The organism is Cupriavidus numazuensis (assembly GCF_905397435.1).
In the GTDB taxonomy this organism is placed as follows: domain Bacteria; phylum Pseudomonadota; class Gammaproteobacteria; order Burkholderiales; family Burkholderiaceae; genus Cupriavidus; species Cupriavidus numazuensis.
Genome location: NZ_CAJPVI010000010.1, coordinates 113,671 through 169,903 on the forward strand (window position 1 = coordinate 113,671; position 56,233 = coordinate 169,903).

Consider the following 56,233-nt stretch of genomic DNA (forward strand, 5'->3'; position numbering starts at 1 on the left):
ACTTCCAGCGCGAGCGCCGGGTTGATGCGCGCGGCATCGAGCACCTGGCGCAGCCAGCCTTCGATGCGCTCGGTTTCGAGCGCGTAGCGCAGCGTGCTACGGCGGATGGCGCGCAGGCGCGCAACGGTCCACAGCATCAGGTAGCCGCGCAGCGAACTCGTGGTGACCACGCGACCCGCCTTGGTGAAGCGGCGCACGAAGTGATGGACGAAATGCGGCTTGGCAAGCCATCGGCCTAGCCCTGTGGGCAGCGTCTCGCAGATTTCTTCAAGGCGCGGGTGCATGAACTCGTTGATAGCCAGCAACTGGTTGTCGGCTGCGCGTACTTCGCCACGCACGCGTTCGAAGCGCGTGCCGCGGATCTTGAGATCGGCTACGCGGATGGTGTCTTCGTACGACATCCACAGCGCCAGGTGGCGTGCGGTCTCGCGCAGCAGCATGGTGTCCGCCTGCGGCAGAGCACGGCGCACGGCAGCCAGTCGGTCCAGGTACAGGCCGGCGTAGGCCACGTCCTGGTAGTCGATCATGCGGCGCACGCCTTCGATCACGATCTGTTCGATCTCGGCAGGCTGCTCCGCGCGGACGCGGCCGAGAACCTTAGCGACTGCTGCATCCTTAGGCTGCACAAGCGGCGCGCCCTTCGGCGAATCGGCCGGCACATCGCCCGATTCGGTCTTTGTGAACGCAGCGCCGAATGCGCGCAGGCTCGGCTTGACGCCGACGCCGCCGCGTTCGATCGTGGCTTCGAACTGCGCGCGGCTGAACGGCAGCACGCCGGTCCCGGCGAGCGCGCCGAACAGCACTGCGCTGATTACGCTGCCGTTGGCTTCGGCTTCCTGCGCCATGTCGAAGCGCACGTAGCGCTTGGACGCCTTGGTTGCATGAGCGATCAGTTCTTTGCTGTCGACGCGGCCGTCGCCCATCGCCGATTTCTCGGCGATCGAGTACACGCGGTGCGTCGACGACACCAGCGTGGTGCGGTCCGGCGTGACGAGCCCGCGCTGCACGGCACGGCCGGCTTCCATCAATTCGGAAGCGAGCACCACATCGACATCGCCCGGCGTCGGCATCAGTGCGAGCACCGGCGTGCGGCCGGCACGCTCGGCGATTTCGCGCGGGAACAGCTCGACGTAGTAGATCGTGGCGCCGGTGCGCTGGGCCACGCCCGGCACCGAGGTGGTCTGGGCGATATAGCCGTTGTGCTCGCCGAGGTCGACGATCCAGTCGGCCAGCACGCCGCCGCCTTCACCGCCCATGGCGAGGATGGCGACCTTAATGGGTTTTGCGTTGATCATGTTCGGGCCTTCCAGGTTCAGAGTGCGTAGCGTGCGCGGCGGACAGCGTCGCGCTGTTGCAGGAAGCCGATAACGGCGTCGCGCAGGCGCTGGCGCAGCTTGTCCCAGCGGGTCGGGTTGCTGACGATCTGCGCGCGGTAGAACGACGGGCAAAGCACGGCGGCGTGCGAGACCTCGCCGCACAGGCCACAGCCCACGCAACTGTCGAGCACGGACGCGACCGGGTCGGTACGCAGCGCGTCGGGGTTCGGCTTGATGGAGAGCGACGGGCAGCCAGACAGTCGGATGCACGAGTGGTCGCCGGTGCAGGTATCCGAATCCACGCCAAAGCGCTCGCGCACTACGCGCTTGCCATCGGCGATAGCCTTGCGGACCTTCGGCTTTTCGCGGCGCTGCTTGTTCAGCATGCATTCGCTCTGCGCGATCAGCACCTTGGGTCCCTTGGTGCCGGTGGTCAGCGCTTCCTTGAGCGTCGCCTTCATCGACTTGAGGTCGTAAGTGCGGCGAACCGTGCGAACCCACTTGACGCCTACGCCACGCACCGCGTCCTCGATCGCGTGGCCGGTGCTGCGCGTGTCGTTTTGCGCGGTGGACGACAGGATGTCCTGCCCGCCGGTGGCCGACGTGTAGCTGTTGTCGACAACGATGGTCAGGTTGTCGCTCTTGTTGAACACGGCGTTGGCGATGCCGCTGGTCAGGCCGTTGTGCCAGAAGCCGCCATCGCCCATCACGGAAATCGCACGCTTGCCGGCCGGCGCGTTGAGCGCGGCTGCGCTGGCGCTGCCGAGGCCGTAGCCCATGGTCGTGTTGCCAAGGTTGAACGGCGGCAGGATCGAGAACAAATGGCAGCCGATGTCGGCGCTCACGTGGTGTTCGCCGATCTCGCGTTCGACCAGCTTCATCGCGGTGAAGATGGGGCGCTCCGGGCAGCCCGTGCAGAAGCCCGGCGGACGCGCATGCACGCTTTCATCGACGAGCGCCATCGGCTCCAGCACTTCGGCGGCTACCGGGTCCGGCATCGCCTGCACGAGCGGGATCACCTTGCGAACGGGCGCGGGCTGCGGCAGCGGTTCGATCTTTTCGTACTGCTCCAGGAATGCGCGCAGGCCCTTGATCACCGTAGCGGTGTTGTATTCACCGGCCAGCGGCAGCACGTCCTTGCCGTGCAGCGCGGCGGTAGTGCCTGCCATGCGCAGGATGTTGGCCGCGTTCTGCTCGATGAAGTTGGGCTGCCCTTCTTCAAGCACCAGCACGGCGCGCTTGTCCGCGCAGAAGCGTTCCCATTCGCTGTCGATGAGCGGGTACGCCACGTTCATCACGTAGAGCGGAATCTTCGATTCGCCGAACACGTCGGCCAGGCCGAGTTGTTCGAGTGCGCGGATCAGTGTGTTGTAGCTGCCGCCTTGAACAGCAATGCCGATGTCGGCGAAGTTGTCCTCACCGCCATCGAAGAACTCGTTGAGCTTGCGCGCTTCGATGAACTTCACGGCAGCAGGCCAGCGCTGCTTGATCTTCTCGTGCTCGTGCAGGAAGCTCGCCGGCGGCAGCACGATGCGGCTGACATCGCGCGTGGGGTTTTCGAGCGCGTCCTGGATCGAGAATTTGGAACGGCGGTTATCGGATGCGACGAACTGGCCATGCACATGGCATGAACGCACGCGCAACTGCAACATCACGGGCGTGTTGGAAGCCTCGGACAAGTCGAAGCCATCCTTCACGGCCTGCACGATGCAAGGCAGGTTCGGGCGCGGGTCGAGCAGCCACATCTGCGACTTCATCGCGAACGCGTGGCTGCGCTCCTGCATGATCGACGAGCCCTCGCCGTAGTCTTCGCCGACGATGATCAGCGAGCCACCGGTCACGCCGCCCGAGGCCAGGTTGGCCAGTGCGTCGGACGCGACGTTGGTGCCAACGGTGGCCTTGAAGGTCACCGCGCCGCGCAGCGGGTAGTTCACCGACGCCGCCAGCGATGCAGCGGCCGTGGCTTCGCTCGCGCTGTTTTCGAAGCGGATGCCGTTCTCGGCCAGGATGTCCTGCGCGTCGGCGAGCACGTCCATCAGGTGCGAGATGGGCGAGCCCTGGTAGCCGGCCACATAGGCCACGCCGGACTCCAGCAGTGCCTTGGTCACCGCCAGGATGCCCTCGCCGCTGAACACTTCGCCAGCGCCGAGGCGCAGCTTCTTCACTTCTTCGACAAATGACCGCTCTGCCATGGCCCTTCCTTTTGGGTCTTTCGGGGAACCGCCCGGCGCACCGCGCCGCGTCTGGCTTCCTATAGTTTAGATTTCAATATATCCAAAATCATAGATTAGGACGGACTGGGACGACAAGGATTTCGTATGGGGACTCGCGTTTACCCTAGGAAACGTGTCATCAGGCCGCGTCTGCCACGAGCGCGAGCACGCGCAACGGGCTGCCGGAGCCGTTCTGGATCTTCAGCGGCGCGGCGACGATGACCGCGCCGGTCGGCGGCAGCTGGTCCAGGTTCTTCAGGCACTGCAGACCGTACTTGTTCGCGCCGTGCATCAGCGTGTGGCACGGGTACGGCACCGGCCATGCGTACGACTGGCCTGCATCGGTGTTGATCGTCTCGACGCCAAAGCCGTGGACGTTGCGTTCGTGGATCAGCCACTCGACCGCTTCCTGCGTCGGGCCCGGCGTGTGGGCGCCGTCTTCGCGCAGGCCGAGGAATTCCTGCGGATCGGTCTTCTTGCTCCAGTCGGTGCGCAGCAGGACCCAGGCGCTGGCGGGGATTGGGCCGTGCTTCGCTTCCCAGGCTTGCAGGTAAGGCACGGTCAGGGTCCAGTCGGGGTCTTCGGCTACCGGGCCGCTGGCGTCGATCACGACCGCCGGGGCGATGAAGTTCTTGGCGTCGATCGTGTCGACCGAGTTCTGCGCGTGGTCCTTGCCGCTGATCCAGTGCACAGGCGCATCGAAGTGCGTGCCGGTGTGTTCGCCACAGGAGAAGTTGTTCCAGTACCAGCCGGGGCCTTTCTCGTCGTACTGGCTGATGCGTTCCATCTTGAACGCCCAGACCTGGCCGAATTCGGGTGGCAGGACCAGGGCCGGGAAGTCGGGGCTCAAGGTTTGCGTCAGGTCTACGACCTTGACTTGGCCGCTGGCGAGATCGCCAGCCAACTGCATGAGGCTTTGGCTCATGGGGATGTCTTCCTTGTCTTTTGTGTGGGGCGGGGGGAAGGCGTGGCCCTTTACTTCGTTGGGGCGCTGGCCCTCTTCCCCGGCCCCTCTCCCGCAAGCGGGAGAGGGGAGGAACATTGGGGATGTGGTGAGCTCGCTGCGATTAGCAGGCGCGGGTTTCGGCGAGGCGGGTGTAGCGGCCTTGCCAGTACAGCAGGGGCGCAGGCGCTTCCTGCGCGACGCGGATCTCGCGGACACGGCCGATGATCAGGTAGTGGCCGTGGCGCTCCAGCAGTTCATCGACTTCGCAGTCCATCGTCACCACTGCATCGGCTAGTACCGGGGCGCCGTCGGCCAGCAACTGCGTCCACGCGTCGCTGCCGTAACGTTCTATCCCGGCTTCGCCACCGAACCCGGTGAAGCGCTGCGCGATCGCCTGCTGCTCTTCGCGCAGCAGGTTCACGCCAAAGCGACGGGTACGCTGCAGCAGCGCCGCCGACGAACTCGTCGCCTTCATCGACGCCACCACCATCGGCGGCGTCGCCGAGAACGATGAGACCGACGTTGCGGTGAAGCCGCTGCGTTCGGACTCGTTCAGCTGATCGGCCACCGTCACCACGCTCACCGCGCCGGCGAAGCCGCGCATCGCCTGCTTGAACGATTGCTGCAGCACTTCCAGCGCCGCCGGCATCTTGTCAGTTCCCATTCTTCGAGCCACCGGGCTTGCGCAGCCCGCGTGCCTCCAGGATCGGCAGCACCGTGTCGCGGAAGTACGGGAATTCCTTCACGTAGTCCACGAACGACAGTGTCGTGCCCTTGAAGCCGGCTTCGGCCAGTGCGCAGATGCCATCGGCCACTTGTTCCGGCGTGCCCACCAGCGGGAAGCCGCCGTGGCCCGCTGCCATGCGGTCGCGGATCAGTGCCAGTAGGTCGTGCGGGAACGACTGGGCATTGGCAAACTGCAGCGCCACCAGGTTGTCCACCGCGGCCCAGTCGGCGTTGTCCTGGGCGAAGTGGCGCAGGTAGTCGCGCGCCTCTTGCTCCGTCGGGCGGCACACCACGTGCGAGAACGTCAGCACGTTCACCGGCTTGTTCGCTTCCTTCGCCTTCTGCTTCAGTTCCGCCACCTCGACCTTCGAGCGTTCCAGATCAATCGCCGGCGTGAACAGGAAGTTCGCGTTGTTGATCGCGAACTCGCGGCCCTCGCCCGAACCCGCTGCGTTGAGGATCGGCGGGCGCTCGCCGTTCCACGGCTTGGGCAGACCATAGATGCCCTTGAGCTTGAAGTTCGCGCCGTCGTAGTTGAACGCACCGTCGCGCTCCCAGATCTGCTTGATCACGTCGAACCATTCGCCCGCAAACGCGTAGCGCTGGTCGTGGCTCACTGCCAGGTCCTGGCCCATCGCCTCGTACTCGGGGCGGTTCCAGCCCGCCACGATGTTCAACCCCGCACGGCCCTGCCCGATCTGGTCCAGCGTCGCGATCTGCTTCGCGACCACCGCCGGGTGGTTGCACGCCGTGTGGATCGTCGCGAACACCGTCAGATTCTTGGTCTGTGCCAGCAGCGCCGCTGCCCACGTGATCGTCTCGAGCACCGAGCCGTGGAAGTCCGTCTCGCCGCCGTAGCCGATCCAGCGCGCGATCGGCAGCATGAAATCGATCCCCGCCTCGTCCAGCATCTGTGCCAGCTTCGCGTTGTTCTCCCACGAGTTGTCCCAGCGCTCGCCGATCTTCGTCACCGACATCCCGCCCGAGCAGTTCGTCGCAAACGTCCCCAGGACAAAGTCCTTCGTGTTCAGAATTTTTCTCATGCGTGTCTCCGGCAAAGTAAAATTTGTAAATCGCACGCCGCTTATGGAAAATAATGCGGCGGCCTACATCGCTTGAAATTCAATACGCCATATTCCGGCGCTTACCTGACAATGACCAAACCCGAGCAGGAATCCGAAAAATCCGAACGTGCCGCGCAGCAGCACCGCTGGCATCTGGCCACGGACGATTTCGGCGTCGAGATCACCGATCTCGAATATGCCGTGATGCGGGTTTATCAATCCTTCTTGCGCTGGCAATCCGAATGCCTGGCGGCCGTGACCGGCATTAACCTGAGCGGGCAGGAAAATACGCTGCTGCACATTATCCGCATGCACGATCGGCCGAAGACCATTCGCGACCTGGCGCAAATGACCAATCGCCAGGACATCCCGAATATCCAGTATGATCTGCGCAAGCTGCTCAAGGCAGGCCTGATCGACAAATACGGTACTGCCCGCACCGGGATTTATTACGTGACCACCGAACAGGGTGTCCGCGTGTGCGAGGACTTCGCAAAACTGCGCAGCGAGATATTGCTGGAATCAGCCCGACCGGAATTTGATTCCAAACCGGATGCCGGCAATATCACAAGCCGCCTGGAACAGCTGGAAAAGGTCTACGAATCCGCTACGCGCGAAATCACCACATTTCATCGACGCCGCTGACGGAAGATAACTTGTATGGACATGGGGCTGACTCCTGGCTCGTGCGCTGTCTCACGCACATCAAATAAATAATTACATTGAATTTTTATTTGATTGAATCGTAGCGCATGCGGGCGACGATCGCCAAGGCTTTTGGGGTAGGGGAAAACACCAAGCCCCGCAGGGTCAGAGCGGCGCTTGTCCGCCAAAGAGACGTTTACTGCGCCAGTTCGACCGCGTCCGCTCGGGCGGAGGCACGCGTCTGGCTGGGATACGGGTATGCCGGCGCGGCCTGCCTTGGGTAACATCACAGCTTTTCTACATTGCCTGCCGCAATGTGGACCGCAGACCTCCGCAGGCGCACGTTGCCGGCGCATCGGCGCCGACACCATGGCTGAGTTGAGATACAATGAAAACGATTTTCATTTACGTACCCTGGCGCGATCTTGCTGTCCGTGCGGCTGCAGGCACGCCTTCGGACTGGAAGCATGATGCGCTTGTCTGAACTTCCACGGCGCACGCCCGCCGTTGTGCAATCGGTGGACGATGCCGCGCCGAATGACCCCGTTGCGCGCCGCCTGCGCGAACTGGGCTTCGTTCCTGGCGAGGCGGTGCAGGTGATCGCCTTCGGCCCCTTCGGCATGGATCCGCTCGTGGCCCAGGTGGGCTTCACGCGCTTTGCCCTGCGCCGCTCGGAGGCCGCGCGCATCGGCGTCGAAGTCGTCAGCGCCACCGTGACCAGCATCGCGCCGGCCAGTGAATCCGCCGGCCAGCCTGATACCAGGGCGGCGCAACGCACCGCCTGAGTTCTCCCCCGAATATGTCTGCAGCTCCTTCTTCCACCGCCTTGCGCATTGCGCTGGTGGGCAACCCCAACTGCGGCAAGACCGCGCTGTTCAACCGCCTGACCGGTAGCCGCCAGAAGGTGGCGAACTATGCCGGCGTGACGGTGGAGCGCAAGGAAGGCTTCTTCGTCTCGCCGGCCGGCCGGCAGATCCGCATCCTCGACCTCCCGGGCGCATACAGCCTGCACGCGGCGAGCCTCGACGAAGCCATCACGCGCGACATCTGCATGGGCAAGCGCCCCGGCGAGGCGAAGCCCGACCTGCTGGTCTCCGTGGTGGATGCCACCAACCTGCGCCTGCACCTGCGCTTCGTGCTGGAGTTGCGCCGCCTGGGGCTGCCCATGGTGGTGGTGCTCAATATGAGCGATGCGGCCGCCAAGCGCGGCATCCATATCGACCGCGACAAGCTCGCGGCGGCGCTCGGCGTGCCGGTCGTGCAGACCGTGGCGATCAAGCACGAAGGCGCGGCGGCCTTGCTCAGCGTGCTCGACGGCGCCCTGCCGCCCGCTCCGCCGGCACTGCCGCCGGCCGATGACCTGGAAGTGCATGCGGAGGTCAACCGGCTGCTGCAGGCAGCAGTGATGATGCCCGCGCGCACGGCGGCGCTCGATGACCGGCTCGACAGCATCGTGCTGCATCCGGTGCTGGGCCTGCTGCTGCTGGCCGTGCTGCTGTTCCTGATGTTCCAGGCCGTGTTTTCATGGGCCGCGCCGCTGATGGACGGTATCGAGGCAGGCGTGCACTGGTTCGGCGAGATCGTCGGCACGCATATGCCCGACGGCATGCTGAAGAGCCTGCTTGTCGATGGCCTGATCGCGGGCCTGGGCAGCGTGGTGGTGTTCCTGCCGCAGATCCTGATCCTGTTCCTGTTCATCCTGACGCTCGAAGAATCCGGCTACCTGCCGCGCGCGGCGTTCCTGCTGGATCGGCTGATGATGGGCGCCGGGCTTTCCGGGCGCTCGTTCATTCCGCTGCTGTCGAGCTTCGCATGCGCGATTCCGGGCATCATGGCCACGCGTACCATCCAGGATCCGCGCGACCGGCTCACCACTATCCTGGTGGCGCCGCTGATGACCTGCTCCGCGCGGCTGCCGGTCTACGCGCTGCTGATCGGCGCATTCATCCCGCAACGCACGGTGATGGGCCTGTTCAACCTGCAGGGGCTGGTGCTGTTCGCGCTGTATGTGGCGGGCATCGTCAGCGCGCTCGCGGTGGCCTACGCGCTCAAGTACTTCCGCCGCGACCGCACCGACCATCCGCTGCTGATGGAGCTGCCGTCGTACCGTATCCCGAACCCGCGCGACGTGGCGCTGGGGCTGTGGGAGCGTGCCCGGATCTTCCTGGCGCGGGTGGGCAAGGTGATCCTGGCACTGACCGTACTGCTGTGGTTCCTGGCCACCTTCCCGGCCCCGCCGGAAGGCGCCACGGGGCCGGCCATCGACTACAGCTTCGCCGGCATGATCGGCAAGGCGCTGGAGCATGTGTTCGCGCCGGTGGGCTTCAACTGGCAGATCTGCATTGCGCTGGTGCCGGGCCTGGCCGCGCGTGAAGTGGCCGTGGGCGCGCTGGCGACGGTCTATGCGCTGTCGGGCAGCGACGACGTGGTGGCCGCGCAGTTGGCCCCGATGATCGCGCAGCAGTGGTCGCTGGCCACGGCGCTGTCGCTGCTGGCCTGGTACGTGTTCGCGCCGCAGTGCATTTCCACGCTGGCGGTGATCCGTCGCGAAACCAACTCGTGGAAGGTGATGGCCGCTTCGGCAGCCTATCTGGCGGGCCTGGGCTACCTGGCCGCGTTCATCACCTACCGTGTCGCCCTGATGTTCAGCTGACGCCATGAGCCTCTACCACGCCGTCGAAACCCTGCTGGTCCCGCTGATCGTGCTGGCATGCGCGGTGTCGGTGGCATCGCGCTACGCGCCGCGCACGCGCGAGCGCATCAAGGCCGGACTGGCCGCGCGCCTTGGCGGCCAGTCCGCCATCGGCTGGCGCGCGCGCATGGTGCGCTGGCTGGCGCCACAGGCCGCGGCCGGCTGCGCCAGCGGCTGCGACGACGGCGGCTGCAATACCTGCGCTTCCAACACCACCGGTGCTGCGGGCACGCCGGACAAACCCGCCGAACAGGTCATCCAGCTGGTGCGCAAGCGCTGATTCCCGCGCTCGGACGCCCGCTTTTCCCCTTCGAATTTCTACGCAGAAACGGGTACGCTCCGTGGCGTTGTCACGTCCGTAGCGGCCGTTCCACGCGATATGTCTTGGCCGATTGGCCGCAATTTGCACGCCCCGGCAGGCTCGCGAAGGGCACTCCCCGCATGGCGTCCATGCACGCAGAAACGGGTACGCTTTGCTATTTCGCCCAAGCTGCCACCCTTGCCTTTGGCCGCTCGGCCAAGCAAGAAACGGGCGTTGAGAAGCGTGCGGAAGTCATGTGCGGATGGTCGCCGGCGATCACGCAGAAATGGGTACGCTCGTCGTCCGCCCTTCTCCGTCACCGGCACCGCAAATGCAGAACGCCCTCCTGAGGAGGGCGTTCCTTGCTGCGGGATTATGTGGTTTTGCTTGTTACTTGTTACTTGACCGTGCCCACCAGCTTCAGCGTCATCAGCTGATTATTCGCGACGTTGGTGCAGCTCACCGTCAGCGTGAAATCGCCGGTGGCCGTCCCTGTCACGATCTGCTGGTTCGGCCCGACGCCGGAGCCGCCCAGCAGCACCGGACCGGTCGAAGTCCAGGTCCAGCCCGTGCATGCGCTCGAAGGCGTGTCATTGCCAAAGTTCTTCAGGCCCACGGTCACCGGAATGGGGATGCCGATCATCGTCAGCACGAGCGGTTGCTGGACATCCGGCATCAGCGTCCACTCGGGGTTCTCCACCACGTTGAGGGTAGCGGTCGGCTTGGCTGCCAGCTTGGTACTGGCCGCCGTCACCGTTAGCGTGCCCTGAGTCGGGCCGGCGCCCTTGGCAAGGCTGGTGCTGACGGTCACGTCATGCGTACCCGCAGCTTCGGCAGCCGACAGCGTCGGCGACGTCGCGGCATACGTCCAGGTACCGTCGAAGTCCGCGGTCACGTCCTGATCGTCGTTGCGCAGCACGCGGGCGGTGAACTTGGCCGGATAGGTGCTGAGGACCTGCAGTGCGTTGACCGGGTCGCCGTTCTGCGTCGTCACCACGCGGTACGTGGCGCTGCCGTTCTTCTGCACGGTAACGAAGATCACGCCGCCGAGCACGCGGCCATCGGGCGCCGTTACCGACACCGACACATCGGCCGTGGCCGCTGCCGTGGTCGAGCTGTTCGTGGCTTTCAGCGAAGCGCTGTTCAGGTTCGCCGTGACCTGCACCGCTGGGCCGCTGCTGGCCCAGGCCCAACCGCTGCCATTGGCGGACACGTCGTTGCCGTTGTTGTCGACCAGCGATACCTTGACCGGAAGCGTCTGGCCATCGGTCATCGACAATGAGGTGTTAGGCACCGACAGGCTGTAAGTCGTAGCCGATGCCGGGACCACCGTGATGGTCGCGGCCTGGGCAGGCAGTTGCACGGTCGAATTGTCGGCGGCCTTGACGGTGGCCACGACCTGCACCTTGGTCGTACCGGTATTGACGCCGGTGACCACCGCATTGCCGACCGTCGCGGTGCTGCCGACAACGGACGCCACGGCGTTATCCACGGACGTCCAGGCAAAGCTTGTCGATGACGTGACATCGTTGCCGTTGCTGTCGACAGCAACGGCACTGATCGTGATCGTCCGGCCAACGCCGACCTCGGCGGTGGTGATGTTCAGTTTTGCTGCGTAGTTCACGGTCGGCGCCGCGGCCGGCGTCGAGTTCGATCCCCCTCCTCCGCCTCCGCACGCCGCCACGAGGAATGTCGCCGCCGCGCATACGAGCCCGCCAAGCCAAGTTCTTGCCTTCATGATGGTTCCCCCCTGAGTCATCTGCTTTTTCCCGCGCTACCAGCCTATGCGGAACGGCGGCGGGACAGTACCGGCCAGACGGCTGAGCGCTGGCGCACATAGATGGGGAATCTCATCCTTTGGCAGAGGCTGCGCCGGCCACCGGTGTCCTTCGCACGATCAACCACCACCGGAGACGGGGGATATCCCATCCCTTTGGATCAGAGGGCAATCCCGCAGGCGATGGCCGGCGCAACAGGTCGGAAGCAGGGGGAACGGACAGGAAGGTATGCGAAGAAGCGGGAACGGGCGGTGCGCCGGCCGCGCCGTCGATGGCGCCATGAAAGAGAAAACCGGTGTGCCCCGCCCCCACGGGGCACACCCGGAAAGACGTCCTGGCGGACGCCCACGACATGCCTGGAACCGGCCGCCACGGTGGCCATGAAGCGACGATGAGGCAAAGGTTAAGGCGGCCCGTGCGGCCGCGCCACGAATAAATCCGCATGTGTTTAGAAGGCGCGGCCGCGCGTGGCCGATGCCGTCTGCGCGCGCAAGGCGGCTGTGGCGCCATCGCGACGACCCTACACGCGATAGGGTCGGCCTTGTCCGCGGTCAATGTCCTGGCATGGCTGGTCGGCCAAACTGGCGGCGATTTACTACCAGACCAAAGCAAGAAACCATGAACAAGCTCTCTCTCCTGACCCGGGTCACCTGCACTGCCATCGCCGCGTTTGCCATGTTCGGCGCCGTCTCCACGCCCGCCTTCGCCGCCGACGGCGAGACCCAGGGCAACTGGATGGTGCGGCTGCGCGCCACGTACCTCGACATGGCCGACAAGTCCGATGCCATTCCCGCGCTGGGCGTGCCGTCGGATGCCATTACGGTCAACAACAAGTGGATTCCCGAGCTCGACGTCACCTACTTCTTCACGCGCAATATCGCTGCCGAACTGGTGCTGACCGTGCCGCAGAAGCAGGACGTCTACCTGAACGGCAACCGCATCGGCACCTTCAAGCACCTGCCGCCCACGCTGCTCGTGCAGTACCACTTCCTGCCGGAAGGCACCTTCCGTCCGTACGTGGGCGCCGGCCTGAACTTCACGCGCATCTGGGGCGCCGACATCGCCAACAATACGCTGCAGCTCGACAGCTGGAGCGTGGCACCGGCGCTGCAGATCGGCATGGACTACAAGCTGACCAAGAACTGGTTCCTGAACGCCGATATCAAGAAGGTCTGGCTCAGCAGCGACGTGAAGGCCGGCGGCGAGAAGATCTCCAAGGTCAATCTGGATCCGTGGCTGTTCAGCATGGGTGTAGGCTACCGGTTCTGACCGGATCTTGCCCTGACGAAAAAGGCCAGCGCTTTGGGCGCTGGCCTTTTTCTTTTTGCGAAGCCACTGGCCGGACTGTCCGGCCAGTCATTCACCGGAACGCGGGCTCGTCGAAGCTGCGCAGCTTGCGCGAATGCAGTTGCTCGACACCGTTCTCGCGCAGGATGCGCACCGCTTCGAGGCCGATGGTCATGTGCTGGCTGACGCGCTGGCGATAGAACGCATTGGCCATGCCGCGAAGCTTGAGTTCGCCGTGCAACGGCTTGTCCGAGACGCACAGCAGCGTGCCATATGGCACGCGCAGGCGGAAGCCGTTGGCCGCCACGGTCGCGCTTTCCATGTCGATCGCAATCGCGCGCGACTGGTTGAAGCGCGCGTACAGTGCCTTGGATTTCAGCTCCCAGTTGCGGTCGTCGGTGGAGACCACCGTGCCCGTGCGCATGCGCGTCTTCATCTCGCCACCCGACAGGCCCGTCACGCGTGCCACCGCTTCCTGCAGCGCCACCTGGATTTCCGCGATCGGCGGCACGGGGACCCACGGCGGCAGGTCGTGGTCGAGCACGTGGTCGTCTCGCACATACGCATGGGCGAGCACGTAGTCGCCAAGCTGCTGCGAGCGCCGCAAGCCGCCGCAATGGCCGATCATGAGCCAGCAGTGCGGACGCAGCACGGCCAGGTGGTCGGTCATGGTCTTGGCATTGGACGGACCCACGCCGATGTTCACCAGCGTCACGCCGAGCTTGTCCTCGCGCACGAGGTGGTAGGCCGGCATCTGCGGCAGCGCGCGCGGGCGCGCGGCGTCGTCGGGCTCGGCGCCGCCAAGCTCCTGCATGACGTCGCCGGGTTCGACGAAGCGCGTGTAGCCGCCACCGTCGCTGCTGGCCATCAGCGAACGGCCAAGCGCGATGAATTCATCGACGTAACGCTGGTAGTTCGTGAACAGCACGAAGCGCTGGAAATGCTGTGGCGCGGTGCCCGTGTAGTGGTACAGGCGCTGCAGCGCGAGGTCCACGCGCTCGGCAGGGAACAGCGACAGCGGCCACGCCTCGCCGGGCACCGGTTCGTAGGTGCCGTTGGCAATGGAATCGTCGATGCGGCTCAGCTCCGGCAGCACGAAGGACACTTCGAGTTCGCGCGCCTGGGTGTAGCTGATGTCGGTCGTGGAAGCTTCGATCACGAACGGCAGCGGGATCGGCCGGCGGCTCAGGCCCACCACCACGGGCACGCGGTGATAGCGCATCAGCCGTTCGATCTGGTCGCGGTAGTAATCGGCGAGCAGGTCGGGGCGCGTCACCGTGGTGCCATAGACGCCGGGATAAGCCACCGTACCCCATGACGGCCGGCTGTCGGTCACCATGGTTTCGATGTTCACGGAAATGCCCAGGTACGGGTAGCACGCATGGGCCGCCGAGGGCAGCGGCTTGCCGCTGGCGAACGCGTCGAAGCGCGCGCGCACGGCGCTGACCGAAGCGCTGTAGATCTCCTTGATGCGCGCCAGCGCAGCGTCGGCATCGGAGAATTCGGCCAGCTGATCGGCCGGGTGGGCAGAAGAGAAGATCGGGGCGTTCATGGAAGCCATCATACCGCGCTGCAGCGCGAGCGGCGTGCTTGCTGCGTCGGCGCCGCGTATGTGCGGCGGCAAATTGACGTGTGTGCCCCTGCTCGCTAAACTCCGCCAATTGCGCGGCCGGGCTTCCCGTGCCGTACTCGACTCGCGGCACCCCCCGGCAGTGGGGCGGCGAGGGCCGTACACGCTTTTGCTAGGGGAGCCGCCGATGGAAATCCGTAATGTGTTGCCTGGAGACATCGAGGCTGCCCGGCAACTACTGATCGCCAACGGCTGGAACAACCGCGTAGGCAGCGCCGAACGCTTTGCACGCCTGGTCGCCAATTCGCAGCGCGTGGTGGTGGCCGTGGACAAGGGTGAAGTCATCGGCTTTGCACGCGCGCTGTGCGACGACGTTTCCGATGGCTTCCTGTCGATGATCGTGGTGGCCCCGAACTACCGCAGGCAGGGTATCGGCCGGGCGCTGGTGCGCCAGGTCATGGGCAACGATCCCGACATCATCTGGGTACTGCGCGCCGCGCGCTCGTCCGAAGCGGCATTCTTCGGCCAGCTCGGTTTCACGCCGTCGATGGTGGCCATGGAGCGCCGCCGGCCCTGAGCCTGCTGGCGCCCGGGCAATCAACGCCCTCACGCCGTTCTACTGCGCGCCCATCTTCCTGCGCATTTCCTCCACGCTTCCGATCTGCCGGAACAGCGGCCCGCCAGGCGCGAATCTGTCCGCGCTGGCCAGCGGCCCCACCACGACCGGTTCAAACCCCGCATCACGCACGAGCTGCTCCGCCACGCGCAACGCGGCCGCGTCGTCGCCGGCAATCGGCACGGCAACACGATCGCCCTGGCGATGGTGTTCTTTGGCGAAGTTCGTCGCCCCCATGAAGTTGAACGCGCGCACCACGCGCGCGCCAGCCAGGTACTTGCCCGTGGTAATGCCAATGCCATTGCGCTGCGCCTCGTCGGCGATGGCGCCGTCGCGCTGTGCAATCGCATTGGTCGCATCCAGCACGATCTTGCCTTTCCACGCGCCCGCGTTCTCCTCGCTCAGTTGCGGCAGCGCGTTGTAGGGCGTGGCGAGGAACAGCACGTCCGAGAACGCGATGGCATCGGCCACCGTTCCCGCGCGCGCCAGCGGCCCGAGTTCGTCGACCAGTCCTTTCAGCGACTCGGGATGCCGCGAGGAAAACAGCACCGGATGGCCCGATTTCACCCACAGGCCACCGATGGTTCCCCCGATCCGGCCCGAGCCAATCACGCCGATCTTCACCGGCTGGCCGCTGCCACGACTGCCGGTGCCGCCGCCCTGCGCGCATGCGCCAAGGCCCGGCACGGCCAGCGTCAGCATGGCAATGGCGCCGGCGCCGAGCAGGCGGCGGCGGCGGCCGGGGTCGGCGACAGGTTCGGTGATCGGCATGGGCGGCTCCTGCTGGTTCGGGATTCGGGGAATTTCGGAGTAGGCAACGCCGGGCGCAACCCCAGGGCCACTTGAAAACTCTAGGCAAAAATTGCGGATAGTGGCGGACAGGCCGCCGTTGCAGCTTGGCAGTACCGGACCGCTGGACTAGATTAGGTAGCATTTGCGCCACTCGAAGTCATCCGCGACCGTGCCTGCGCGACGCAGCGCAACAAGGGGACCCCATGGCCCGACGCCGTTGCCGCACTCGTCCTCTCCGGGTGGTGCCCTGCCTGAGCGCGCTGGCACTGTCCGCGCCCGGATCTGCGGCGGCGCAGCAGGCTGCCGGCGAAGCCGCCGCTGACCAGGTCCGCAATCTGCGCGAGGTAACGGTCGTCGCGCCTACACCGCTGCCAGGCTTCACGATCGAGCGGCAGGCTTTTGCCGGCAACGCGCAGACGGCTACGGACGGTGACCTCGAGCGCGTCAAGGCACCCAACCTGACGGCCTTCCTGGCCGAGACCATGACCGGCGTGGTGGTCAATGACGCCCAGGGCAATCCATTCACACAGGACATCCTCGAGATCCCGCGGTTGCGGGACAGCAGTACGCCTATATCGTGAAGCAGCTCGAAGACTTCCGGGCCAAGCGCCGCACCAACGATGCGGGCAACATGACCAGCGTCTCGCGCAACCTGAGCGACGACGATATCCGCAACCTGGCGAGCTACATCACGAACCTGAACTAGTTTTTCGGCGCCAGCAGATCCTCGCGGACCGGCCCGTATTCGACCGGTACCCACTCATACCCAGCCGTCTCCCGCCGCACGTGCCCAAGGCCCGGGAACGGCAGGTGCGCACCGCCCACCCACAACCTGCCCTTCGCCGCATCGGCAAAGATCCGGCTGCGCGTGATGGCCGCGGCGTGGCTGTCGACATCGAACTCCATCGACACCGACGGGCGGCGGAACTGCACGGCATGGTTGTGGACGATATCTCCCCACAACAACAGGCTGGTCTTGCCCGAGGTGAACAGGTAGCCGGTGTGGCCCGGCGTGTGGCCATAGGCTGCCACGGTACGAACCCCGGGTACGGGCTCCGCGCCGGTGACCGCATCGAAGGTGCGGAAGCGGTTGGCGGCCTGGTACGGCGCCACGGCATCGCGCGCCATGCCGAACAGCGCCTGGCTGTCTTTAGGGGCGGCAGCGGCATTGGCCTCGCTGAGCCAGTAGTTGGCATCCGACTTGTCGACGTAAACGGTGGCGTTGGGGAACACCGCCTGGCCGTTGGAGGCGAGTCCGCACGCATGGTCGCCGTGCAGGTGCGTAAGCAGCACGGTATCGACCTGTGCCGGCTCGTAGCCCGCCGCGCGCAGGTTGTTGACGACCTGGCCCAGCGTCGGGCCGAAGCAGCTAGCCGTGCCGGCATCGACGAGTACGAGGTTGCTGCCGGTGTTGACCAGATACGCGTTGACGGCGGTCTGCATGCCGGGCGTCGAGGCCACGAACATGCGCGCGAGCAACCGCTGCACTTCACGGGCGCTCGTGTACTTGAAGAGCTTCGGATCGAGGTCGATGTAGCCGTCGTACAGCGCCGTCACCTCGAACTGGCCGACCATCATGCGGTAGAAGCCGGGCGCCTGGGTCTTGACCTGCGCAGGTGGTGCCGCGTGCGCGGTGGGCACCGCTTGCGGCATTACCATGCCGGCGAGGACGGCCGCAGCCATCAGAGAGCCGGCAAGTCGAGGGGTCAATGCATTCGGCAGCTTCATGTCACGTTCCTGTTTTTCGATTCGCGTTCTGGACGCAAGCGGCTGGAATGACCGGTCTGGCGCGAAAGAGCATCGTGTCAGTCGGGCGAACGCGTATCTTAAGGCGTGACAAGGGCTAGCGGTAAGCCCGAAGGCAAAAGCGTACCTACTTCTGCGTAAGAAAAACGGGGCCGTCGGCCCCGTTGCAAGCGCAATTGCGGCTCCGGCCTATTCAGGCTGGATATTCGCGGCCTTGATGATGCGGCCCCATTTTGCCGATTCCTGCTGCTGGAAGCGGGCCAGTTCGGCGGGCGTGCTTGTAAACACTTCGGTGCCGGTGCCCTGATAGAAGCTCGCCGCCGTGTCGCTGCGCGCGGCCTTCACCAGCATGGCGTTGAGCTTGTTTACCACCGCCGGCGGCGTACCCGCCGGCGCGTATGCCGCGAACCAATAGCTCATCTCATAGCCCTTGACGCCTGCCTCGTCGATGGTCGGCACATCGGGCGCCAGCGGCGAGCGGGTCTTGCCGGACACGCCGAGCGCGCGCAGCTTGCCGCTTTTAACCTGCGGCAGGCCGGTCGCGGTGTCGGTGATCATCATCTGGATCTGGTTGCCAAGCAGGTCGGTCACGGCCAGCGGGTTGCTCTTGTAGGGCACGTGCAGCAGTTCGACATGCGCCATCTGCTGGAACAGTTCGCCCGCGATGCGCGACGACGAACTGCCGCTGCCGAAGCTGAGCTTGCCCGGCTGTTTCTTTGCCAGCGCGATGAACTCGCCCACCGTCTTCGCCGGCACCTGCGGGTTCACGACCATGATCTGGCCGCCGCGGCCGAGCGCGGTAACGGGCGTGTAGTCCTTGACCGGGTCGTACGGCAGCTTGCGGAACAGATGCTCGTTGGCGGCGTGCGTGGTGTTGGTGGTGATGAGCACGGTGTAGCCGTCGGGGCTGGCCTTGGCGACGTCGCTGGCGGCAATGAAGCCGTTTGCGCCTGGCTTGTTGTCGACCACCACGGTGACCTTGCTGTCCACGGTTACGGCCTGCCCGACCGCGCGGGCGAGCTGGTCGGTGGCGCTGCCGGCGGCAAACGGCACCACGAAACGGATCGGCTTGTCGGGGTACTCGGCGAAGGCCTGGGCCGCGGGCAGCGCGGTCAGGGCGAATACGGCGGCGGTCAGGATCCTGTGGATTCCAGGCATGGATGTCTCCTGTTGAAGGGTCTTATTGATGGTGAAACCGGCAAACGTGTGCAAATGTGTGTTTACGCGCCCGCAGCAAGCAGTCGCGGCGGCAACGGGATCGACAACTGCAGCACGCGGAACGACAGCGCCTTGCCGTGTGCGTCGAGGTTCAGCGCATCGTTGACGCCGCCGTCGAGCACGCCGTCGATCACGAAGTTCATCGCATGCAGCGACGGCACCAGGTAGCGTGCGACGGCGGTCGGCTGGCGGTCGCGGAACAGCGCGCGCACGGCGTCTTCGGTGACATGCTCGACGAGGTGCGCGAAGTCGCGCGCGTCGTAGGCGATCACGCTGATGTTGGAACGGTTGCCCTTGTCGCCGGTGCGGCCATGGGCGAACTGGTAGAGCATTGCGGTGGCGGTCATGTCGGGGCTCCGCTCAGTCGATGAAGGTATGGCCCGGCGTCACCGCATCACGCGGGACCAGGCAGGACATGGCGTTGAGGCGGGCGCGCTGCGCGGTGCGTACGCCACCGCCGCCCGCGGGCCCGCACGTGTACAGCGCGTTGACCTCGCGCAGCAGCGCCTGGGCGACTGCTGCATCCTCGTGCGACAGCGCGGCGCGCAGGCGCACGTCTTCGGCAGCGGCTTCGTGCGGTACGGGCTGCGCGAGCATCCGGCCCGCATCGTCGGCGAGCACGCTGAGCACACCGATCAGGTCGAAGCGGATTGGCACGTCATGCCCGAGCAGCGCCATGCGCTTGCGCAAGATATCGGCCGCCAGGCGCGCGCGCGCGGCGGCATTGGGGCCGGCGTAGGAGATCTCGCCTTCCGCCATCCAGCCGCCATGGAAAAAGAGGTTGGCCTTGAGCTGTTCCGGCCGCGCATGGCCGCGCACGTTGCGCACCGCCACGCGATCCGGCCCGAGCTGCGCCACGGTGACCTCGCTGATGTCGGCCACGACATCGGGCGTCAGGTACGCGGCAGGATTGTGGACCTCGTACAGCAGTTGCTCCTTGACCGTGCGGAGGTCGACACAGCCGCCCGTGCCCGCCGCCTTGAAGATCTCGATGCCGCCGGTCTCGTCGAGCTGCGCGATCGGAAAGCCGACTGCATGGACATCCGGCACGTCCTTCATGCCGGGATCAGCGAAGTAGCCGCCGGTGACTTGCGCGCCGCACTCGAGCAGATGTCCTGCCATGGTCGCCGCAGCCAGGCGGTCCCAGTCCTGCCAGGACCAGCCGAAATGCGCCATGGCCGGGCCCACGGCGAGCGCGGGATCCGCCACGCGGCCGCAGACCACGACCTGTGCGCCGGCCTGCAGCGCGTCGGCAATGCCGCGTGCGCCGATGTAGGCGTTGGCGCAGACGAAGCGCGCTTCGGGAAAGGCCGGGCCGACGATATCGCGCAGCAGCGCGCGGCCGGCGTCATGCGAGAGGTCATCGCCCTCCACCACCGCCACGCGCGGTGCCGGCAGTCCCAGCTGCTGGGCAAGCTCCCGCACACGGGCTGCCGCGCCGCGCGGGTTGGCGGCGCCGAAGTTGCCGATGATCGGAATGCCGTTGGCCAGGCAGAGGCCGAGCACGGGCGTCAGCAGCGCGTCGAGCAGCGGCTCGTAGCCGGCCGCAGGGTCGTTGCGCCGGGCCAGTTGCGCGAGCGCCAGCGTGCGTTCGGCCAGGGTCTCGAAGATCAGCGCGGCCGGCCCGCCTGCGGCGATCAGGGTGCGCACGACGGGCAGCGCGGCATCGGTGCGATCGCCGGAAAAGCCGGCGCCGGAGCCGATCAGCAAGGGAGCGGTCATGGTGTCTTGGGCGGGTTGGTCGGTGTTCCAGCTCATTCTAGGTGCGGATCAGTCAACCAAAAAACGGATTATTTAGATTAATCTAGCGAATCTCCCGATGAATTCGCCGGGCCGGCATGAACCTTTCCGTCAAACACCTGCGCGCCTTCGTGGCGCTTGCCACCCACCGCAACTTCACGCGCGCCGCGCGGGCGTGCCACCTGTCGCAGTCGGCGTTCAGCGCGCTGGTCCAGACCCTTGAGGAACAGGCCGGCAGCCGCCTGTTCGAACGCACCACGCGGCACGTCGAACTGAGCGCCGACGGCGTGCGTTTCGAGGAAACCGCGCGGCGCCTGCTCGCCGATTTCGAGGCCGCCTTCGAGGACCTGCGGGCCCACGCCGAGCGCCGCAAGGGCCGCGTCAGCATCGCGGCACTGCCTTCGATCGCGGGCGGGGACCTGCCGCCGTTGCTGGCCGCGTTCCGGCAGCGTTATCCGGGCATTGCACTGGAGTTGTTCGACCAGCTCGCCGATGGCTGCATCGACCTGGTACGGCGCGGGCGCGCCGACTTTGCGCTGGCGCCCGCGCCCGCCCAGGACGATGACCTGCGTGTCGAGCCCCTGGTGCACGACACCTTCCACCTGGTCTGCCCGACCACGCACGCACTCGCGCGCAAGCGCCGCATCACGCCGCAGATGCTGGCCGGCCAGCCGTTCATCCATCTTTCGCGGACCAGCAGCGTGCGCCAGCACCTGGACGCCGCGCTGCATCCGCTCAAGCTCAGCAGCGTGATGGAAGTGGAGCACCTGGCCACGGTCGCCGCGCTGGTGCAGGCCGGCCTGGGCGTGAGCGTGGTGCCGTCGCTGGCGCTGTTCCAGTTCCAGCGGGACGGCCTGGCGGTCCGGCCGCTGCAGATGCCGTCGCTGGTCAGGGACATCTGCCTGGTGCGGCTACGCGAGCGTGGCGACTCGGCCGCGGCGGCGGCGATGATCGATTGCCTGCATGAGCACTACGGCCGCCGGCGGGTTTGAGCGTACGCAGAATTGGGTACGCTTTGTGTGATCTGGCAGCGCGAACCGCCTTGTCCGGCGCGGCCGATACGGCAGGGCGAAGCACCACGCAGAAATGGGTACGCCCTGCCATCCGGCCCTGGGGGGGGTCAGCGGATCAGCTTGCCCGTCGACGAGACGATCGACATCTCGACGAACGATGACCCGGTGTGGCGGGTCGGGCTGTAGCTGATCAGAATGCCGCCCATGTCGTAGTCGCGCAGGTTCTCCAGCGCCGTGACCAGGCGCTCGCGGGTCAGGTCCGGCCCCGCTCGGCGCAGGCCTTCCACGAGCACCTTGGCGGACATGAAGCCTTCCATGCCGGCGTTGGTCAGCACCACGCCCTGCTGCCGCGCCAGGCTGCGGTATTCGCTGGCCAGCGTCATCTGGCTCGAGTTCGTGCCGGGAACGACCTGTGTGATGATGAGCCCGCGCGCATCTTCGCCAAGCTCCTTGATGAACGAGTCGGCGGCGTTGTTCGAGAGCGTCACGAACTGCGCCTGGCTGCCCGCCTTGCGCATGTCGCGGATCACGCGCGCCGCTTCCGAACCCGAACCGATCACCAGCACCGCCTGCGGCTCGGCCTTGTTCACTGTCGCGACCTGCTGCGTGATATCGCCCATCGGCCGCGCAAAGCTGGCCGACGCGGCCGGCTGCGTGCCACGGGCCTGCAAGGCAATGTTGAAGCCCTCGTAGACGTCCTTGCCGAAGCCATCGTTCGCGTAGACGATGGCGATGCGCGTCATGCCCGACGTCGACAGATGGTTGATGGCGCGCGCGACTTCATCCTGGTATTTGGCGCGCACGTTGAACACGTAGCGGTTGACCGGGCGGTGCAGCGTGATCGCGCCTGTCAGCGGCGCAATCAGCGGCACCTTTTCCGTCGCAATGATAGGCAGGATGCTTTCGTTCTGCGGTGTGCCGCGCACCATGAACAGTGCGAAGACCTTCTCGTCGTCGATCAGCTTGCGTACATTGTCGGGGGTTCGTTTCGCGTCAAACCCATCGTCAAGCGTCACCAGCTCGATGCGGCGCCCGGCGACGCCGCCGTTCGCGTTGACGGCGCGCAGGTACACCTGTGCACCTTCGATCTGCTCCTTGACCGATCCCGCCACCGGGCCGGACACGCCGGCCGATTGCCCGATGCGGATCGTGGTCTTGCTGACGCCCGGCTCCGCGAATGCCGCAGGCGCAGTGAACCCCAGCGTGGCGGCCAGCATGCCGCACGCAAACCATGTTGCCTTCATTGTCTTGACCCCTCCGCCTTGATGGCGTGCTGTAGTTGTAGCGTGGCTGCCGTCAACGCTCCCGCATACGATCATGCGGAATACGCCGAAGCAACGCTTCGCAAATTACCCGAACGAGGGTAATGGGGCAAACGGCGAGTGGGGTGAGTGTTGCTGCGACATCACACCGGAACCGGGTGCCGGCACCGGTGTGAGTCAGGGACGCGCGCGCCGCTCAGGCGCGCGGCAAAGGCACGGCGTAGCGCTTCAGGGGAACGCCGGTATGGCCGGATCCAGGCCCGCGAACGCGGCTTCCGGATGGACCTTCTGCAGCATCATTTCGATTTCCTCGACGCGGCCGCGGGGCACATCGACCATCAGCAGGATCTTGCCTGCCTCGATGTCCTTCTCGAAGGCGCGCAGGCGGCTGTTGGGCGCCGAACTGCCGATCATGCTCGCGGCCCACGCACCGAATACCGCGCCGAGCACGGCCAGCACGCCGACCAGGCCCCACTGCGGGGTGTCGCTGACGATCGGGAACATGGCCACCACCGCACCGGCCACCACGCCCACGCCGCCACCCACCATCAGGCCCATTTCAGCGGCATGGATGATGTCGGACGTCTGGAACAGGTTGGCTTCGTGCAGGCCCGTCATATCGGAACCGTCGCGCGCCACGAAATGGATATGACTGTTCTCCACGCGGGCCAACAGGAGGTCGTCCATGGTGCGTCGGGCACTGACCAGATCGGGCAATAACCAGAAGATGCGTTTGCGCATGTCTGTCTCCTCTATCAGGCCGTCCCGGAAGTGGGGATACCGTCTGTGGGACGGGGGTTATTTCTTTGTACGCCGTTCATGCAGCGAGTGCAAGACAGCGTTCCCACAGGCCCGGTGATGTGACGCGCGCGTCGGTTGCGCGCGTCACACTCGCCGTCGTTGCGCGTCAGAATGTGATCGGCAGACGCACATTGACCTGCAGGTCAGGCGTATCGCGCGTGAGGCCTGCACCCACCGACAGGTTCAGCGTGTAGCGGTTGTTGAAGCGGTAGGAGTAGCCCACCAGCAGCGTGCCCTGCGTCACGCGCACCGAGCCCGGTACCGTCTGTCCGTTCTGCTTGGTCGGCCAGATGATGGCCTGGTCGTAGCCGATCGAGAACGACGCATGCTCGTTGAGCGCGAGGCCCATGCCGAAGCTGAACTCGAAGATGTCCCCCGGGGCGATCTTGCCCAGTTCCTCCTTCTCGCCATTGAGCACGGTGCGGCTGACGTTGTTGCGCGCGAAGTTGTGCAGGTAGCTGAAGGTGCCGAAGAATACCGCCGGGTCGGTCGGCAGCAGCCAGGTAATACCCGGCTGGAGAGCCTGGAAGCCCGTGCCGGTAGGCAGGCCGAGTGGCAAGCCGGTGCCGGTGGTATTGCCGACGCAGCGTGTCACGCAATCTGTCACGACTTCAAACGGGTCCTTGCCGGTGTTCGACTTGTAGCGCAGCCAGCCGATGAAATACGGCAACTTTTCGCTGCCGTAGTTGATCTGGTAGCGCAGCGTGGCTTCCACATCGCCAAGGCCGCTGCCGCTGGAGTTGAACACGTTGTCGACCGCCGTGCCGGTGAATACCTCGCGGCTGACGGTAGAGCCCGAGCTGTGCACGTATGGCACCTTGGCTTCGATCTCCAGGCGCTTGGTAATGCCATAGCGCAGCGCGACCGACGCGAGGTACGTGGTCGTCTTGACCTCGCGCACATCGACCAGGCCGATCAGGATGGCTGGAATCACCGTATACCCAACCAGCGCAACGCGGTTGTTGGACGAGTAACCGTATTGGAAGCCAGGCTCGACTACCAGTTTGCCTTCGCCCGTGAGCACACCAGGCTGGTCGGTAATTGGTGCAATTTCAGGCGGACGGGTGTCGCGTTCTGGCGGACGTCCGACGGGCTCGTCAGCCGCCACCGTCTGGTCGGACGATTCGCCCTGCTGCGGTTGGCCGGACTGTGGCTGGGCCATCATTTGCGGCGGCTGGTCGCCCTGCTGCGGCTGCGGATTGGCCACGGCGTTTGGCACGCCTTGTGTGGCACTGGCCGCCGCAGCAGCCGTGGCCGCATTGGTAGCGTTGTCCGTCGGGGCCACCCCCGGCCCCGCGCCACCGCGCTTGCGCGCCAGCACGTCGTTGCCGATCACACTGCGCAGCTCGCGAATGACAGCTTCCTGCTCAGCCATGGCGCGCTTCATCGCCTCGAGCTGGCCGGCCTGTTCGGTGATCTGGTTTTGCAACGATTCGAGTCCGGACGCGGGCGTTCCCGCATCCGGTGGTGTCTGCGCATGCGCAAGTCCACCAAGCAATAGCAAGGTCGAGCATCCGGCGCTGCGGATGCCCTGCATCGACCGCTTCTTCATGACGTCTTCCTCCCCCGGGACGGCAGACTGGTTTTGCAGGCGCTCGCTTCCTCCTGCGCGCTTTTCCTCTCGCTACGGTTACCGCATGCTGGCAGCTCGCATCAGCACGTTGTTCAGTGTTGCGTTGGTGACTTGCGCCCGGAAAGCCTGTAGCGTATTCACGCTCGCGTCGATTGTCATCAGGCTCTGGATGCTCTGGTTGTTCAGTGTATTCTGGATGACCGTCAATGGTGTGCCCGCTTGCGTGCCCACGGCCGCCGCGTTGCCCGGCCCGTTCTGGATCACGCTGAGCAGCCCATTGGTCACCACCTGCCCGGTGGCTGTCGTGATGACGGTAGACGGCATGCCGGGTGCACCCGTATTACCGGTCACCGAGCTGGCGGATCCCGCACTGCTCGCCGAACTGCCCGCCGCCGCGCTGCTTGCGCTGCTGCTGGAGCCGTTGCCGCCGCTCGCACCGTTGCTGCCGAGCTGCACCCCCGCGGTCGTCGGGTTGCCGGCCAGCGCGCTGTTCACATCGGCCTGGGTGCTGCTGACGATGGCGGGACCCAGCGTTGCAGCGAGCTTCGCTGCCTGTTCCGAGGTGATTCGCGCAACGTCCGGAATGGTGATGCTGGTGGCCACCGCCAGGGCCCCGTTGACGAACACCGCTCGTTCAATACCGAACGACACCTGCAGGCCTCCAACGTCAAACCCACCACGCATTTCGTCCAGGCGGTCTTCAGTTACCGGTTTCCAGCCGGCCATGCTACCGCGCGTGACCGCGGCCAGTGGTTTGTCTTCCTTGGCCTCCTGCGCCGACAGTGCCGCCTGGGCAGGCACCGCGGCCGCATCGAGTGCATCGGGCAACGGCTGTTCGTTGGCGTGGGCGCCGCTGGCATATGCCATGCCCATCCCCAGCAATACAACCGCCGTGGCAGACCCTGCCCGGTTCAGGCAGGGTGCCGTTGTCTTGACGGATGTCTGGACCATGATGCGTTCCTCAGAAATCGCTTGGGCCATGCTTTGGCATGACGGTGAAGAACAGACTGTCCCGGTTGACTCCCATCCAGTAAGGTCCCATCGGCGCCACACGCCAGTCGGACGCAAGGTTGAAGCGCGCGGTTTCGGTGCGGTTATGGATCACGAACAGCAACTGGCTGTCCCAGATGCTTTCGAAGTGCTCGCGCGAAATCGAGCGCGTGCCCCGTGCGGGGTCGCCGATCAGGACCCGGTTCCCCCGCACACCCTTCACCACCACGAAATGGTGATACCCGTTCTCCACCACAAGCACGATGGCCGGTATCTGCGTTTCTTCAAGCTTGGAAAGCGGCAACTCGTAGCCGTCGGCCAAATAGCCCAGCGCGGCAAGGAAGCGCTTCATGTCCAGCAACGAAAACCCTTCGGCCCGGATCTTGGCCTGGTCGCCGTTGATGTACATATTCTGGAAAACCGTCGCCTCGTTGACCGGATGGCCATACTGAAACGTCAGCAGCGTCGCGATCGCGGCGGAGCCGCAACTGAAGTCGTATTGCTGCCGAATGGTGCTCTTGAAGCGCGCTTCGCGCACGCTTGTCACGGGAACGTTGTAGGCCTCGCCTACCGGGCCGTAGAACAGCGCGTAGTCGGCCAGGGCCGGCCGGCTACCCGCGCCAAGAGCCAGCGCAAACGGTACGGCCAGCAGCAATCGTCGCAGCAGCTTCATCACTTGAACTGAACGTTGACGATGGTTGCGTTCTGGATCAGCACATTCGACCCGGAATTCTGGATAGCAGTGGGAATGCCCGCCGCATTCGAGAATGCCCCTTCGGCAATGCTGTTGTAGCCCGAACGCACATTGACCGCGGCGTTGTCGGCCACGGTGCCGTGCAGGCGCATATCGTTGACTGTGACCTCAGCGCCTCCCCGGATGTTGTCCAGTGTAGTCGTTGGTACAGCTTTCGCCACCCCGCCAAAGAGACTAGTCCCCGGCGATGCTGCCTCCGGGACAAGGTCCGGGGCTCGCGCCGTGGGGGCGGGCGCGTCCGACAGTTGCGCCGGCGGTGGTTCTGCCTGGGCCTGGAATATCGGGCAAGCCAGGAGTACTGCCGTGCATGCCGCGACAGTGGTACGGACCGGTTGCATGGTGACGTCTCCCCGTGTTGCCCGGCATTTGCCGCCCGCTTTCGGGGCGGCAAGCGCCGGGCGATTACGTCTTCAGGCTGAAAAACCGGCACCGGACGGAGCGCCGCGAGGCGCCCCACCGATGCCGTGCACTGCCTTACCGGCTGCCGCCGACTTGCAGGTTGGCCTGAACGTTGACGCTTTGCTGCACCAGGGCTGCTACGCCGCTGTTCTGGGTCGCCATCATGATGCCCGCTGCCGTCTGACCAACGCTGGTCATGGTGTTGGACATGTCGAAGGTACCTGCCGTGACGTAGTTGTAGCCGCCATTGCCGCCAGTACCACCAGCGCCGCCGTTGCCTACACCACCAACACCGCCAGCACCGCCGGTGCCGGAACCGCCGGAACCACCGTTGCCGCCGTTACCAGCCGTCGCGCTGCCATTGGTAGCGCTACCGTTTGCCGCACCCGAAGTTGCGGCTGCCCCGGCACCACCGGCGCCACCCACGCTAGCCTGCGTGCCACCCGTGCCGCTCGTGGCGGAGCCGGCGCCACCGCTTGCCGTGGAGGTCGCAGCACCACCGGCGCCACCGACGCCACCCGTGCCAGTACCGGCACCACCGCTACCCGAGCCATTGCCGCCGGTCGAGGTTGCCGACGATGCACCCAAGCCACCGGCGCCGCCGCCCGCTGCCGGCGAACCCGCCGTTGCAGTCACGCCACCACCCGTGCCATTGGAGCTCGCGGCACCGCTGGTGCCACCAGCCGCGCCCGCTGCGCCAGCGCCGCCAGCACCGCCAGCGCCAAGGCCGAGGCCGTTGCCGCCATTGCCGCCGTTACCGCCACCGCCGCCGTTGCCACCAGACGAACCTGCACCACCGCCAACGCCGCCGCTGGCACCCAGGGCTCCGCCACCGAGCGCACCGGCGCTGCCGCCGCGGCCACCCGCACCAAGCGAAGCGCTCAGCGAGCCGCCACCCTTGCCAACGCCATTGCCGCCCGCGACCGACGCGTCACCGCCGCCACCGCCCTTGCTGCCTGCGGCGCTCCATGCGCTGCCGCCCGTGCCAGTCGCATCACCGCTGCCACCGGCCAGGCCTGCTGCCAGACCGCCCTTGCCGCCGTCACCACCGCTTGCGCGGCCGCTCGTGGCATCAGCGGCATTGGCGCTGCCATTGCTCGCATAGGCTTGCCCGCCAACTGCGCCGACTGCACCAGTGCCGGCAGCACCGTTGCCACCGTTACCGCCCGTACCGCCCTTGCCACCCAGACCGGTACCGCCATTGGCGCTGCCGAAGTTCTTGGCCACGTTGCCAATGTTCGAGACCGTGTTGCCGGTTACCGAGCCGTTCAGCTTGCTGATGGCCAGTGCCTTGCTGGTGTTGAAGGCGTTGCTGATGCTCGACGATGCGGCACCGCCGTTGGAGCCGGCATTACCGATGCCATGGTCGAACGAGTTCTGGCTGGTATTGTCGGAATTGGTCTTGGTCTTGCTGATGCCGACCGTGGTGTTCTTGGTGCTGGTGCGGCTGCGGTTGCTGCTGTCAGTGCTGTTGTCGTTCTTCTGAACCGCAACAGAGTTTTCGTTTGCAGCCGCGCCACTGCCACTTTGTGTGGAATTCGCCGTCGCAGTCTGGGTGTTGTCGCCAGCCCAAACCTTGTCGTTGTTGTTGGTCGGATTTGCCCATGCCTGCCCTGCGAACGCGAGGGCGATGGCAGACGCAAGAAGTGTCTTTTTCATACAATGCTCCCAGGAGAATTTCACACAGCGGCTCAGCCTCCGCCCATCGCTCCGCGGAACGATGGCTGGAGGTTCAGGTCCGGCACCGTGCCAAACCAGACCCCCACTGCGCATAATCGGTGCCAGCTTCGTCACCCCAAACCGCAATCCCTTGCGGCATAAGGCATTCGCAGACATTTCCGGGGAACTTTCGAATGCCAGGGGCGATCTCACCCCACCCTCCCCGCAGTGCATCACAAGCGACATGTCACACCGCTGTGACACGGACTTCGGCCTGCCTGCTGAGGGCCGTTACGCAGGCGTCGGGAACCCTTTAATTTTCAGTGACTTAGCGCGGGGCTCGGGGAATGCCCGATGCGACTGGGTGCGTATCGCTACTGAAACAGGGTGCCCGGCGATGCACAGGCCGCCAGAACCTTCCGCACGCGCCGGACAGCAGATATTGCCTTGGGGTCGCATGCCGCGAACCCAGCCGGCAGCGGCGCCGGGCAGACATTGCGCTCTCCCGCGGCTGCCCCGCGGGGCGCCATTCCGGACGAGATGCATCGCTGCAACAGATCGTCCCCGGCAGCATGCCGAAATCGGCTCATCGCACGGTCCCGCTAGGACTTATGTCTGATCTACAGTACATTAGAGGCATTACAGACTTGTCATGTCTCCGCAAGCGAAACCATGAGCGAAGCCGTCGTTCCCCTGTATCACCAGATTTACGTGGTACTGCGCCAGCAGATCGTCGAAGGCCGCTTTGGCCAGGGACCCCTGCCGGGCGAAATTGACCTGGCCAAACAGTTCCACGCATCGCGCGTGACCATGCGGCGCGTGTTCGACCGGCTGGTCCAGGAAGGACTCGTGCGCCGCCACCGCGGACTGGGCACCTTCGTCAACCCGCACCCGGTCAAGCCGGCGGCATCTGCCGAAGAGCGTGGCGCCAGCCTGCTCGACAACATCATCGACATGGGCCAGAAGACGGCCGTGAAGGTGATTTCGATCGACGAGGTCCACGCCACGCCGGAAGTCGCCGAGGCGCTGGATCTCTCGCCCGGCGATCCGGTGGTGAAGATCGTGCGCGTGCGCCACTACCGCAACCGGCCGCTGTCGCACATCACGGTCTACCTGCCCGCGGAACTGGGCCGCCCGATCACGCGCAAGGCGCTCGAGGAACAGCCGGTGCTGCGCCTGCTGGAAAGCGGCGGCGTGCGCCTTGGCCGCGCCAGCCAGACGCTGTCCGCGCGCCTGGCCGACGTGGTGGTCGCTCCGCTGCTCGACGTGCCGGTCGGCGGCGCCCTGCTGGCGGTGCGCCGCGTGGTCAAGGACAGCGACGGCCGCCCGGTCCAGTTCCTGCTCGGCCAGTACCGGCCAGACCGCTACGAGTACCGCATGGAGCTATCCCCCGCCGGGGTCGACAGCGCCAACGTCTGGGTGGAGAACGAAACCCGCCCTGGCCTGCGCGACTGAACTGGCCCGGCCGGCGCAGGGCGCCCAACAGCTCGACAGCCCTGCCTGCCCAGCGGGATCGCCCCATGCCGCGCGATCCCCGGCGATACTGCGCAATCGTGATCACTTCCCGCAAGGAGTTGCTGTCATGCCGTTGTTTCGTCCACGCTCGCCGATCCGGCCACGCGCGCTGAGCGCCGGGCTGCGCCATGCTGCCCGCGCCTGCGTGCTGGCGTTGTGTGCGGTGCCGTTCGCCGCGCACGCTCAGATCGCGGGCGGCAAGGCCGTCCGCATTCTCGTGGGCGCGCCGGCCGGTGGCACCACGGACACGCTGGCCCGCACCATCGCGCAGGAAATGTCCCAGCAACTCGGGCAGCCCGTGGTGGTGGAGAACCGGCCGGGCGCCGGCGGCAACATCGCCGCCGATCTGGTCGCCAAGAGCGCGCCCGACGGGGCCACGCTGCTGATGAGCTTCACCAGCCATACCATCAACGCCACGCTCTACAAGAAGCTGCCGTTCGATCCGGTGCACGACTTCACGCCGATCACGCTGGTGGCAACCGTGCCCAGCGTGCTGGTGGCAAACCCGCGGCTACCCGCCAGCAACGTGCCGGAACTGATCCGCCTGGCACGCGCGCAGCCCGGCAAGCTGAACTTCGCCATCGGCTCGGTCGGTTCGTCGGTGCACCTGGCCGGCGACATGTTCAAGATGATGACCCACACCTACATCGTGAACATTCCGTACAAGGGCACTGCGCCGGCCATCACCGACCTGCTCGCGGGACAATGCGACCTGATGTTCGCGAGCACGCTCAATGTCCTGCCGCATGTGCGGGCCGGCAAGCTCAAGGTACTGGGCGTGACCAGCCCCACGCCGTTGCCGCAGTTTCCGGGTGCGGCGCCGATCGGCGCCACCGTCAAGGGTTTCGAGTCGAGCGCGTGGTTTGGCCTGTTCGGGCCGGCCGGGCTGCCGGCGGACGTGACGCAGGCCCTTTACCAGGCGGCCCGCAAGGGGCTGGAAGCGCCGGCCGTGCGCAAGCGCCTGGAAGCCGATGGCGCACAGCCGCTCGGCACCTCGCCGGAATCGTTCGCCGCGTTCGTGCGGCAGGACGTCAAGCGCTGGGCCGAGGTCGTGAAATATTCGGGCGCCACGCCGGAATGAGCGTGGCCGCAGCATCCGGGCTCATCCCTCCCGCCACGCTGGCCCAGAAGCTGGTCGCGCGTGCCGCCGGGCTCGCGCACGCCGAACCCGGTTCGCTGGCGATATGCCGCGTCGACCTGGCGATGTCGCACGATTCCAGCGGACCGCGCCGCGTCGCGCCGTTGCTGGAGGCACTCGGCACGACCGTGTGGGATCCATCGCGCTACGTGGTCGTGACCGACCATTTCGTGCCGGCCTCCGATCCCGCTGCTGAAGCCATCCTGCGCTTCACGCGCGACTGGACGCGCAGCAGCGGCGCACACCTGATCGACGGCGAAGGCATCTGCCACGTGGTACTGCCCGAGCATGGCCACGTGCTGCCCGGCCGCCTGATCGTCGGCGGCGACAGCCACAGCCCGACCGGCGGCGCGTTCGGCGCGTATATGTTCGGCGTGGGCGCCACGGAGATGGCCGGCGTGCTGGCCACGGGCGAAATCTGGCTGCGCGTGCCGCAGACCATCCGGCTGCAGTGGGACGGCGCGCTGGCCCCCGGTGTCTGCGCCAAGGACATGATGCTGTTCCTGTGCGCGCGGCTGGGACTGGGCGGCGGCCGCTACGAGGCGGTCGAGTATGCCGGCAGCGCCGTGGCGGCACTGCCGATGCAGGAACGCATGACGCTGGCCAATATGAGCGCGGAGCTTGGCGCGCAGACCGGACTGGTCGCGCCCGATGCCGTCACGCTGGACTGGCTTGCCGCGGCCGGCGTGCCGGCGCCGACGCTGGCGGAGATCGACCTCGCACACTGGCGCAGCGATGCCGATGCGCCGCTGCTGGCGAACCATGTCTTCGATGCCCGCGCGCTGACACCGCAGGTGGCCGCCCCCCATTCGCCCGCCAACAGCGCACCGGTGGATCAGGCCGCAGGCGAGTCCGTGCAGATCGCCTACCTTGGCGCCTGCACCGGCGCCAAGCTCGAGGATCTGCGCATGGCCGCCAGCGTGCTTCGCGGACGCCGCGTGGCGCCAGGCGTCAGCCTGCAGGTAGCGCCCGCTTCCGCGCGCGACCAGCAGCAGGCGCGGCGCGAAGGCACGCTGGCTGTGCTGGCCGACGCGGGCGCCGAACTGCTGGCCAATGCCTGCGGAGCCTGCGCCGGCTATGGCGCGGCACGCTTTCCCGCCGGCAGCCGGGCGATTGCCTCGACTGCGCGCAACTTCTCCGGGCGCATGGGCGATGCCGGCAGCGCGGTATGGCTTGCGTCCCCGCTGACTGTGGCGGCCAGCGCCGTGACCGGACGCATCACCGATCCACGTACCCTGCTCTGAAGCCGTATTTCCATTTCCGCATGACCGAGCCTTCCGTTCCCGCGACCGCCGGCCGCATCTGGCGCTTTGGCGACAACATCGACACCGACGCCATGGCGCCCGCGGTACTGATGAAGGCTGCGCCGGAAGTCCTTGCCGCGCATTGCCTGAAAAGCCTGCGCCCCGAGTTCCCGGACCGGGTGCATCCGGGCGACGTGGTGGTAGCGGGCGCCAACTTCGGCATCGGCTCCTCGCGCGAGCAGGCGCCGCAGGCGCTGCACCAGCTGGGGGTGCGCGCCGTGGTGGCGCCGTCGTTCGGCGGGCTGTTCTACCGCAACGCCATCAACCTCGGCCTGCCGGTGCTGGTATGCCCCGACACCAGCCGCCTGGCGGATGGCATGCTCGCGACGCTGGATCTGGACCATGCCGTGCTGCAGCTTGGCGACGGGACAACCGTGGCTTGCGAACCCGTGCCGGTATTCCTGCGCGAGATCCTGCACGCAGGCGGCCTGATCCCCCACCTGAAGACGAAGCTGGCACGCCGTTGACGGGTTAGCCGGCGCTTACACCGGGCCACATTGCAGCCTCGCGCAGCAATGCCAGCGCCTCGTCATCGCTGGTCTGGGTGAAATCCAGATAGAAGGCACCCACGGCGCCGAAGTTCGCCGGTGTGTTCAGGCAGATGACCCGGTCCGCGGCAGCCTCCAGGCTGGCCAGGCCATCGGCGGCCCCCACGGGCACGGCGGCGATCACCTCGGCCGCGCCGGCCATGCGCACGCCTTCGAGCGCGGCGCGCATCGTGGCGCCGGTTGCCACGCCATCATCGACGACGATCACCGTGCGGCCGGCCAGGCGCGGCAGCGGTGCGCCGCCACGGTACCGCTGCTGGCGCCGCACGATCTCGTCGAGCTGGCGTCCGCGCTCGGCGTCGAAGCTTCCGCTTTCCACGGCGCGGCGCACCCACGGATCGTCGTTGATCACGGTATGCGGGTCGCGTCCGGCGTCGCCCTCGACCACCGCGCCGAGCGCCAGCTCCGGGTAGCCCGGCGCGCCAATCTTGCGCACGAGCAGCACGTCGAGCCGCGCCCCGATTGCGCGTGCGACTTCATACGCCACCGGCACGCCGCCGCGCGGCAGTGCCAGCACCAGCGCGGGAGTGCCCTCGCGCGGCTGGCCGACACCGAGTTCGGCCAGGTGGCGCCCCAGGTACTGGCCGGCCTCACGTCGGTCGGCAAAGCACGGCGGCATGGACATGGCGCGCTCCTGCAGGATGGTCGGCGTGGTCGGCACATGGAGTGGGTCGGAGACCCCTCAGCCACTATAGTCTGTCCCCGGCGTCCCGCCCCGCTGGTATCGCCCGGCCACACATTGAACGCAATGCGGCAACACTGTGTTGCACTGCGGCAGGCTGATCGCCGGAGCGAGGCCCGTTAGCATGTCTCTCAGGCGGCAACACCGCCAGTGTGATGAAGCGGCCCCTGCGGCCGCACCAACCGTGAGCCTGACATGACTTCGCAGCACCCCGCCAGCAACGAACAAGACGTCTCCCGCCGCGACCACGAGCTCGACATTCCGTTCGGCTCGCTGGACGCCGCCGCCATGGCTGAACTGCCGTACACCTTCCGCCAGTCCGGCACCTGCACGCAGTACTTCCGCGATTTCTTCAGCTGAGCGGCGTCGCGCTCAGTCCGTTCACGCCATTCGTGCCCATCGCCTGGTCGCAAAGCGCGACCAGGCGTTCCATCATGTCGCGCGCAGCGGCGGAAGGCTCGGGCTGCGCGTGCAGGGTCAGTTCGATGGCCGGTACGGCGCCGAGCCAGGGTTCGTCATCGAGCAGCCGGTGTGCCGCCGACGCCAGCCGGCGCGGCAGCAGGCTGATGCCAAGCCCGTCCGCCACGGCGGCGCTGATGCTGGCGAGGCTTGCACTGACGAAGCCGATACGCCAGCGGCGTCCGCTCGCATCGAGCGCATGCGTCATCTCGCCGCGGTAGAGGCCGCCGCTCGGGAAGGCCACCAGCGGCACCGGGTCGCGCGCCACGGCCGGGCGCGTGCGGCTGTCGATCCACGCCAGCGGCTCGGGCCAGCAGGCCACGCCGGCGGCGTGGCCGACGCGCTGCTTGACCAGCGCCAGGTCCAGTTCGCCGTCCTGGAAGCGCTGCCATAGCTCATGGCTCAGCCCGCTGGTCACTTCCAGCCGGATACCGGGCCAGGTATCGGCAAACCCCGCCAGTACCGCCGTCAGCGGCTGCGCCGCGAAATCCTCGGGCACCCCCAGCCGGATCTCGCCCTGGCCTGACGTCTGACGCACCTGCTCCACCGCCTCGGCCATCAACTGCTGCAGGCGCCGCGCGTAGCCGAGCAGACGCTCGCCCTCGGGCGTGGTGGTGACGTAGCGGCCGCCCCGGTCGAGCAGTTCGCAGCCCAGCTGTTCTTCCAGCCGCCGCACTTGCTGGCTCACCGTCGATTGGGTCAGGTGCACGCGTTGCGCCGCGCGGGTAAAGCTGCCGCTTTCCGCAACGGCGATAAAGCTCTGGAGCAACGCAGGATCGAGGCGGGCGTCATGCACGGCAGTCAGATATTTGGTTTTCCACTGCTGACGATTTCATCATTTAATTTCCCAATTGCAAAGGCCGGGCGTAGATTGGCGACTCTCCCTGTCACGCCCCTTGCCGCATGGCACGTGCGCTGCACGTCATGCCGTGAGCCGGCACTTACTTTAGCTACGCAATGGCAACCCACGAACAACTGATGCGCGAGGCGGTCGAACTCGCCCAGACCAATCTGCGGCGCGGCGGCCGGCCCTTCGGCGCGGTGCTGGCCATCGACGGCGAAGCCGTGGCCACGGGCGTGAATGACATCGTCCACAGCCACGACCCCACCACGCATGCCGAGATGGAGGCCGTGCGTGCGGCGGCCCGCAAGCTGGGCCGGCCCGACCTGAGCGGCAGCGTGGTCTACGCCAGCGGCCATCCGTGCCCGATGTGCCTGGCGGCGATGACCATGGCCGGCGTGCAGGCGGTGTACTACGCGTTCGACAACGACGACGCCGCACCCTATGGCCTGTCGAGCGAAGCCGCCTACCAGGCGCTGCGCCTGCCGCTGGTGCCGCCACCGCTGCCACTGCAGCGCGTGCCCGTCGATATCTCCGCCGCGCAGCTCTACGGCACGCGCCAGCCCCGTGGCTGAGCGCATGGCGGTCGGCACGCAGGGTGCGGATCGGGCCCCGCCACGCTGGCTGGTCCTGGCCGCCATCGTGGCGATCGGCCTGAACCTGCGTCCATTTCTGACGGCGGTCGGTCCGCTTGCCGCCACCATCCGCGCCGGCACGGGGCTGGACTACGAAGGCATGGCGTGGCTCACGCTGCTGCCGATGCTGCTGATGGGCGTCGGCGCCTTTGCCGCGCCGGCCATCCGCCAGCGGCTTGGCGCGCGCCGGGCGGTACTGGGCGCGCTGGCCATGCTTGGCGCGGGATCGGCCTTGCGCGCGCTGGCGACGGACGGAGCCTTGCTGGTGACGACCGCAGCCGTGTGCGGCCTTGGGGTTGCCGTGGTGCAGGCAGCCTGCCCGGGCCTCATCAAGCAGGAATTCCCGCGGCGCGTCGCACCGGTCATGGGCTTGTATTCGGCCGCGCTGATGGGCGGCGGCGCGCTGGGCGCGCAGATCGCCCCGGTCATCGCGAACCTGTCCGGCTCATGGCAGCAGGGCCTGGCCTGGTGGGCGCTGCCGGTCATGGCGGCGCTGGGCCTCGCATGGCGGGCGCTGCCGGCGCCTGCCGGCCCGGCACCGACCACACGTGCCGCGCACCGGCCCGCAGGGCAGCTTCTGCGCCGACGCCGGACGTGGATGCTGATGGTGTGTTTCGGCGTGATGAACGGCGGCTATGCCTCGCTCGTTGCGTGGCTGGCGCCGTTCTACCAGCAGCACGGCTGGAGCGTCGCACGCAGCGCCAGCCTGGTGGCCGTGATGGCGATCGCCCAGGCCGCGGCCGCGCTGCTGTTGCCGACGCTGGCAGCGGCCCGCCAGGATCGCCGCGCATGGATGGCGGCCGCGCTCGCCATGCAGGCCGCGGGCTTCGCCGGCCTGGCCCTGTGGCCGGAATGGTCGCCGTATGCCTGGGCTGCGATCGGCGGTGCCGGGCTCGGCGGCTGCTTTGCGCTGTATCTGGTGGTGGCGCTGGACCATCTGCCTGATCCGGAAAGCGCCGGCGCACTGGGCGCATTGATGCAGGGTGGCGGCTTCCTGCTGGCGTCGCTGGCGCCGTGGATCACCGCCGCGCTGCATTCGCGCACTGGCGATTTCATGGCGGGCTGGTGGTATCACCTGGGCTGCGTGGCGTTCGTGGCTGCGCTCACCCTGCGCCTGAACCCGGCGCGCTATGCCGTGTCGATGACCGGCACCCGGTCGATGGCTTGATAGGTCTTGCCGGGCAGGAACGGCATCGCGCCGGCCGGTCCCCGCGTCAGCGCGGCGTAGCGCGCTCGATGATCGCGCTGACGTCCGCGGAATCGGGGTCGGCGGCCACCGGCAGTGCAAACAGCGCGCCCGCCGCGGGCGTCAGGCCCTGCACGATATGAAGGGCGATCAGGATGAGCATGACCGGCATGGCGCCTCCCTGCATGGTTGCCCGGGACTGCCGCACGTAGCGCAACCTTCGTGCCATGGCCCTGACGCCTTGCGGGCCATTTGCGGCACCAGCGCGGCATCAGGGCGGCACCACTCCGGCACCGGCGCCGGGAAAATGCTGCGCCATCGTGAGGCAGTAATGCCCCAAGCGTACCCAATTCTGCGTACCACGGTACAGCCCCAGACGGCATGTCCTGGGGCGGCCGGGCGAATGCGCCACGCCAAATCCTTTGCGAGATCTATTTCCGATGTAACGCCACATTACCTTCGGCCGACGAAGGCGGGCGGCCTCTGCCGGCCTGGCGCGCAGCCCGCAAACCCTTGTGTGGCAAGGGTTTGACGGCAACGGGGCGAAGCCGCGCAGGACCCCGAGCCTCGCATGCGTCATGTGAGACAGCCTTACAAGTGCAACCACGCAGCGCGGGGCCGCGTCGCTACATTGAAGCCGTGTTCAACGCGAACGTCCGGAGCCTCACATGAAACGCGCCCTCTGCCTGGCCGTGCTGCTGTCCACCACCGCAGCGCTGCTTTCCGCCTGCATCGTGGTACCGCCTCGCGGCGGCCCGCCGCCCCGCTATCACTACTACCACGACCGCTACTGATACCGCCGGGCCCGTCAACCAGACCCCAGGAGAACCAACATGAAACGCCAGATCCTTCTCGCCGCAGCCGTTCTCGCCGCCGGAGGTACCTTCGGCCTGCTCAGCCCCGCACAGGCCCACGATGGCCCGCCCGCCTACAGCTACGGCCACCCGCCGCCCCCGCCACGCTACGAGCCGCGCCCGCCGGCACGCCCGGGCCAGGCGTGGGTGCCGGGCCACTGGGTTGCCGGTGGCGGCCGCTACGACTGGCGCGGCGGCTACTGGCAGGCACAGCGCCCGGGATACCGCTACGTGCCCGACCGCTGGGTACAGAGTCCCCGTGGCTGGGTCATGCGGCCGGGACACTGGGCGCGCTGACCGGACACCAGGATGACCGCCTGGTTGGTGGCAAGACCCCGGAGCGGCAGTGCAGCACGCTGCTCCGGCCTCATCCCGAGGGGGGAATCCCCCCTCCTCCAGAAGCACTAGATCGCGTGTCCGCACAAGCGCTTCAAGCGCCGCTGGTATTGAGAAACACTGTCAACAAATGCCGTTTCATAATTGCGCCACCTAATGATTGCGGGATTTTCTTCTACCCCCCGAAGGGGTTATAAAATACGCACGCCACGGCACTAAATAATCGAATCGGTTTCAACTCTGAAACCATCCGGCAAACCCGTGTCTCAGTTGTGATACGGTTCCGAACCCTCCCGAAAATGACGTTCTCACGACAATACCCCGCGGTATGGAGGGATTTTCGGAGGGTATTATGAAGGCTGGTTCATTCCCCCCTTGTCCAATGCCGTATTAGCCCCGCTTGCAATCCATACCACCACCCCATAAGATGGTTTTAAGCCGATTTAGGAGCGAGAAACTTTCGGGTTCGGGTTCGGGTCATCTTCCAGCCGCCGACAAGTTCCGAGCAGAAGAACGGGACAGGCCGGACATGGAAGCACGGGGGTCAGGGCAGTCAGTGGACCGCAGCAGCGCGTCCGCTTGCCGTGCAATGCCTTCCCATACGCAAAGCGCCCGCATTCCCTCCCGAGTAACGGGGAGTGAAACAATGAACGCCTTGCTGATCGAGGAGCATCCGCTGCTCCGGCTCGGGCTGCTGCAGATGCTCGAGAACATCCAGGATTCGGGTCACGTCGCGGCGCTTGCGCCTGACGAACTCGGGCGAAACGATAACGTGCCGCACAATGCCGACCTGCTGGTGTTCGGCATGCCGGCGGACACGCGCATCGGCTGGGCGCAACTGCAGGTCGCACGCGAACTGCTGTCGCCGCAGCGCATCCTGATCCTGGCCGACCAATTGCCACTGCACATGCCCGATGCGGACAGTGCACGCAGCGTCTGCGGCTGCCTGCCCAAGTCGGCTTCGCTGGCAGTGATCGAGGCCGCCATCCGGCTCGCAGTATCAGCAGTGCAAGGGCTGCTGTTCAGCGCCGAGATCGGCACCATGCCGTCGGCATCGCGCCCGGCGCTGCCCGTTACGCAATCTCTCGCTTCCGCCACGCCGCTGCCGCCGGCGGCAGCCCAGGCCGACCCGCTGTCCCTGGCAAGCTGCGCCGGCGCCCCGCGCAGCGCGCTGCGCGCCAGCGTTGCCGTGCGCGACCTGACCGGTCTCCGGCCCGGCCAGCCGCTGTCCGGCAGTTCGCGTCCGAGCGAGCCGCCTGTCGAGGCCGAGCCGAGCTATGACGAAGCGGAGATGCTCAAGATCACGCCGCGCCAGTACGAGGTACTGGTGCTGCTGGCACGCGGCTATCCGATCAAGACCGTCAGCCGCATGCTGAACATCTCCGTGGCCACGGTGAAGAGCCATGCCTGCACGCTCTACCAGCGGCTCAAGGTCCGCAACAAGGGCGAGGCCGTCTATGCGGCCCTGCAGCGCGGCGCCACGCTGGAATGGGTCAGCGGCGACGAGCGCGTGACGCGGGACAGCAGCATGCGCCCGGTGGTTGCACGCCACAGCGAAGCGGCCGTCTACGAGGCCGCCAGCCCGACGATCTGAACGTCAGCACCAGCGCCGCGCCCGCGTGACAAGACGGGCCGGCGCTGCCCCGGGCATCCCGGGACCGAGGGGTCAGCCATGCCAGCCAGCACTTTCCTGCCCACGTTTTCCGTGTGCGTCTGCACGCGCGACAATCCGGACGGCCTGCGGCAAACGCTGCAGTCGATCTTCGAATCCACCATGCCGCCGCACGAGATCCTCGTGTCGGACGACAGCAGCAATTACGAGACGCGGCAGATGATGCGCGAGTCGTACGCCGCAATCCCGTATCTGGAGGGGCCACGGCGCTCGCAGGCCGCGAACCGCAACCGGCTCGTGCGCGCGGCGACCGGCTCGCACGTACTGTTCCTCGACGACAGGACCCTGCTTGGCACGACGTTCCTGCAGCAGATGGCGGAGCGGTTCGCGGACGACTATATCCATCGGGCGCAGGTGGAAGACGTGGTCGCGCCCTTGATCCTGACGGGGATGGTGTTGCAGCGCGGGCGGCGCAGCCGGCCGCGCAAGACCACCTTTCTCGGCTACCCGTCCCAGGAATATCGCTGCGGAGAACGGTTGCTGGCGGTGGAATTGCCTAGCGCGGTGTTTCCGCGGGAACTGTTCGAACATGCGGGCTTCGACGAAGCCCTGGCCAACGGCTACGACGTCACCGAGCTGACCGATCGCGCCGTCTATGCCTACGCGCACCGCATTGAACTGATGCCGAGCGCCGTCAACCTGCATGCCGATGCGGACGGCGACGAAGCCAGGCCATCGCCGGAGCGCGAAGCCGCGCGCCTGTATGTGACGCTGCGACGCTACTGGCATGGCCAGCACCGGCCGGTCAAGGCCGCGGCCTGCCTGGCGGCGGGGCTAGGGCACTGCCTCGCGGTCCAGGTGCTGCATGCAGGCGGACCTGGCGGCGCCCGGTTCTGGCCCACGGCAACCATGTTGCACCGCCTGCTGCGCAGCCATGCCGCCGATGACGACACCAGCCTGGCCCGGCACGCGCGCATCTGAGCGCGCATCTGTCAAAGGGAGCGCGCCGTTCAGCGCGACAGCGCGTCGAGCGAGGCGCTGGCGCGATTGATCGTGATGACCGTCTTGCCGGTCAGCGGATCTTGCTGGATGCGCCGCGAGTAGAAGGTCCTGTCGCCGAAGACATCCGTACTGTGGGCCAGCGCCGACTTCTTCAGGTCCACGAACGCGTGCCGGACACCGCCGACCAGCACGAGGACCAGTCCCACGGCAAGCGCCGCGAGCACGCGAGAGTCCAGCCGCACCATCGGCTGTCGCAGGTTGACCCACGCCACCGGCAAGCCGATGGCGGCGCCTGCAAGCGTCTCGGAGATCGTGTGATAGCGACCGATCACGAGCGCAAGCGCCACCACCACCACCAGGACCAGTGCCGCCACCAGCCCGAACCGCGCCGCGCGCGGCCCGGCTACCGTGCCCGCCATGACGAACAGCACGGGATAGACCGCCGACGTCAGCATCGCATGGCCGCTGATGCTGTAGAGCCTCAGGCCCGGCAGCGACCAGCCCGCGAGTTCGAATGCGAGCTTGCCCGCCAGCATCAGGCAGAAGCCAATGCCGAACGTGACCAGCCAGAGCACGGCGCGCTTCCAGTGCCCGCAGCACGCCAGGCAGATCGCGATGCAGCCCACCAGCGGCAGGATCCAGGAGCTTTCCCCGGCGTGGACTATCGGCACCGCGCCCACCCCGTGCATCGAACGTCGTGGCGATGACGGTATGCGCAACGCCCGGATTCCACGGACATCATGATTCCAGCGTCGCGCATCGCAGCACCTGGCGGACCGTATCCGCGGTCTTGCTGATCTCCGCATCGGTCAGCGTCGGGTGCACCAGGAACATCAGGCTGGTTTCCCCGAGTTCCCTGGCCACCGGAAGACGCTCGGCGGGGCGCCATCCGGTGCCGTCGAAAGCCTTCTCGAGATAGACCTCGGAACATCCGCCGGCGTAACAGGGCACGCCCGCGGCGCTGACCTCCGCCATGATGCGGTCGCGCGTCCAGCCCGGCTGCAGAAGCTCCGGACGCACATAGGCATAGAACTTGTACCAGGCGTGCGTGATGTCCGGATCCGGAAGCGGGATGCGCAAGGCCCGGCTCGACCCGAGCCGCTCGGCCAGCGCCATGGCATGCTGCGTGCGGCGCTGCGTCCAGGCGTCGAGCTTGCCAAGCTGTATGCGGCCGATCGCGGCCTGCATCTCGATCATGCGCCAGTTGGTGCCGAACGACTCGTGCAGCCAGCGGAAGCCCGCCGGATGGGACCGCTCGTAGACCGCCTCCCAGCTCTTGCCATGGTCCTTGAAGGACCACATCCGCGACCAGAGCGTGGCATCGCTGGTGGTCACCATGCCGCCTTCCCCGCCCGTGGTCATGATCTTGTCCTGGCAGAAGGACCAGGCGCCGATATCGCCGATGGTGCCGACCGCGCGTGACTTGTAGCGCGCGCCGTGCGCCTGCGCGCAGTCTTCGATCACGCGAATTCCGCGCGAGCGCGCCAGCGCCATGATTGGATCCATGTCGCACGGATAGCCCGCAAGGTGCACGCAGATGACCGCGCGGGTGCGCTCGGTCAGCACCGCTTCGATCGTGCGCGCGCTCAGGTTGCCGCTGTCGGGCTCCACGTCGGCAAACACCGGGACGGCGCCCGCATTCACCACGCACGAAATGCTCGCAATGAACGTCCGCGGCGTCACAACCACTTCATCCCCGGGGCCGATTTCCAGCGCCTTGAGCGCGAGGTCCAGCGCCAGCGTGCCGTTGGCGAGCGCCACCGCATGGCTGGCCCCGCACCACTGCGCAAACTCGCGCTCGAAGGCCCGGCATTCATTGCCGGTCCAGTAGTTGACGCGGTTCGACAGCAGGACCTTGTGGACGGCGTCGGCCTCTTCCGCCGTGAAGCTGGGCCATGGGGAAAATGCGGTATCTAGCATGGGATGAGCGCGGTAAGTGCAAACTGACTGCAGTCTGCTAGCCGTGAGGAAATGCCGTCCGGTCACCGGACCGGGCCGGCCATCAGTTGCTGCCGTTGAACACCGTGGCCGACACCTCGCCCTCGGCGCTGATGTCCTTGCGCCGCAGTACCGTGCCGACCGTGAGCCACATGATGCGCAGGTCCAGCCAGACCGACGCATGGTCGACATACCAGACGTCGAGTGAGAACTTCTGCTGCCAGCTCAGCGAGTTTCTGCCGTTGACCTGCGCCCAGCCCGTGATGCCGGGCCTCACGTCATGGCGGCGCGCCTGCTCCGCCGAATAGAGCGGCAGGTACGCCAGCAGCAAGGGCCGCGGGCCGACAATGCTCATGTCGCCCTTCAGCACGCACCAGAGTTCGGGCAACTCGTCGAGGCTCGTCCGGCGCAGGAACCAGCCAAATTCCGTGATGCGTTCCTCGTCGCTCAGCAGTTGGCCCCGCGCATCGCGCGCATCGGTCATGGTGCGGAACTTGATGACCTCGAACGTCTTGCCGTGCAGCCCTGCACGCTTTTGCCGGAACAGCACCGGACCGCCGAGCTTCCATCGCACCAGTCCCGCGACGACCAGCATCGGCACACCAAGCAGCAGCAACGCCAGCGTGGCACACGCGACGTCCAGTACCCGTTTCATCATTGTTTTTTCCTTCCAGGCAGACCCGGGAGCGCTCGCATGGCGGCAGGGCGCGCCATGGGGCGTATGAACCATCAAAACAGAGTTGGCGAAGGAAAGGAAGGCGCCGGTGTGCGCCACCCCACGCAAGGCGCCGCGAGCGCCGCGCGCCTGCGTACGCGAGCGAACGCTGGCGCATTGCATGTGATCTGTGACCACCAATAATTGTGACTAGCGATGCGGGACTGCGTCCTGCATCTACCTACGCTAAGGCCGGGCTTTCCGGCCACCGGCGGACAGGCGTTGTCGACTTTCGCAAGCAGTCGCTGCACTAGCCTGCCACAGCCGGGATTGAACGGGGCTCACGGGGAGGCAAATGAGTGTGCATCAGCAGTCTGGATCGGGCCGCAGCAGGCCGATCGCATCGAGCACGACGTTATTCTCCGCCGGGGAGACACGCATGCAACGCGCGTCCCGCCGCCAACGCCTGCCGGGAGCGCTGACATGACAGACGCGCTTTCGCTCGGGCTTCTCAGGCTGTCGCGCCGCCAGAAGGTGGCGCTGATGATCGCCGCCGACCTCCTGGCCCTGCCGCTGTGCTTTGCGTGCGCATTGTTCCTGCGGTCCGGGAACCTGGAACTGGTCACGCGGTACGGGCCGACGCCGGCGCTGGTGATCGCAGCCTGCACGATTCCCGTCTTCTCGCTGAGCGGACTGTATCGCACGGTCGTGCGCTACTTCGACCTGAAGGTGCTGTGGATCTCGGGCCTTAGCCTGGCGTGCCTGGTGGGCCTGACCTATACGCTGTCGTTCCTTGTCAACGACAGCAGCCTGCCGCGCACGGGCCTGCTGATCTACTGGTTCATCGCCTTCTCGTACGTAGTCTTCTCGCGCTTCATCGCCCGGGCACTGCTGCATCGTTCGCAGCAGCGGCGCAACGGGCTCGAAGAACGCAATATCCGCCGCGTCGCGATCTTCGGCGCCGGCGAAGCCGGCTTCCAGCTCGCCGTGGCCATGCGTTCGAGCGCGGAGTACCGTGCCGTCTGCTTCTTCGACGACGACGCGGCGCTGGACAAGAAGATCTTTGCCGACCTGCCGGTCCACCACACCAGGACCTTGCACGAACAGCTTCAGCAGCGTGCCATCCATGAAGTCGTGCTTGCCATTCCGACCCTGTCCTCGGGCAAGCGGCGCCATATCATCGACCTGCTGCACCGCCACGGCGTCAGTGTCCGCACGCTGCCGACGCTGCTCGAACTGGTGGACCGCAAGATCACCGTACAGTCGATCCGCGACGTCAAGGTGGAAGACCTGCTGGGCCGCGATGCCGTCCCCCCGCGTGAAGACCTGTTCGCGAAGTGCACGTTCCGCAAGGTGGTGATGGTCACCGGCGCCGGCGGCTCCATCGGCAGCGAGCTGTGCCGGCAGATTGCCACGTGCGAGCCGCAGCGGCTGATCCTGTTCGACCATTCCGAGTATGCGCTGTACGCGATCGAGCAGGAACTGCGCCAGCGCTATCCGGACCTGCTCATTGCGCCGCACATCGGCTCGGTGTGCGATGCCACCGCGGTGTCCGCGGCGCTGCGGGGCCAGGGCGTGGATACGATCTATCACGCTGCCGCCTACAAGCATGTGCCGCTCGTGGAAGGCAATATGTCCGAGGGGATCCGCAACAACGTGCTCGGTTCCTGGACCATCGCCAACATGGCCGACCATTTCGGCGTGCAGACCTGCGTGCTCATCTCGACGGACAAGGCCGTGCGCCCCACCAACGTCATGGGCGCCAGCAAGCGCATTGCCGAGCTGGCATTCCAGGCCGCTGCCGCGCGCCCGAATACGCGCACCACGTTCTCCATGGTGCGCTTCGGCAACGTGCTGGGCTCGTCGGGTTCGGTCGTACCGCTGTTTCGCAAGCAGATCCGCGCGGGCGGCCCGATCACGATCACCCACCCTGACGTGATCCGCTTCTTCATGCTGATCCCCGAAGCGGCGCAGCTCGTGATCCAGGCTGGCGCCATGGCCAAGGGCGGCGAGGTGTTCGTGCTCGACATGGGCAAGCCGGTACGCATCATCGACCTCGCACGTACCATGATCGAAATGTCGGGACTGGTGGAAAAGAGCCGCAAGAACCCGGCCGGCGATATCGAGATCAAGGTGGTTGGCCTGCGCCCCGGCGAAAAGCTCTACGAAGAACTGCTGATCGGCGGCGAGGTCACGCCCAGCGAGCACGCACGCATCATGTGCTCCCATGAGCCGCGCCTTGACGAAGCCGAGCTGCAGGAACGGCTCGACCGCCTGTTCCTTGCGTGCGAGTCCCGCGACGAACTGGAGATCCAGATCGCCGTGCAAGGCCTGGTGCCGGAATACGCGCCTTATTGTTCGATGGATTCGCCGCGCCGCAAGCCGACGCCCGATCCGCAGGAAGCGAGTCCGACGCTGCAGCTGGCGTTCCTGCGCATCGGATCGCGCAAGCGCGCGGTGGCCGACGGCGGCGCGGACATCGAACACGCAAGTATGCCGAGATCGAACGAAGTCACCTGACGTTTCGGCGTGCGCGCCGCGCGAAGAGAGCCATGCGCGGCGTGCACCAGCGAACGGACTGTGGGTGGCGGCTTGAGTAGTCTGGAACGCAGGGACCGTGCATGGGCGCGATGTGGCGCCAGACGGCTTCGCGCTCCTCAACCAGCTCGCTTGCCATGGAAAACGTGCGTAATCTTCGCCAGGTCTTTGCCAGCCCCGTTCCGATTCGCCGCGACCGGGTCGCGGATGTGCCCGACGAGCGGCAACTTCAACGCTCTGCCAGGCATGGCGGGGTCCGGGCAGCCCGCATGCAGGAACCGATACTGTCCTGGTTGCGGCAGATCCTGGCGGAGCGGTTCGGACACCGCTTCCTGCTGCGCGACGACGGCAACGGATATGTCAGCCTCGGCATCGCGGACGACCCGCGCGTGATCGAAATTGCGAGCACGCCGGGCCAGTTCATCGATGGCGATGGCGGCAGCGACCTGTGCCATGGCACCTGGGACGCCGCGCTCGAAGGCTGGCAGCCCGCAATTGCAGGCGTGCTGCCCGCGCCCGGCCTGGCGGGCGTATCCGGTCCGCTGATCGAGCGCACAGCGGGTGGGTATCGCGTGCACTACGACATTCTGGGCTTCGCCTACTGGATGCTGACCCGGCAGGAGGAAGTCGGACGCAGCGACCTGGACGAGCATGGCCGCTTTCCCGCCACGGCATCGCACGCGTTCCGGCATGGCTATCTCGAGCGCCCGGTCGTCGACGAATGGCTGCACGTGCTGGGCCAGGTGATGGGCAGGCTTTGGCCAACGCTGCCGCTGGCCAGGCATCACTACCGCCTGTGCGTGTCGCACGATGTCGACATGCCCAGCCGCTACGGCTTCGTGCGCGCGAAGACCATGCTGCGGCGCATGGCCGCCGACGTGCTGAAGCACCGCGACTTTCATTCGGCGCTAACCGCCCCGCGCTTCTGGCGCGGCACACGCAGCACCCTGCACCCCGACGATCCGGCCAACACCTTCGACTGGATCATGAGCTTGTCCGAGTTCCAGGGCATCTCGAGTGCTTTCTATTTCATCTGCGGGCGCACGCATCCCGACCGCGATGCCGACTACGAGCCCGAGCATCCCGCCATCCGGCATCTCATGCGCCGCATCCACCTGCGCGGCCATGAAATCGGCCTGCATCCGAGCTACAACACCTATCTCGCGCCGGCGTCCCTGCAGCGCGAGGCCACACGCCTCAAGCGCGTCTGCGCCGAAGAAGGCATCGAGCAGCCAGCGTGGGGCGGCCGCATGCATTTCCTTCGCTGGGAGCAGCCGACGACGCTGCGCTACTGGGAAGACGCGGGCATGGACTATGACAGCACGCTCGGATATGCGGACCGGCCGGGCTTCCGCTGCGGCACGTGCTTCGAGTATCCGGCCTTCGATCCGGTGGCGCGCCATGCGCTGAAGATTCGGGTACGGCCGCTGATCGCGATGGAATGCACCATCATCGCCCAGCGCTACATGAACCTCGGCCTGGGCGATACCGCGCGTGCGAAGTTCACCGAACTGGTCGGCCGCTGCAAGGCCGTCAACGGCACCTTCACGCTGCTGTGGCACAACGCGGAACTGTGCACGCCGGCGCACCGCGCGCTGTACCGCGACGTGCTCGCGCAATTCTGAGACAACCGTGAGACGACCGTTAGACTACCGCGAGCCCCCCGCGCCGCGCGCGCGGCGGGCCGCCAGTGGATCAGGCCACTAGATGCCGAAGCGCATGCGCTTGGCGACGCGATCAAGACACCAGTCGATATTGGTACGCAGGCGGTACAGGTACCCCGGATCTTCGCCACCATGCGCGGCGACCAGGTGGTCCAGCAGCGTGCTCACCGGCACGAACCAGCCATCCTTGCCCGCAAGGTATTCGATGCGCTCCCGGAATGTCGGATCGACTTCCCCGTTCTTCACGAAGCCGTAGGCAAAGTGCGTGTAAACGATGCACACGCCGCCGCTTGCCTCGAGCGCATCGACATTTTCCTTGCGGATGAGGTTGTTGAACAGCGCCAGGTCATGCCCGTCCGACGAGCTGAACCAGTACTTGACCATTGGCTTGCTGGCGATGTGGTACGGCATGCGCCGGTCTTTCTCCAGCGTGTTGATGTGGTTGACCGTGATGTTGCGCACGTAGGTAATGCGGTCGCGGCAATAGTCGCCCCAGAAGTGCCGTGCGCGGGGATTGTCGCCGCCCGCCGGCGGCATCCTGCGCGTACGCGCGTAGTAGGCGAGCGTGTACAGCAGGTTGAACGGGAACTCGAAGCGCTTGGCCCACCAGTACACATTGTCGGGGTTCGACACATGGTTGACATGGACCTTGGGATAGCTGCCGAAGGTGCGCCGGAATTCCTCCAGTCCCGCGGCGATCTCCTCGCGCGTGAAAGCACCGTCGCCGACATTGTGCAGGCCGATCTCGAACCCGGTTCGCGCCAGCTGCAGCAGCCATTCGCGGTAGTCCGCGTCGGCCAGCGACTGCCCCGCGTACTCGCCGCGCGACGGATAGACCCATGTCGATTTCGTGGTGCGCAGGCCGCAGTCGGCCAGGAAGTCATAGACGGGCCTGGTGTTGGCCACCGTACCCATATCTGCGTCGTCGAAGACCGTGAATGCAAACCGCTTGCCGTCTGGAAGTTTCATGTCGTCGCCAATCCGGAACATGCTGTCTGATAGAGAGATAGGAAAACTGGACGTCGCTGCCGTGGTCAGACAGCCGCGATGAAGTCCAGGATTCGCGAGTACGTGTGGCCGCGATCGAACAGCCGGGCGGTCTCGTCGTCCACCGGTGGCAGGCTGGCCCTGCCGATCTCTCTCGCGGCACGGACAAAGTCGTCCACATTGCCGTCCTGGTAGTTCCGGTGCCCGACGCGGCGAATGATGGACATGGCCTCGTCGTCGGTCTGGGAATTCAGGATGGGCTTGCCCGCCAGGACGTAGTCGGCAAGCTTGTTGGTGATGGTCCCGCGCGAGGTGGACTTGATCGGGTTGATGGCGACGTCCATGCCCTTGACCAGCCCCACCATATCCTCCACCGCCAGGTAACCGTGGAAATGGGTGTTGCCGGCGGCCAGCGCACGTACGGCCTCCATGCTCGGCCCCCCGCCGATCACGTGAAGTTCGAAGTCCGGGTCGGTCGACGCGAGCGCGGCGAAGCCGCGCACCACGGTTTCCATGTCGTAGCTGTGGCTGACGGTGCCAAGGTAGAAGAACCTGACCTTGCCCTTGTCGAATACGCGGGCCTCGACGCTGCGCCACAAGTTCTCGTCCGCGCCGATATAGCACACCATGCCCGCGGCCTTCGCGTTCGCACGCCTGGCGCGCTGCAGGTAGGTCTGCGACACCGACACGAGCGCATCGGCACCGGCATAGGCCCGGTCCGCGCGCAGGGAAAACGGGTGCATCAGCGCCTGCATGCGATCGACCATGGGCAGCACGGCCAGCGACTCCGGCCACACGTCCTGGACGTCGATCACGAGCTTGAAGCCGAGTTCGCGCTTTGCCTGGCCAAGGAAGAGGTTGGTGGCGATCAGCGGGAACGCGGAGTAGACCAGGTCCACCTTGCTGGTACGGCAATACGCCTGCAGCCACTGGCGGAAGCTGCGCGCGAAGCAGCGGTGGCTCCAGAGCCGCGCGAGCGACACGTTACGGCGGTAGCCGGGCTCGTCCAGCAGCACGATCTCGTAGCCCTCGTCGCAGTCGATGTCGCTGCGCACGGTCTTGTCGAAATGCCGGAAGCGGCTGGTGACCAGCACCACCTCATGGTGCTGCGCCGCCAGCCTCGCGAGGTAGCGAAAGCGGTTGAAGTTGGCTTCCCCGGGAAGCGAACAGAACGGAGCCAGGATGATGATCTTCATGGTCGCATCTCGCGGCTGAATGAATCGCTGATTAGCGTGCTGAATCGACACATCAGGCGAGCATGCGCCGGTAGAAATCGACCAGCACCCGCCCTTCGGTGTTCCAGTTGAAGCGCTCCTCGACCGCCTTGCGCCCGTTCTCCCCCATCTGCTTGGCGCGCGCCGGGTTCTGAAGGATATAGGCGATGGCCTTTCCGATCTCTGCCGGGTTGTCGGGGTCCACCATCAGGCCCGCGTCCACTTCCGCCACGAAGCGCTTCCACGCGGGGAAGTTCGATGCAATCACCGGAATCCCGGCCGACATGTACTCGAAGAGCTTGTTCGGCTGCGATTCGTCATAGTTGGGCCGCGCCTTGAACAGCACCAGGCCGGCGCGCGAGTTCTCGAGGATCTCGGCCATTGCGGTCCGGTCCACCCAGCCGAAGTAGCGGACCTTGTCATACGACGGCATCGCCTGCAGTTCCGTTTCGAGCGCAGGCGGCGAAAACTTGCCGCCGAGCAGCAGCGTCGCCTCGGTACCGGCCAGCGCCTGCACCATCTCGTTCGAGCAGCGGATCTCCGCGATCACGCCGACGTACGCGACGCTGTTGGGTCGGTCCAGGTACTCGTTGCCCGATGCCGGCCGCAGCTCGCCGAGGATCGGGAAGTTCTGGACGCAGACCGTCTTGCGTGCCGGAAACCGGCGCGCAATGACCGGCGTCGCCGCCACAATGCCGGACAGCAGCCGGCCGCCCACCCACTCCACGACCTCGGCCACGCGCGACACCACCTGCCGCAGCGGGCGCGCCAGGTACTCCTTGGTCATGATGTCGCGCGGCACGTCCTCGTGCACGTCATAGACGACGCGATAGCCGAGCATGCGCAACACCAGGCCAAGCGGCAGCAGTTCGGGGTCATGGAAATGCACGACCTGGGGCCTGAGTGCCCGGACCTTGCGCAGGATGCCGAGATTGCCCGCAATGCCGCGCTTGAGCCGGCTCGCCGGCAGCTTGCCGATATCGTGGATCTGCACGCCTTCGTGGCCGGCATCGCCCTTGCCATCGGCCACCACCAGGCAGATTTCGAAGCCCGCCATCTGTTCGGCGAGCGTGCAGCATTCCTTGACCAGTATCCTGGTATCCGACCTCACGTGAACGGACGTCACGTGGCAAATCCTGGTGCTCATGCGCGGCTCCCCGTGTCCAGATACGTCGCTCGTCTCTTCACAGCAGACGGGCGATGCACTCGCCCGCGTCGCCATTGCCGTACAGGTTGCGGTGCGTGCCCATGTCGGCGGACTGCAGCGCCTGGTACGCGGACAGGATGCGTTGCGCGTCCGCGCCTGCGAGCCGGTTGACGCCGGCCTCCACAAGCTCGGTCCACTCGGTCTCTTCGCGCAGCGTCACGCACGGCTTGCCGTGGAAGTAAGCTTCCTTCTGCACGCCACCGGAATCCGTCAGCACGATGCGGCAGTTCATTTCCAGCCACAGCATTTCCATGTAGCCGACCGGGTCGCACACAATGACGCGGTCCGGCGCGACAATGCCGGCCGACTGCATGCGAGCGCGCGTGCGCGGATGCAGCGGCAGCACGACATGCAGCGGCAAGGCGGCCAGGCCGTCGAGAATGGCGCGCAGCCGCTCGTGGTTGTCCGTGTTCTCGGCGCGATGAATCGTGCACAGGGCGAAGCCGGCATCTTCCAGGTAGCGGCTCTGCGCGACCCCGGGCTGCCGTGCGCGTTCCCGGTAATGCATGGCAGCGTCGAACATCACATCGCCGACCAGGATGGTGCGCGCCGGGTCGACTCCCTCGCGCGACAGGTTGGCCATTGCCGTCTGCGTGGGCGCGAAGAGCCGCTCGCTGACGTGATCCGTGAGCACGCGGTTGATTTCCTCGGGCATGGCGCGATTGAACGAGCGCAGGCCCGCTTCCACGTGCCCCACAGGGATATGAAGCTTGACGGCGGCCAGCGCGCCGGCGAGCGTGCTGTCGGTATCGCCGTAGACCAGCACCTGCTCGGGGCGCTCCTCCAGCAGCAGCGCCTCGATGGCCTCGATCATGCGGCCCGTGTTCTGCCCATGCGTGCCGCCGCCGATGCCGAGGTTGAACCGTGGCCGCGGAATGTCGAGTTCTTCGAAGAACACGTCGGACATGTTCGCATCGTAGTGCTGGCCCGTATGGACGATCACTTCGTTGATGTCCGGCCGCACCTGCGCCAGCGCCCGCGATGTCACGGCCGCCTTCACGAACTGCGGTCGCGCGCCGATGATGGTAAGTAGCTTCATGATTTCCCCGGTAATGAAATCTGCTGCCTAATCTGCTGCTTCACTTCTTGTCAGTCACGACGGAAATCCCGGCCATCGGTCAATGGCGGCCGTGCCGTTGCAATGCAGGTCCCGCCTGGCGCCGAAGGCTGGCCGCATTTGCCGCGGCGCGCTCGCGCTGCGACAGTGCGCAGGCCACCGCGCCCCAGGCCACCGCAAAGACGGGATCGTTCACGGTCTTTGCCGTGATCGCCAGGAACACCGCGTACAGGCTGAAGATCATTGCCGTCGCGATGCATGGGTTGCGCGCACCGCCATGCAGCGCCATCAGGAACGACCGGATGGCCGCGTAGCCCAGCAGGAACACGAAGCCCGCGAACCCCAGCAGGCCATAGCTGACCCACGCGGAAAGCGCGTTGTGCGCGTAGTCGCCGATATCGCCCTGGTAGAGCTGCGACGCATAGTCGCCGAGCACCGGGTGTGTCGTGATGGTGTCGAGCGCGCGCCACAGCAGCTCGCCGCGTGCCTGGTAGGAGCTGTCCTGCGAAACCCTCAACAGCTCCAGGATGCGAGAGTCTCCGCCCAGCACATTGAATGACACCGCCAGGTACCCGATCGTCAGGACGCCTGCCGGCAGCCACAGCAGCGTCAACGGCGAAATCCCTTCACGCATGACGATGAACAGCATGGCGATGAGGATGAACCCGACGAACTCCGAGCGCGCGCCCAGCAGGAACAACAGCGGAACGGTCACGGCGACCACGGCCGCGGTGCGCATGCCGCGCGTGAGCGTCAGCAGCAGGAATGCCACCAGCGTCGCGGAGCGGGCAAAGCCCTGGTAATCCGACACCGGCACCCCGTCGCCGGCAAGCGTTTCCGTGTCGAAGAACATTCCGTCGGAGCCGTACACGGCAATCGCAAGGAACACGGGCAGCGACACGGCAAGCACGATGCGCAGCCACCTGTGATCCAGGTTCAGGTTGCGCATGCCGAGATAGATGGCCTGCCAGAGGAAGATGGCCGCGATGTTGTAGTAGTAGTACGCGTAGGACGTCTGCACGCCGTCGCCGAACGAAAAGTGGGCCTGCGTCCAGCAGATCAGGAACAACGAGTACAGGAACACGGCCTTGTCGATGAACAGCAGCGGTTCGCGCCGCGTCACCACATTGATGAAGTTCAGCAGCAGCACGGGCACGCCGAAGGCTACGGCCACCTGGCCGATATAGCCGCCCAGCACAGGAGGAATGACACCGAGCGCAAGGCCGGAGTGATACAGGAAGTAGCCCGGGAAAAGCAGCACGACCAGGACGCCGGAGGCGAGCGACAGCCATTCACGCCGGTCGGGAAGCCGACTCGACCATGAGCGTGGCCTGGCGCGGCGCGATGTCAGTCTTGATAGCGTGGCCATCTCCGTTCCTCCTACCATGTGCCGGTCCTGCGTTCACGGTAGAGCCACCCCGCCGAGAGGATCATGAAATAGCAGGCGGCAAGCCCGGTACGCACGTCGACACTGCCATCGAACAGGTACAGCGCCGGCGCCGCGCAGAGCAGGAACAGCAGGATCTTGCGAATGTCATGCATGAGCATGGCCGGCAAGCCCACCCCGACGCGGGACATGAACAACGTGAGCATGGCCAGGTAGGCGACCGCACTGACCACGCAGAATGCCTGCACGCTGGTGTTCCCCGGCACGCTCCACACATAGCAGACGGCGAGCGTGACAGCGCGCATCGAGAAGGTAATGAAGTTGGCCGCGAGCTCCATCTTCTGGGCCTCGAGAATCTGCGCGAGCGGCGAGATCGGCGAGACCTGGAACTGCAGGTAGATCCACGGCGCCATCCAGCGCGCATAGACACCGGCCTGGCGCCACTTTTCGCCGAAGACGGCGGCAAACAAGTCGGGCCCCGACACGGTCAGCAGCACCAGTGCGGGGATACCGACCACTGCAAGCTTGCGGCGCATCTCTTCGACGACTGCGGCCAGCCGGCCTTCGCGCAGTGCGGCCGGCGCGTGTGCAATGAACACGTTGCAGAGTGCCGCGCCGATCAGCGTGGTCGGCCCCTGTACCAGCCGCAGGGCAAACGCAAAATAGCCCACCACGATCGTGCCGAACAACGCGGAGAACACCAGCGGCACCAGCTGCACCCCTGCCACGTTGAACATGACCCCCCACGTGGAGAAGAGCGGGAAGTTCCGGTAACGGCTCGCGACAGCGGCGATACCCGCCCACGAGACCCCGCCTCCGCGTTGGCGGATTTCGCGGACGATGTACTGCCCGGCGCCCAGGCTCTGCCCGACGATGGCGCCCGCGATCAGGCTCAGCACGCCAAAGCTGTATCCGCCGAGCTGGATGCCGTTGCTGGTGGCCGACTGCAGCAGCTTGGTCTTGGCCAGGCGGCTGAAATGGTGGCTGCGCACCATCCATTTCTCGGTGACCGCAAAGATTCCCGCGGCGAAGATTCCCACCGGCAGCAGCCAGATGTAGCCGCTCGCATGCTCCCAGTTCAGCACATCGGCGATTTCATCGCCGAAGCACAGAATCACCAGCGTGCAGAGCAAGCTGGTGACGGTCAGGCACACGACGGACAGCGCGACCACGTTCTCGGCTTCGGCATCGCTGGCGGGCAGCGCGATGGCCAGCTCGTAGCGCAGGCAGGCCAGCACGCTGACGCATACGAGCATTGCCGTGAATACGGCGAGCGTGCCGAAGTCGTGCGGGTCGTAGAGGCGCGTCAGGATCGGCGAAACCGCCAGCGTGAGCAACTGGGCCCCGGCCGAGCCACCGATCAGCATGCCGACGCTGCGGCCGACTGGCTGGCGCCCGTGCGCTTCAACTGCCACCGCAACCGGCTGCTTGCTCACGTTGGCCCCCGCATTCAGAAGGCCCCCATTACCGTGCGCTGCTGCTCGGCAGTCAGGTACGGATGCATGGGAATGCTGATGACTTGCCCGGCCAGTGCATCGCCCACTGGCAACGCGCGCGAAGCATCCGCGACGGCCGGCTGCCGGTTCAGCGGCACGGGATAGTGGATGGCGGTGGGGATGCCCGCCGCCTCGAGCCGGCCCTGCAGCGCATCGCGGTCCGGCACGCACACCGTGTATTGCGCGTACACGCTGCGGTTGTGCGGCTCCACATGCGGGCCCTGGCAATCCGGATGGCCGGCGAGCAGTGCGTCATAGCGCCCCGCCACTTCCTGGCGCAGCGCCAGCTCTTCCTCCAGGATCTCCAGCTTGGGCAACAGGATCGCGGCCTGCAGCGTGTCCAGGCGGCTGTTGACGCCTACCCTCACGTGGTAATACCGCCGTTGCTGCCCGTGCCGCGCAATCTGCCGGATCGCCGTGGCCAGCGCTTCATCGCTGGTGAAGAGCGCACCACCATCGCCGTAGCAGCCCAGCGGCTTGCTCGGGAAGAAACTGGTACAGGCGATCGTCGATACGTTGCAGCTGCGGCGGCCCTTGTAGGTAGCCCCGAAGCTCTGCGCGGCGTCCTCGATCACGGCAATGCCATGCCGCGCGGCCACCGCGTTGATCGCATCGAAATCCGCGCACTGTCCGTACAGGCTCACGGGCACGATTGCGCGCGTGCGCGGCGTGATCGCGCCCTCCAGCGCCTGCGGGTCCAGGTTGAACGTGCGCGCATCCACGTCCGCGTAGACGGGCTTCGCGCCCAGCAGTGCCGCGGCCTCGGCCACAGCGATGTAGGAGAAGCCCGGCGTGACCACTTCATCGCCGGGGCCGACGCCCAGCGCCATCAGCGCGATCTGCAGCGCGTCCGTGCCGTTGGCGCAGGTGATGCAGT

Annotated in this window: 53 protein-coding genes and 1 pseudogene (2 of these 54 running past the window's edge); 22 read left to right on the top strand and 32 right to left on the bottom strand. The window is 66.3% G+C overall.

What is annotated here, in order from left to right:
* The 5 genes from KHO41_RS10295 to KHO41_RS10315 form a co-directional block, all read right to left on the bottom strand.
* On the bottom strand, window positions 1-1,295 hold the 5' portion of the coding sequence (locus KHO41_RS10295; RefSeq protein WP_211953182.1) for an indolepyruvate oxidoreductase subunit beta family protein. The gene continues 202 nt to the left of window position 1, outside the view; only the first 1,295 of its 1,497 coding nucleotides appear in the window; the start codon lies at window positions 1,293-1,295; its stop codon lies beyond the left edge, outside the window.
* Window positions 1,296-1,312: 17 nt separating this feature from the next.
* Entirely contained in the window at window positions 1,313-3,508 is a 2,196-nt protein-coding gene (locus KHO41_RS10300) for a thiamine pyrophosphate-dependent enzyme (protein WP_211953183.1), read from the bottom strand.
* Window positions 3,509-3,668: 160 nt separating this feature from the next.
* Complete coding sequence (locus tag KHO41_RS10305) at window positions 3,669-4,454, bottom strand: cyclase family protein (protein WP_211953184.1); 786 nt, start codon at window positions 4,452-4,454, stop codon at window positions 3,669-3,671.
* Window positions 4,455-4,596: 142 nt separating this feature from the next.
* Entirely contained in the window at window positions 4,597-5,139 is a 543-nt protein-coding gene (locus KHO41_RS10310; protein ID WP_244873779.1) for a flavin reductase family protein, read from the bottom strand.
* Complete coding sequence (locus KHO41_RS10315; protein ID WP_211953185.1) at window positions 5,129-6,244, bottom strand: LLM class flavin-dependent oxidoreductase; 1,116 nt, start codon at window positions 6,242-6,244, stop codon at window positions 5,129-5,131. The genes KHO41_RS10310 and KHO41_RS10315 overlap by 11 nt, the downstream gene beginning before the upstream one ends.
* A gap of 72 nt (window positions 6,245-6,316) precedes the next feature.
* Between KHO41_RS10315 and KHO41_RS10320 the strand changes: the two genes are divergently transcribed.
* The 4 genes from KHO41_RS10320 (at window position 6,317) to KHO41_RS10335 (ending at window position 9,882) form a co-directional block, all read left to right on the top strand.
* Window positions 6,317-6,910 carry a winged helix DNA-binding protein gene (locus KHO41_RS10320; protein WP_244873780.1) on the top strand — a complete coding sequence of 198 codons (594 nt, stop codon included), beginning with the start codon at window positions 6,317-6,319 and terminating at the stop codon, window positions 6,908-6,910.
* A 470-nt stretch (window positions 6,911-7,380) separates the two neighbouring features.
* Window positions 7,381-7,695, top strand: a complete 315-nt coding sequence (locus KHO41_RS10325; RefSeq protein ID WP_041680328.1) for a FeoA family protein — start codon at window positions 7,381-7,383, stop codon at window positions 7,693-7,695.
* 14 nt (window positions 7,696-7,709) lie between these two features.
* Window positions 7,710-9,563, top strand: a complete 1,854-nt coding sequence (gene feoB, locus KHO41_RS10330) for a ferrous iron transport protein B (RefSeq protein ID WP_211953186.1) — start codon at window positions 7,710-7,712, stop codon at window positions 9,561-9,563.
* Between the two features lie 4 nt (window positions 9,564-9,567).
* A complete protein-coding gene (locus tag KHO41_RS10335) occupies window positions 9,568-9,882 on the top strand; it encodes a DUF6587 family protein (RefSeq protein WP_211953187.1) in 315 nt (104 codons plus the stop codon).
* A gap of 418 nt (window positions 9,883-10,300) precedes the next feature.
* On the opposite strand, the gene KHO41_RS10340 is transcribed toward KHO41_RS10335, so the two are convergent.
* Complete coding sequence (locus KHO41_RS10340) at window positions 10,301-11,641, bottom strand: hypothetical protein (protein WP_211953188.1); 1,341 nt, start codon at window positions 11,639-11,641, stop codon at window positions 10,301-10,303.
* Between the two features lie 658 nt (window positions 11,642-12,299).
* Between KHO41_RS10340 and KHO41_RS10345 the strand changes: the two genes are divergently transcribed.
* Window positions 12,300-12,950: an OmpW/AlkL family protein gene (locus tag KHO41_RS10345; RefSeq protein WP_211953189.1), complete on the top strand. Its 651-nt coding sequence runs from the start codon at window positions 12,300-12,302 to the stop codon at window positions 12,948-12,950.
* 91 nt (window positions 12,951-13,041) lie between these two features.
* On the opposite strand, the gene KHO41_RS10350 is transcribed toward KHO41_RS10345, so the two are convergent.
* Window positions 13,042-14,529 (bottom strand): AMP nucleosidase, encoded by a 1,488-nt coding sequence (locus tag KHO41_RS10350; RefSeq protein WP_376989872.1) that lies wholly within the window; start codon window positions 14,527-14,529, stop codon window positions 13,042-13,044.
* 196 nt (window positions 14,530-14,725) lie between these two features.
* Between KHO41_RS10350 and KHO41_RS10355 the strand changes: the two genes are divergently transcribed.
* A complete protein-coding gene (locus KHO41_RS10355; RefSeq protein ID WP_041680327.1) occupies window positions 14,726-15,115 on the top strand; it encodes a GNAT family N-acetyltransferase in 390 nt (129 codons plus the stop codon).
* 39 nt (window positions 15,116-15,154) lie between these two features.
* Here KHO41_RS10355 and KHO41_RS10360 read toward each other — a convergent pair whose 3' ends face one another.
* Window positions 15,155-15,925 (bottom strand): NADPH-dependent F420 reductase, encoded by a 771-nt coding sequence (locus tag KHO41_RS10360; protein WP_211953191.1) that lies wholly within the window; start codon window positions 15,923-15,925, stop codon window positions 15,155-15,157.
* A gap of 224 nt (window positions 15,926-16,149) precedes the next feature.
* Between KHO41_RS10360 and KHO41_RS10365 the strand changes: the two genes are divergently transcribed.
* Entirely contained in the window at window positions 16,150-16,527 is a 378-nt protein-coding gene (locus KHO41_RS10365) for a hypothetical protein (protein ID WP_244873781.1), read from the top strand.
* Window positions 16,491-16,652 (top strand): annotated as a pseudogene (locus tag KHO41_RS10370) (c-type cytochrome); the annotation flags it as partial. The gene KHO41_RS10365 and the pseudogene KHO41_RS10370, both read left to right, overlap by 37 nt.
* Here KHO41_RS10370 and KHO41_RS10375 read toward each other — a convergent pair.
* The 4 genes from KHO41_RS10375 to KHO41_RS10390 all read right to left on the bottom strand — a co-directional run bounded on the left by KHO41_RS10375 (window position 16,649) and on the right by KHO41_RS10390 (window position 20,632).
* The gene (locus KHO41_RS10375; protein ID WP_211953192.1) at window positions 16,649-17,674 is read right to left on the bottom strand and encodes an MBL fold metallo-hydrolase; all 1,026 of its coding nucleotides are present in this window, start codon (window positions 17,672-17,674) and stop codon (window positions 16,649-16,651) included. The pseudogene KHO41_RS10370 and the gene KHO41_RS10375 sit on opposite strands and share 4 nt — an antisense overlap.
* A gap of 207 nt (window positions 17,675-17,881) precedes the next feature.
* Complete coding sequence (locus KHO41_RS10380) at window positions 17,882-18,850, bottom strand: Bug family tripartite tricarboxylate transporter substrate binding protein (protein ID WP_211953193.1); 969 nt, start codon at window positions 18,848-18,850, stop codon at window positions 17,882-17,884.
* Window positions 18,851-18,912: 62 nt separating this feature from the next.
* Complete coding sequence (locus tag KHO41_RS10385) at window positions 18,913-19,257, bottom strand: AtuA-related protein (protein ID WP_211953194.1); 345 nt, start codon at window positions 19,255-19,257, stop codon at window positions 18,913-18,915.
* A 13-nt stretch (window positions 19,258-19,270) separates the two neighbouring features.
* Entirely contained in the window at window positions 19,271-20,632 is a 1,362-nt protein-coding gene (locus tag KHO41_RS10390) for an acyclic terpene utilization AtuA family protein (protein ID WP_211953195.1), read from the bottom strand.
* 116 nt (window positions 20,633-20,748) lie between these two features.
* On the opposite strand from KHO41_RS10390, the gene KHO41_RS10395 reads away from it, so the two are divergent.
* A complete protein-coding gene (locus KHO41_RS10395; protein WP_211953196.1) occupies window positions 20,749-21,642 on the top strand; it encodes a LysR family transcriptional regulator in 894 nt (297 codons plus the stop codon).
* A 128-nt stretch (window positions 21,643-21,770) separates the two neighbouring features.
* Here KHO41_RS10395 and KHO41_RS10400 read toward each other — a convergent pair whose 3' ends face one another.
* The 7 genes from KHO41_RS10400 to KHO41_RS10430 all read right to left on the bottom strand — a co-directional run bounded on the left by KHO41_RS10400 (window position 21,771) and on the right by KHO41_RS10430 (window position 29,101).
* Window positions 21,771-22,907, bottom strand: a complete 1,137-nt coding sequence (locus KHO41_RS10400) for an ABC transporter substrate-binding protein (protein WP_211953197.1) — start codon at window positions 22,905-22,907, stop codon at window positions 21,771-21,773.
* 246 nt (window positions 22,908-23,153) lie between these two features.
* On the bottom strand, window positions 23,154-23,666 hold the full coding sequence (locus KHO41_RS10405) for a DUF1269 domain-containing protein (RefSeq protein WP_211953198.1): 513 nt from the start codon (window positions 23,664-23,666) through the stop codon (window positions 23,154-23,156).
* Between the two features lie 166 nt (window positions 23,667-23,832).
* A complete protein-coding gene (locus tag KHO41_RS10410; RefSeq protein WP_211953199.1) occupies window positions 23,833-25,278 on the bottom strand; it encodes an acetate kinase in 1,446 nt (481 codons plus the stop codon).
* 78 nt (window positions 25,279-25,356) lie between these two features.
* On the bottom strand, window positions 25,357-26,250 hold the full coding sequence (locus KHO41_RS10415; RefSeq protein ID WP_211953200.1) for a flagellin: 894 nt from the start codon (window positions 26,248-26,250) through the stop codon (window positions 25,357-25,359).
* Window positions 26,251-26,260: 10 nt separating this feature from the next.
* Window positions 26,261-26,962, bottom strand: a complete 702-nt coding sequence (locus KHO41_RS10420) for a C39 family peptidase (protein ID WP_211953201.1) — start codon at window positions 26,960-26,962, stop codon at window positions 26,261-26,263.
* Window positions 26,962-27,381, bottom strand: coding sequence for a hypothetical protein (locus KHO41_RS10425; RefSeq protein ID WP_211953202.1), 420 nt, complete (start codon window positions 27,379-27,381; stop codon window positions 26,962-26,964). Before KHO41_RS10425 ends, KHO41_RS10420 begins: the two co-directional genes overlap by 1 nt.
* 136 nt (window positions 27,382-27,517) lie before the next feature.
* Complete coding sequence (locus KHO41_RS10430; RefSeq protein WP_211953203.1) at window positions 27,518-29,101, bottom strand: hypothetical protein; 1,584 nt, start codon at window positions 29,099-29,101, stop codon at window positions 27,518-27,520.
* A gap of 672 nt (window positions 29,102-29,773) precedes the next feature.
* Here KHO41_RS10430 and KHO41_RS10435 point away from each other — a divergent pair.
* The 4 genes from KHO41_RS10435 (at window position 29,774) to KHO41_RS10450 (ending at window position 33,525) form a co-directional block, all read left to right on the top strand.
* Window positions 29,774-30,556: a GntR family transcriptional regulator gene (locus tag KHO41_RS10435; protein WP_211953204.1), complete on the top strand. Its 783-nt coding sequence runs from the start codon at window positions 29,774-29,776 to the stop codon at window positions 30,554-30,556.
* Between the two features lie 127 nt (window positions 30,557-30,683).
* The gene (locus KHO41_RS10440; protein WP_211953205.1) at window positions 30,684-31,697 is read left to right on the top strand and encodes a tripartite tricarboxylate transporter substrate binding protein; all 1,014 of its coding nucleotides are present in this window, start codon (window positions 30,684-30,686) and stop codon (window positions 31,695-31,697) included.
* Complete coding sequence (locus KHO41_RS10445; RefSeq protein WP_211953206.1) at window positions 31,694-32,998, top strand: 3-isopropylmalate dehydratase large subunit; 1,305 nt, start codon at window positions 31,694-31,696, stop codon at window positions 32,996-32,998. The genes KHO41_RS10440 and KHO41_RS10445 overlap by 4 nt, the downstream gene beginning before the upstream one ends.
* 20 nt (window positions 32,999-33,018) lie before the next feature.
* A complete protein-coding gene (locus tag KHO41_RS10450) occupies window positions 33,019-33,525 on the top strand; it encodes a LeuD/DmdB family oxidoreductase small subunit (RefSeq protein WP_211953207.1) in 507 nt (168 codons plus the stop codon).
* 4 nt (window positions 33,526-33,529) lie between these two features.
* Here KHO41_RS10450 and KHO41_RS10455 read toward each other — a convergent pair whose 3' ends face one another.
* Window positions 33,530-34,231 (bottom strand): phosphoribosyltransferase, encoded by a 702-nt coding sequence (locus KHO41_RS10455; protein ID WP_211953208.1) that lies wholly within the window; start codon window positions 34,229-34,231, stop codon window positions 33,530-33,532.
* Window positions 34,232-34,483: 252 nt separating this feature from the next.
* Here KHO41_RS10455 and KHO41_RS10460 point away from each other — a divergent pair, with 252 nt between their 5' ends.
* On the top strand, window positions 34,484-34,648 hold the full coding sequence (locus KHO41_RS10460) for a hypothetical protein (protein WP_211953209.1): 165 nt from the start codon (window positions 34,484-34,486) through the stop codon (window positions 34,646-34,648).
* Here KHO41_RS10460 and KHO41_RS10465 read toward each other — a convergent pair.
* A complete protein-coding gene (locus KHO41_RS10465; RefSeq protein ID WP_211953210.1) occupies window positions 34,641-35,543 on the bottom strand; it encodes a LysR family transcriptional regulator in 903 nt (300 codons plus the stop codon). The genes KHO41_RS10460 and KHO41_RS10465 overlap by 8 nt on opposite strands.
* A 161-nt stretch (window positions 35,544-35,704) precedes the next feature.
* Between KHO41_RS10465 and KHO41_RS10470 the strand changes: the two genes are divergently transcribed.
* Together KHO41_RS10470 and KHO41_RS10475 are read left to right on the top strand one after the other, a co-directional pair.
* Window positions 35,705-36,163, top strand: coding sequence for a nucleoside deaminase (locus tag KHO41_RS10470; protein WP_211953211.1), 459 nt, complete (start codon window positions 35,705-35,707; stop codon window positions 36,161-36,163).
* Window positions 36,164-36,167: 4 nt separating this feature from the next.
* Window positions 36,168-37,391, top strand: coding sequence for a cyanate transporter (locus tag KHO41_RS10475; RefSeq protein WP_211953240.1), 1,224 nt, complete (start codon window positions 36,168-36,170; stop codon window positions 37,389-37,391).
* Between the two features lie 46 nt (window positions 37,392-37,437).
* Here KHO41_RS10475 and KHO41_RS10480 read toward each other — a convergent pair whose 3' ends face one another.
* Window positions 37,438-37,638: a hypothetical protein gene (locus tag KHO41_RS10480; protein ID WP_211953243.1), complete on the bottom strand. Its 201-nt coding sequence runs from the start codon at window positions 37,636-37,638 to the stop codon at window positions 37,438-37,440.
* 439 nt (window positions 37,639-38,077) lie between these two features.
* On the opposite strand from KHO41_RS10480, the gene KHO41_RS41660 reads away from it, so the two are divergent.
* The 4 genes from KHO41_RS41660 (at window position 38,078) to KHO41_RS10495 (ending at window position 41,192) form a co-directional block, all read left to right on the top strand.
* Window positions 38,078-38,203, top strand: coding sequence for a hypothetical protein (locus KHO41_RS41660; protein ID WP_041680323.1), 126 nt, complete (start codon window positions 38,078-38,080; stop codon window positions 38,201-38,203).
* Window positions 38,204-38,242: 39 nt separating this feature from the next.
* The gene (locus KHO41_RS10485) at window positions 38,243-38,560 is read left to right on the top strand and encodes a YXWGXW repeat-containing protein (protein WP_211953212.1); all 318 of its coding nucleotides are present in this window, start codon (window positions 38,243-38,245) and stop codon (window positions 38,558-38,560) included.
* 685 nt (window positions 38,561-39,245) lie between these two features.
* Window positions 39,246-40,193: a helix-turn-helix transcriptional regulator gene (locus KHO41_RS10490; protein ID WP_211953213.1), complete on the top strand. Its 948-nt coding sequence runs from the start codon at window positions 39,246-39,248 to the stop codon at window positions 40,191-40,193.
* Window positions 40,194-40,271: 78 nt separating this feature from the next.
* The gene (locus tag KHO41_RS10495) at window positions 40,272-41,192 is read left to right on the top strand and encodes a glycosyltransferase family 2 protein (RefSeq protein WP_211953214.1); all 921 of its coding nucleotides are present in this window, start codon (window positions 40,272-40,274) and stop codon (window positions 41,190-41,192) included.
* Between the two features lie 29 nt (window positions 41,193-41,221).
* Here KHO41_RS10495 and KHO41_RS10500 read toward each other — a convergent pair whose 3' ends face one another.
* The 3 genes from KHO41_RS10500 to KHO41_RS10510 form a co-directional block, all read right to left on the bottom strand.
* Complete coding sequence (locus KHO41_RS10500; RefSeq protein WP_211953215.1) at window positions 41,222-41,884, bottom strand: hypothetical protein; 663 nt, start codon at window positions 41,882-41,884, stop codon at window positions 41,222-41,224.
* Window positions 41,885-41,951: 67 nt separating this feature from the next.
* Window positions 41,952-43,133: a DegT/DnrJ/EryC1/StrS family aminotransferase gene (locus KHO41_RS10505; RefSeq protein ID WP_211953216.1), complete on the bottom strand. Its 1,182-nt coding sequence runs from the start codon at window positions 43,131-43,133 to the stop codon at window positions 41,952-41,954.
* 82 nt (window positions 43,134-43,215) lie between these two features.
* Window positions 43,216-43,806: a sugar transferase gene (locus KHO41_RS10510; protein ID WP_244873783.1), complete on the bottom strand. Its 591-nt coding sequence runs from the start codon at window positions 43,804-43,806 to the stop codon at window positions 43,216-43,218.
* Window positions 43,807-44,289: 483 nt separating this feature from the next.
* On the opposite strand from KHO41_RS10510, the gene KHO41_RS10515 reads away from it, so the two are divergent.
* Both KHO41_RS10515 and KHO41_RS10520 read left to right on the top strand, forming a co-directional pair.
* Entirely contained in the window at window positions 44,290-46,326 is a 2,037-nt protein-coding gene (locus KHO41_RS10515; RefSeq protein WP_211953218.1) for a polysaccharide biosynthesis protein, read from the top strand.
* A 287-nt stretch (window positions 46,327-46,613) separates the two neighbouring features.
* Window positions 46,614-47,969 (top strand): polysaccharide deacetylase family protein, encoded by a 1,356-nt coding sequence (locus KHO41_RS10520; protein WP_211953219.1) that lies wholly within the window; start codon window positions 46,614-46,616, stop codon window positions 47,967-47,969.
* A 78-nt stretch (window positions 47,970-48,047) separates the two neighbouring features.
* Here KHO41_RS10520 and KHO41_RS10525 read toward each other — a convergent pair whose 3' ends face one another.
* From KHO41_RS10525 to KHO41_RS10555, 7 genes are all read right to left on the bottom strand, one after another.
* Window positions 48,048-48,977, bottom strand: a complete 930-nt coding sequence (locus KHO41_RS10525; protein WP_211953220.1) for a hypothetical protein — start codon at window positions 48,975-48,977, stop codon at window positions 48,048-48,050.
* Between the two features lie 65 nt (window positions 48,978-49,042).
* Window positions 49,043-50,191, bottom strand: a complete 1,149-nt coding sequence (locus KHO41_RS10530) for a glycosyltransferase (RefSeq protein ID WP_211953221.1) — start codon at window positions 50,189-50,191, stop codon at window positions 49,043-49,045.
* Between the two features lie 52 nt (window positions 50,192-50,243).
* Window positions 50,244-51,356, bottom strand: a complete 1,113-nt coding sequence (locus KHO41_RS10535) for a glycosyltransferase (RefSeq protein ID WP_211953222.1) — start codon at window positions 51,354-51,356, stop codon at window positions 50,244-50,246.
* Between the two features lie 37 nt (window positions 51,357-51,393).
* Window positions 51,394-52,455 (bottom strand): non-hydrolyzing UDP-N-acetylglucosamine 2-epimerase, encoded by a 1,062-nt coding sequence (gene wecB, locus KHO41_RS10540; protein ID WP_211953223.1) that lies wholly within the window; start codon window positions 52,453-52,455, stop codon window positions 51,394-51,396.
* Between the two features lie 79 nt (window positions 52,456-52,534).
* The gene (locus KHO41_RS10545; protein WP_211953224.1) at window positions 52,535-53,842 is read right to left on the bottom strand and encodes an O-antigen ligase family protein; all 1,308 of its coding nucleotides are present in this window, start codon (window positions 53,840-53,842) and stop codon (window positions 52,535-52,537) included.
* An 11-nt stretch (window positions 53,843-53,853) separates the two neighbouring features.
* Window positions 53,854-55,296, bottom strand: a complete 1,443-nt coding sequence (locus KHO41_RS10550; protein ID WP_211953225.1) for an oligosaccharide flippase family protein — start codon at window positions 55,294-55,296, stop codon at window positions 53,854-53,856.
* A gap of 14 nt (window positions 55,297-55,310) precedes the next feature.
* On the bottom strand, window positions 55,311-56,233 hold the 3' portion of the coding sequence (locus KHO41_RS10555) for a DegT/DnrJ/EryC1/StrS family aminotransferase (protein ID WP_211953226.1). It continues 154 nt past the right edge of the window; the window shows 923 of its 1,077 coding nt (coding positions 155-1,077); its start codon lies off the right edge, out of view; its stop codon occupies window positions 55,311-55,313.

Coding starts and splice junctions, on each gene's coding strand:
- KHO41_RS10325 (WP_041680328.1), top strand. CDS start 7,381: ATGCGCTTGTCTGAACTTCCACGGCGCACGCCCGCCGTTGTGCAATCG.
- KHO41_RS10455 (WP_211953208.1), bottom strand. CDS start 34,231: ATGTCCATGCCGCCGTGCTTTGCCGACCGACGTGAGGCCGGCCAGTAC.
- KHO41_RS10350 (WP_376989872.1), bottom strand. CDS start 14,529: ATGGCTTCCATGAACGCCCCGATCTTCTCTTCTGCCCACCCGGCCGAT.
- KHO41_RS10490 (WP_211953213.1), top strand. CDS start 39,246: ATGAACGCCTTGCTGATCGAGGAGCATCCGCTGCTCCGGCTCGGGCTG.
- KHO41_RS10385 (WP_211953194.1), bottom strand. CDS start 19,257: ATGACCGCCACCGCAATGCTCTACCAGTTCGCCCATGGCCGCACCGGC.
- KHO41_RS10435 (WP_211953204.1), top strand. CDS start 29,774: ATGAGCGAAGCCGTCGTTCCCCTGTATCACCAGATTTACGTGGTACTG.
- KHO41_RS10475 (WP_211953240.1), top strand. CDS start 36,168: ATGGCGGTCGGCACGCAGGGTGCGGATCGGGCCCCGCCACGCTGGCTG.
- KHO41_RS10450 (WP_211953207.1), top strand. CDS start 33,019: ATGACCGAGCCTTCCGTTCCCGCGACCGCCGGCCGCATCTGGCGCTTT.
- KHO41_RS10345 (WP_211953189.1), top strand. CDS start 12,300: ATGAACAAGCTCTCTCTCCTGACCCGGGTCACCTGCACTGCCATCGCC.
- KHO41_RS10525 (WP_211953220.1), bottom strand. CDS start 48,977: ATGAAACTTCCAGACGGCAAGCGGTTTGCATTCACGGTCTTCGACGAC.
- KHO41_RS10395 (WP_211953196.1), top strand. CDS start 20,749: ATGAACCTTTCCGTCAAACACCTGCGCGCCTTCGTGGCGCTTGCCACC.
- KHO41_RS10510 (WP_244873783.1), bottom strand. CDS start 43,806: ATGAAACGGGTACTGGACGTCGCGTGTGCCACGCTGGCGTTGCTGCTG.
- KHO41_RS10545 (WP_211953224.1), bottom strand. CDS start 53,842: ATGGCCACGCTATCAAGACTGACATCGCGCCGCGCCAGGCCACGCTCA.
- KHO41_RS10445 (WP_211953206.1), top strand. CDS start 31,694: ATGAGCGTGGCCGCAGCATCCGGGCTCATCCCTCCCGCCACGCTGGCC.
- KHO41_RS10355 (WP_041680327.1), top strand. CDS start 14,726: ATGGAAATCCGTAATGTGTTGCCTGGAGACATCGAGGCTGCCCGGCAA.
- KHO41_RS10400 (WP_211953197.1), bottom strand. CDS start 22,907: ATGAAGGCAACATGGTTTGCGTGCGGCATGCTGGCCGCCACGCTGGGG.
- KHO41_RS10365 (WP_244873781.1), top strand. CDS start 16,150: ATGGCCCGACGCCGTTGCCGCACTCGTCCTCTCCGGGTGGTGCCCTGC.
- KHO41_RS10505 (WP_211953216.1), bottom strand. CDS start 43,133: ATGCTAGATACCGCATTTTCCCCATGGCCCAGCTTCACGGCGGAAGAG.
- KHO41_RS10480 (WP_211953243.1), bottom strand. CDS start 37,638: ATGGCACGAAGGTTGCGCTACGTGCGGCAGTCCCGGGCAACCATGCAG.
- KHO41_RS41660 (WP_041680323.1), top strand. CDS start 38,078: ATGAAACGCGCCCTCTGCCTGGCCGTGCTGCTGTCCACCACCGCAGCG.
- KHO41_RS10340 (WP_211953188.1), bottom strand. CDS start 11,641: ATGAAGGCAAGAACTTGGCTTGGCGGGCTCGTATGCGCGGCGGCGACA.
- KHO41_RS10405 (WP_211953198.1), bottom strand. CDS start 23,666: ATGCGCAAACGCATCTTCTGGTTATTGCCCGATCTGGTCAGTGCCCGA.
- KHO41_RS10300 (WP_211953183.1), bottom strand. CDS start 3,508: ATGGCAGAGCGGTCATTTGTCGAAGAAGTGAAGAAGCTGCGCCTCGGC.
- KHO41_RS10430 (WP_211953203.1), bottom strand. CDS start 29,101: ATGAAAAAGACACTTCTTGCGTCTGCCATCGCCCTCGCGTTCGCAGGG.
- wecB (WP_211953223.1), bottom strand. CDS start 52,455: ATGAAGCTACTTACCATCATCGGCGCGCGACCGCAGTTCGTGAAGGCG.
- KHO41_RS10305 (WP_211953184.1), bottom strand. CDS start 4,454: ATGAGCCAAAGCCTCATGCAGTTGGCTGGCGATCTCGCCAGCGGCCAA.
- KHO41_RS10440 (WP_211953205.1), top strand. CDS start 30,684: ATGCCGTTGTTTCGTCCACGCTCGCCGATCCGGCCACGCGCGCTGAGC.
- KHO41_RS10495 (WP_211953214.1), top strand. CDS start 40,272: ATGCCAGCCAGCACTTTCCTGCCCACGTTTTCCGTGTGCGTCTGCACG.
- KHO41_RS10470 (WP_211953211.1), top strand. CDS start 35,705: ATGGCAACCCACGAACAACTGATGCGCGAGGCGGTCGAACTCGCCCAG.
- KHO41_RS10420 (WP_211953201.1), bottom strand. CDS start 26,962: ATGAAGCTGCTGCGACGATTGCTGCTGGCCGTACCGTTTGCGCTGGCT.
- KHO41_RS10515 (WP_211953218.1), top strand. CDS start 44,290: ATGACAGACGCGCTTTCGCTCGGGCTTCTCAGGCTGTCGCGCCGCCAG.
- KHO41_RS10520 (WP_211953219.1), top strand. CDS start 46,614: ATGCAGGAACCGATACTGTCCTGGTTGCGGCAGATCCTGGCGGAGCGG.
- KHO41_RS10390 (WP_211953195.1), bottom strand. CDS start 20,632: ATGACCGCTCCCTTGCTGATCGGCTCCGGCGCCGGCTTTTCCGGCGAT.
- KHO41_RS10380 (WP_211953193.1), bottom strand. CDS start 18,850: ATGCCTGGAATCCACAGGATCCTGACCGCCGCCGTATTCGCCCTGACC.
- KHO41_RS10360 (WP_211953191.1), bottom strand. CDS start 15,925: ATGCCGATCACCGAACCTGTCGCCGACCCCGGCCGCCGCCGCCGCCTG.
- KHO41_RS10315 (WP_211953185.1), bottom strand. CDS start 6,244: ATGAGAAAAATTCTGAACACGAAGGACTTTGTCCTGGGGACGTTTGCG.
- KHO41_RS10425 (WP_211953202.1), bottom strand. CDS start 27,381: ATGCAACCGGTCCGTACCACTGTCGCGGCATGCACGGCAGTACTCCTG.
- KHO41_RS10485 (WP_211953212.1), top strand. CDS start 38,243: ATGAAACGCCAGATCCTTCTCGCCGCAGCCGTTCTCGCCGCCGGAGGT.
- KHO41_RS10535 (WP_211953222.1), bottom strand. CDS start 51,356: ATGAGCACCAGGATTTGCCACGTGACGTCCGTTCACGTGAGGTCGGAT.
- KHO41_RS10375 (WP_211953192.1), bottom strand. CDS start 17,674: ATGAAGCTGCCGAATGCATTGACCCCTCGACTTGCCGGCTCTCTGATG.
- feoB (WP_211953186.1), top strand. CDS start 7,710: ATGTCTGCAGCTCCTTCTTCCACCGCCTTGCGCATTGCGCTGGTGGGC.
- KHO41_RS10310 (WP_244873779.1), bottom strand. CDS start 5,139: ATGGGAACTGACAAGATGCCGGCGGCGCTGGAAGTGCTGCAGCAATCG.
- KHO41_RS10415 (WP_211953200.1), bottom strand. CDS start 26,250: ATGGTCCAGACATCCGTCAAGACAACGGCACCCTGCCTGAACCGGGCA.
- KHO41_RS10335 (WP_211953187.1), top strand. CDS start 9,568: ATGAGCCTCTACCACGCCGTCGAAACCCTGCTGGTCCCGCTGATCGTG.
- KHO41_RS10460 (WP_211953209.1), top strand. CDS start 34,484: ATGACTTCGCAGCACCCCGCCAGCAACGAACAAGACGTCTCCCGCCGC.
- KHO41_RS10530 (WP_211953221.1), bottom strand. CDS start 50,191: ATGAAGATCATCATCCTGGCTCCGTTCTGTTCGCTTCCCGGGGAAGCC.
- KHO41_RS10410 (WP_211953199.1), bottom strand. CDS start 25,278: ATGAAGAAGCGGTCGATGCAGGGCATCCGCAGCGCCGGATGCTCGACC.